This window comes from Pseudomonas sp. NPDC089408 (genome assembly GCF_044749445.1).
GTDB lineage: Bacteria > Pseudomonadota > Gammaproteobacteria > Pseudomonadales > Pseudomonadaceae > Aquipseudomonas.
This window is the reverse complement of sequence record NZ_JBIVHY010000002.1, coordinates 249631-307301: the sequence shown is the minus strand read 5'-3', so window position 1 is coordinate 307301 and position 57671 is coordinate 249631. Positions and strand designations below refer to the sequence as shown.

The following is a 57671-nucleotide window of genomic DNA, read 5'->3' as shown; positions in this document are numbered from 1 at the left end:
CCGGAAATGATCGGCTGTTCCATGGATTCCTCTTCATCAATGGTAATGAGGGTACCCGGACCCTCCTTGAAGCTGTGCAGCACGCGCAGCGGAACGTTGTACTTGCCGGCGAACTCCACCGAACGGATCTGCAGCACCTTCGACCCGAGGCTGGCCATTTCCAGCATCTCTTCGAAGGTGATCTTCTCCAGGCGCTGGGCCTGTGGCACAACGCGCGGGTCGGTGGTGTAGACGCCATCTACATCGGTGTAGATCTGGCACTCGTCAGCCTTCAGCGCCGCCGCCAGGGCCACGCCGGTGGTGTCGGAGCCACCGCGGCCCAGGGTGGTGATGCTGCCGTGCTCGTCGACGCCCTGGAAACCTGCAACCACCACCACACGGCCTTCCTTCAGGTCGGCACGAATCTTCTGGTCGTCGATTTGCAGGATGCGCGCTTTGTTGTGCGAGCTGTCGGTGAGAATGCGCACCTGGTTGCCGGTGTAGGACACCGCTGGCACACCACGCTTGATCAAGGCCATGGTCAGCAGGGCAATGGTGACCTGCTCACCGGTCGACACGATCACATCCAGTTCACGCGGAACCGGCTGATCGGTGATCTGCTTGGCCAGGTCGATCAGGCGATTGGTTTCACCGCTCATGGCCGACAGCACAACCACCAGGTCGTCGCCCGCTTCACGGTGTTTCTTGACCTTTTCGGCAACCTGCTCGATCCGCTCGATGGAACCGACAGAGGTGCCGCCAAATTTCTGTACGATCAACGCCATTTCAATGGTGCCTCAGCCCATACAGGGCCCCAAAAAACAATCCAACATGAGGGGCGAGCGACTAGACCGCCCGCCCCTTCATCTCAAAGTCCCTGCTCTGCGAATGGCACGGCCAGCGCCAGGGCCTGGTCCAGTGCAGCGACATCGACGCCACCACCCTGGGCCATGTCCGGACGGCCACCGCCCTTGCCACCCACTGCCGCAGCGGCTTGTTTCATCAGATCGCCAGCCTTGAGTTGGCTGGAGAGGTCCTTGGTCACGCCGGCCACCAGCACGACCTTGCCCTCATGCTCGCTGCCCAGCAGGATCACTGCGTGGCCGAGCTTGTTCTTCAGCTGATCGACCAGGGCCAGCAGGGCCTTGCCATCCTGCCCATCCAGGCGGGCGGCGAGGACCTTGGCACCTTTGACCTCAACGGCCGCGTTGGAGAGATCGTCTCCGGCGGCGCTGGCAGCCTTGGCCTGCAGCTGTTCCAGCTGCTTCTCCAGCTGGCGGTTGCGCTCGAGCACAGCCGACAGCTTGTCGATCAGGTTGTCACGGTTACCCTTGACCAGTTGCGCGGCTTCCTTGACCTGCTCTTCGGCAGCGTTCAGGTAGGCCAGCGCAGCGGCGCCGGTTACTGCTTCGATACGGCGCACGCCAGAGGCCACGCCGCCTTCGCTGATGATCTTGAACAGGCTGATGTCACCGGTGCGCTTGGCGTGGATACCGCCGCACAGCTCCACCGAGAAATCGCCGCCCATGCTCAGCACGCGCACGGTGTCGCCGTACTTCTCGCCAAACAGCGCCATGGCGCCTTTGGCCTTGGCAGTTTCGATGTCGGTCAGCTCGGTTTCAACGGCGGTGTTCTTGCGTACTTCGCGGTTGACGATGTCTTCCAGCTGCTTGATCTGCTCCGGCTTCACCGCTTCAAAGTGGCTGAAGTCGAAACGCAGGCGCTGGCTGTCGACCAGCGAGCCTTTCTGCTGTACGTGCTCGCCCAATACCTGGCGCAGCGCTTCGTGCAGGAGGTGGGTGGCTGAGTGGTTCAGCGAGGTGGCGTGCTGCACCTCGGCATCGACCTTGGCCTCGACCGGCGAACCGATCAGCAGCGCACCGCTGGCAACCACACCGTGGTGCAGGAAAGCGCCGCCGGTCTTGGTGGTGTCGCGCACGTCAAAGCGTGCCGCGCCAGCCTGCAGGAAACCGCTGTCACCCACCTGGCCACCGGATTCGGCGTAGAACGGCGTGCGGTCGAGCACGACCACGCCCTGCTCGCCTTCACCCAGCTGGTCGACGGCCTGGCCGTCCTTGTACAGGGCGATGATCTTGCCTTGGCCTTCAGTGGTGTCGTAACCGAGGAACTCGGTGGCACTGTCAACCTTGACCAGGCTGTTGTAGTCCATGCCGAAGGCGCTGGCCGAACGGGCACGCTCGCGCTGGGCGTCCATTTCACGTTCGAAGCCGGCTTCGTCGATGGTCAGCTCGCGCTCACGGGCGATGTCGGCAGTCAGGTCCATCGGGAAGCCGTAGGTGTCGTACAGCTTGAACACCACGTCGCCCGGTACCACGTTGCCTTGCAGCTGGGCCAGGTCTTGCTCGAGGATGCGCAGACCCTGCTCCAGGGTCTTGGCGAACTGCTCTTCTTCGGCCTTGAGCACGCGCTCGATGTGCGCTTGCTGGCTGTTCAGCTCCGGGAAGGCTTCGCCCATCTCGGCGACCAGGGCGGCCACGATCTGGTAGAAGAAGCTGCCCTTGGCACCCAACTTGTTGCCGTGGCGGCATGCGCGGCGAATGATGCGGCGCAGCACGTAGCCACGGCCTTCGTTGGACGGCAGCACGCCGTCGGCGATCAGGAAGCCGCACGAACGGATGTGGTCGGCGACCACTTTCAGCGAGGCCTGGCCATCATTGCTGCAGCCAATGGCCTTGGCTGCGGCAGCCAGCAGGTTCTGGAACAGGTCGATCTCGTAGTTCGAGTGCACGTGCTGCAGCACGGCGCTGACGCGTTCCAGGCCCATGCCGGTGTCTACCGATGGCGCTGGCAGCGGGTGCAGCACGCCGTCGGCGGTGCGGTTGAACTGCATGAAGACGTTGTTCCAGATCTCGATGTAGCGGTCGCCGTCTTCTTCTGGCGAGCCGGGTGGGCCGCCCCAGATGTCCGCGCCGTGGTCGTAGAAGATCTCGGTGCACGGGCCGCAAGGGCCGGTATCGCCCATGGTCCAGAAGTTGTCGGAGGCGTAAGGGGCGCCCTTGTTGTCGCCGATGCGCACCATGCGCTCGGCTGGCACGCCGACTTCCTTGGTCCAGATGTCGTAGGCTTCGTCGTCAGTGGCGTAGACGGTGACCCAGAGCTTTTCCTTGGGCAGGTTCAGCCACTTGTCGGAAGTCAGGAAGGTCCAGGCGAAGGTAATAGCGTCGCGCTTGAAATAGTCGCCGAAGCTGAAGTTACCCAGCATTTCGAAGAAGGTATGGTGCCGCGCGGTGTAGCCGACGTTTTCCAGGTCGTTGTGCTTGCCACCGGCGCGCACGCACTTCTGGCTGCTGACCGCACGGGTGTAGGCACGCTTCTCCGCGCCGAGGAAGCAGTCCTTGAACTGGTTCATGCCTGCGTTGGTGAACAGCAGGGTCGGGTCGTTGTTCGGAATCAGCGAACTGGAGGCGACTCGGGTATGTCCCTGCTCTTCGAAGAAGCGAAGGAAGGCTTCACGGATTTCTGCGCTTTTCATAGGTTCTTCCACGGAAACGGCGGCCGTTTGGGCTAATACGTCGAATCGACGAAACGACGGCAAAGGGCGCCATTATAGCCAGCCTGCACGGGAGATACAGTGTGTTTATCGGCCCTAAAGGGCCAATCGGCATTAAATCGTCGACTTCAATATCAAAATGCAGGCTATCCCGTCCAGCGCCTGGTCACAACGCCCCGGCCTCGCGCCCTGCGCACCTACATAAGTACCACTCCCCGCCTGCTCTGTCCCTTAGCCTTGGCCGCTGCGGTACCTACCGCCACCATTCACTGCAAGCGAGGCCCCTCATGCACCCCAATCCCGTCTATTTCATTTCTGGTAGGAGCAGCGGTTTTCAACAGTGGGCAGACACGTCCGTCGATGGCAGAGCCGTTCATCGATTCTACGAATACCGGGATGACAAAGTGGACGTCCTGCTGGAACAGCTATGGTTCGAGCAAGGCCAGATCCCCGGCAGGCACCACATGGTGATAGACAGCCATGCCCCGGCTGTCGATATCGATATTTCTGCCTACGACTGCCACCTGATGGCCAAGGTCGGCAACAACACGTTCATCCTGGCCCCTACGCCCAGGCAAACCCTCATCATCAGAACGGCGAAGGGTGAAGCCAACGTTCGCGTAGCACAGGAGGTGAAAACGCCTATCATCATTCAGGCCGCAGATGGCACCGTGCGCATCACCACCGGCGGCGGCATCACCGAGGTGTTCACCGGCACTGGCGATGCGCAGATCAACGTGAGCCAAGGGTTGACGTTTATCAAGAGCGCTTCGGCCAACAGCCAGATCAACGGCCATATCCTGGTCGACGACCCACATTATTCGGTGGTGTATGCCCGGAACCAGGCGGGGGACGCTCGCTTCGCACAGCCACTGCCCGCCCCCCTCGGCACGCTCGCCAGCAGCACGTTCGACATACAAGGCAGCGCCACCTTTAAACAGGCTGTGCTCAATCACCTGGTTTTCCTGCGCCACACGCAGTGCGGCCAGCAACTCCTGGCCGAGCTGGCAAAACGGTCATGGATAAGGGTTATCGAAACACAAAAAGCCAGCCATTTTGATGCCTACATTTCTGACCCGACTGAAAGCGACCATCACCTGCGGCGCAACAGCCACTTGGAGTGGTCGGCGGGCTGGCCTGCCGAGGGCGGCGACCTGGCATTCAACCTCACGCGCTCGGACAGCGACAATTTGCCGCTGTTCGACCTTTACCGCTGCTTGTGCGAGGCGTACAACGCCTTCAACGGCACGACGATACCGGGTGACACCCTGGTCAGGACTATCGATCGCCGGCAGATCAAGGTCAGTCATGCACACCTGCAGGCGATCGGCTTGCCGAGCGGCATTCTGTACGACTTCGACAATGATCCCGACACCGCACCGACCGACAGCAACCCACCGCCATTCAACGAAAATACACTGCGCAGGGAGCTAGGCGTGCCCGTGCGCACCCACTACTGAGCGCGCAGGAAAACCCGGACCGCCTCAATTAGCCCAGTCGCTGCCCCGAGTCCGGCACGACCAGGATACCGGCGCGCAAGCCGTTCCTGACCTTGGGGTTGGGGAAGATGATACGCGCGCCCTCCTCCTCTACCACCCAGCGCATTTCGGCCAGGTCTTCGGCCAGCAGGTAGCCCTTGCTCAGCTCGGAGAAGTTCTCGATGTCCGCCGGTAAGTGCAGGTGGAAACTGTCGCTGTGCTTGATGATCTCGCGGGAGACACTGAACAGCTGCAGCCCGTCCAGCGACCCTTGGTCTTCTGGCTCGGTATCTTCGATGATGCGGATCAACCGTTCTTCGAGCTTGTCCAGGTTGACCTGCTCGTTCTGGCCGAACGGGCGGGCCTTGCCCAGTTCCAGGGTGAAGGCTTCTGCTTCCAGCTGTTCGTAGGTAAAGGCACTGAAGGTGATCGACGACTTGCTCTGTAGCAACACCGCCTCCATGCCCGCTGCCGCCAGCCGCGCCAGCTCGCGACGGGAATGTTTGCGCCCTTCTTTATAAGGGTACAGCGCAAATTGCTCGATCTTGGAACCCCGGATGGCCGTATGCAGGTCGTAATGCAGGCGGCTGCGCCCCGGCTTGCTGAAGAACACCCGGGCAAACTGTTCCAGTTCGGCAGCACGCAATGCCTCGAAGCCGCTGGACAGCTCGTGGCGGCCGTTGAACAGGCGGTTGATGTCCTGCTCGATAAAGCGCTCGCCCTTGCGAATAGCAGCCGGGTTGCCGAACAGGAACAGCAGCCGCGCCTTCGGCCTGATCGTGCCGTTGGCCACGCCGTGCAGCAGCCGTTCCAGCAATTCGATCGGTGCCGTTTCGTTGCCGTGAATGCCAGCAGACAACAGCAGGTCCAGCCCGCAGTCCTCGCTCTCGGCCGGGCGCACCTCAAGCGCGCCCTCCCCCAGCCAGCGCAAACGCGCGCCCTTGGGTGTCACTTGGGTCTTCTCGGCCGGTTCGTGATCGGTGAGGGTCAGCTCAAGCAATTTGCCAAGGGCAAGCATAGGAACTTCCTTAGTGTGTGTGGCCGCAGTCGGGGCCATGGACGTGATCGTCGTCTTCGCCAACTTCAGCCGGTTCCATTTCCAGCTGCAGGCTGACCAGGTTGGTGGCCATCGGGCGCAGCAGCAGGTTGGCGTATTCGGTGTCGTTTTCGTCGACATCCACACCGATCAGCAGCTGGCCACGGCCGTCCTGCTGAATCCACACTTCCTTGCCTTGCCACACCACGGCGAAACGGGTGCAGGAGATTTCCAGCTGGGTGCCGTCTTCATCTTCAAGGATCAGGCGCAGGGCGTCGGTCATTACAATTCTCTCTTCAAGGTTGGCGTTGGAACGGGTACACCGAGCCCAACTTCAGGATCTGGGTCAATTCGTCCAGTGCCGTACGGCACTCAACCAGCAACTGCGGGTCGGCCAGGTCCGCCTCGACGAGGCGGTCGCGGTAGTGCTTGTCGACCCACTGCAGCAAGGTGTCGTACAGCGGGGCGGTCATGATAACGCCTTGGTTGACCGCCGCCAGTTCGGTTTCCTTCAAAGCCACGCGCAAACGCAGGCAAGCCGGGCCACCGCCGTTCTGCATGCTCTGCTTGAGGTCGAATACCTTGACCTCCTTCACTGCGCCACCCTGGCGGGTCAGCTGGCCCAGGTAAGCCCAGACCCGCTCGTTGTTGCGGCATTCTTCCGGCACCACCAGCAGCATGGAACCGTCTTCGCGGCTGAGCAGCTGGCTGTTGAACAGGTAGGAACGCACTGCGTCCTCCACCGCCACCTCTGCCCGTGGTACGCAGATGGCCTGGAAGTTGCCACCCTTGCTGGCCAGTTTAGCTCGCAGCTGGCCAAGTACTGTGTCGGTGTCGAGGAACGCGTCCTCGTGGTAGAACAGCACTTCGCCGTTGCCCACCGCAATCACGTCATTGTGGAACACACCTTGGTCAATCACTGCCGGGTTCTGTTGAGCGTAGACCACACCGTCATCGCTCAGCCCGTGCAGCCGGGCCACCGCCTGCGAGGCCTCCAGGGTTTGCCGGGCCGGGTATTTCTGTGGCGCCGGGTAACGGCTGTCGAAAGCACTGCGGCCATAGACGAAGAACTCCACGCCCGCGTCGCCATAGTCACGGCAGAAGCGCGTATGGTTGGCCGCGCCCTCGTCACCGAACTGTGCCACGGCCGGCAGCGCCGCGTGGTGGGCAAAGTGTTTCTCGTTGTGGAACATGGCGCCCAGCACGCGGCTGGTGGTCGGGTGTTCGATGCTGCGATGGTACTTGCAGTTGAGGTTGGCGGCGGTGAAGTGCACGCGGCCATCGGCAGTGTCGGCACTGGGGCTGACCGTGGCAGCGTTGGCCACCCACATGCTAGACGCCGAGCAGCTGGCTACCAGCAGCGGCATGGCCTCCTTGGCGGCGCGCTGGATGACTTCGGCGTCGCTGCCACTGAAGCCCAGGCGGCGCAGCGCGGCCACATCCGGGCGCTCCTGCGGCGCCAGCACGCCCTGCTTGAAGCCCATGTCGGCCAGCGCCTTCATCTTCGCCAGGCCCTGGCGCGCGGCTTCGCGCGGGTTGGACCCCTGCTGGCTGTTGCTTTGCGAAGCCACGTTGCCGTAGGACAGGCCGCCGTAATTGTGGGTAGGCCCCACCAGGCCATCAAAATTCACTTCAAAGGATTTCATCGGCTAGGCTCCGTGACCTGTTGTTATAGGGTGACGCCCGGCGTCAGGGTCGCCGGCAAGGCAAGGCTGGCGGTTTCCAGCGAAGCCACGGGGTAAGCGCAGTAGTCGGCCGCATAATAGGCACTGGCGCGGTGGTTGCCGCTGGCACCCACGCCGCCGAACGGCGCACTGCTGGCGGCACCGGTCAGCTGTTTGTTCCAATTGACGATGCCGGCGCGGCTGCGCAGCCAGAAGTACTGGTAGCGGGCGCGCGAGTCGGACAACAAACCTGCAGCCAGGCCGTACTGGGTGTTGTTGGCTTCATCGATGGCAGCATCGAAGTCGGCGTAGCGGATCACCTGCAGCAGCGGGCCGAAGAACTCCTCATCCGGGCGCCCAGCCACCGCGGTGACATCAACAATACCCGGGGTCAGCAGCGCGGCATCGGCCTGCGGCTGGGTCATTTCCAGCAACTTTACGCCACCGTTGGCGGCCAGCTCGGCCTGGGCCGCAATCAGCGCCCGCGCCGCCTGCAGCGAAATTACCGAGCCCATGAACGGCGCCGGCTGTTCATCGAACGCCCCCACCGTGATGGTTTTACAGACCTCGACCAGGCGCGCGATCAGCGCATCCCCCCAGGCACCTTGCGGTACCAGCAGGCGCCGTGCGCAGGTGCAGCGCTGGCCAGCGGAAATGAAGGCCGACTGGATAATGGTGTACACCGCTGCATCGATGTCCTTGACCTCGTCCACCACCAGCGGGTTGTTGCCACCCATTTCCAGGGCCAGGATCTTGTCCGGGCGGCCGGCGAATTGTTGGTGTAGCAGGTTGCCGGTGCGGCTGGAGCCGGTGAAGAACAGGCCGTCGATACCCGGGTTGGCAGCCAGCGCCACGCCGGTTTCGCGCGCGCCCTGCACCAGGTTCAGCACACCCGCCGGCAGGCCGGCGGCGTTCCAGCAGTTGACGGTCAGCTCGGCGACCTTGGGTGTCAGCTCGCTGGGCTTGAACACCACGCAGTTGCCCGCCAGCAGTGCCGGCACAATATGTCCGTTAGGCAAGTGGCCGGGGAAGTTATAGGGGCCGAACACCGCCACCACGCCATGCGGCTTGTGCCGCAGCACTGCCGTGGCATCGGCCAGCGGGCCGCTCTTTTCACCGGTGCGCTCACGGTAGCTTTGCACCGAGATCGCCACCTTGTTGATCATGCTGGTGACTTCGGTCGCCGATTCCCACAGCGGCTTGCCGGTTTCCTCACCAATGCACTGGGCCATGGCTTCGGCATGCGCTTTCAACTGCGCAGCAAATTTTTCCAGCACATCGATACGCGCTTCCAGGCTCAGTTGCGCCCAGGCCGGGAATGCCTGGCGGGCTGCTTTTACGGCAGCGTCAACCTGGCTGGCGTCGGCACCCTGCCCTTGCCAGATCACGGCCTGGGTCACCGGGTTCAGCGACTGCAGGGTTTCGCCCTGGCCAGCCTGCCAATTGCCTGCAATGTAATGCGTGGTCATTTACTGGGCCTCCCGGCTAGCCGACAGCGGCACGGCGCGCACGTTGTCGCCAGCGCCCATGCGCAGGCGCTTGGCGGTCAGCGGGTCGACCACCAGGGTGCCGGCGGCCAGCCGCGCAGGTGCCGCGGTGATGCGGCAGTCGTCGCGCTTGCGGTTGTGGATGATGTAGGGGGTGGCGTCATCGCCCGGCGTACCGATCGCCAGCACCAGGGTCTGGCTTTCGCGCACGGCACGGATCTTGGCGGTGTCGCATTCGATGGCGGGGCCTGCGTCGAAAATGTCGACGTAGCCCTGGTAGTTGAAGCCTTCCTGCTTAAGCATGGCCAGCGCCGGCTCGGTGTCCTTGTGCACGCGGCCAATCACGCTGCGCGCCGCCTCGGACAGGAAGCAGGTGTACAGCGGGAACTTGGGCATCAGTTCGGCGATGAACGACTTGTTGCCTACGCCGGTAAGGTAATCGGCCTGGCTGAACTCCATCTTGAAGAAGTGCCGGCCCAGGCTTTCCCAGAACGGCGAGCGGCCTTGCTCGTCAGACATGCCACGCATTTCGGCGATGATCTTCTTGCCGAACAGTTCAGGGAACTCGGCGATAAACAGCATGCGCGCTCGCGACAACAGGCGGCCATTCAGGCCGGAGCGGTAGTCGCTGCGCAGGAACAGCGAGCACAGCTCGGAGTTGCCCGTCAGGTCGTTGGCCAGGAACAGCGTAGGGATTTCGCGGTAGATCTTCAGCTCCTGCGAGGCACTGACCGTCAGACCGACCCGGTAGTTATACCAGGGCTCACGCAGGCCGACGGCACCGGCAATGGCACTGATGCCCACCACCATGCCCTCGTCGTTTTCCAGCACGAACAGGTAGTCGGTGTCGCCACGCTCGGCTTCGCCACGGAAGCTTTTTTCCGCCCAGCCAACGCGATGCCCCAGGCGCTCTTCGTTGGCCGGCAGCGTGGTCAGCCCAGTGGTGCCGGTGCTGCGTGCCAATTCGATCAACGCAGGCAAATCGCTGCTGCGTACAGGACGAACGATCATGCTATCTCCTTGTGCGGCGGCATCGGCCGGCGCGAAACTCTGCTAACGCATCAATCCCGAAACGTCTGTTGCCAGACCTCAGACCGCCACCAGGCGCACGCTGGCACCCTCGCCCACGCCCAGCGCGTCGGCTGCTGCCACGCTCAGGCTGACCGGCTTGCCAGGCACCCAGTCGAGGTCCAGCAGCACTGCGCGGTAGTCCTGCAGCTGGCCGTTGCACACCAGGTACGGGCGCCCGCCCTTGGCCGGCGCCTCTTCGATTTTTACCGGCACTACCCGGCTCTGGGAGATCGAGCGGATGCCCGAGGTGCGCGCATGCAGGGTCGGGCCGCCGTCGAAGATGTCGATGTAGTGCTCGGTCTCGAAGCCTTCGCGCATGAGGATGTCGAAGGTGATCTGCGCCCGCGGATGCACTTGGCCCATGGCTTCCTGCGCCAGGTCAGGCAGCAGTGGCACGTAGATCGGGTAGTGCGGCATCAGCTCGGCGAGGAAGGTACGGCTCTTCAGGCCGCACAGGCGCTCGGCATGGGCGTAATTGAGGTCGAAGAAATTGCGGCCGATGGCGTCCCAGAACGGCGATTCGCCCTGCTCGTCGCTGTAACCGACGATCTCGGTCACCACCGAGTCGGCGAAGCGCTCCGGGTGCGCAGCCATGAACAGCAGGCGGCCGCGCGAATTGAGCTCGGCCCAGCCACTGTTTACCAGCTCTGGCAACACATAGAAGCTGGTCAGCAGGCTATTGCCGGTCAAGTCGTGACACAGCGACAGCACGTGGATCTTGTTGTGGATCTTCAGCTCGCGCGAGGCGTGCACAAAGGTCTCGTTACGAAAGCTGTAGAACGGCTCGGAGTAACCCGCCGAAGCGACGATGGCCGAGCAGCCGACGAGCTTTCCGGTTTCGCTGTCTTCGAGCACGAAGAAGTAGCTTTCTTCACCGTTGAAGCTGACCTCGGCGGCGAAGGAGGTCTCGGAGGCGGCAATCTTGTCGCCCAGGCGAGCCGTGTCGTCCGGCAGCGAGGTGACACCAATGGGGCTGTCTGCAGCCATGCGCTGCACTTCGTTCAGATCAGCCATTTGCGCGGGGCGCATCACCAGCATGGTGTCACTCCTTTGGAATACGGGCCGCTCATGGCGGCACGGAAAAACGGCAGGCGCATATGCACCTGCTGTGGAATCGGGTATCGCCGGCCTGGTACAGCCTTGGCTGGGGCCGGCGAAGGGACTGCAGGCGGATCAGCCTTGGGTCAGGGTGGCCACGGCGCGCTCGAAGCGGTCCAGGCCTGCATCGATATCGGCGTCTTCAACTACCAGGCTTGGCGCAAAGCGAACCACATCCGGGCCGGCCTGCAGCACCATCACGCCTTCTTTCTCGGCGGCGTTGAGTACGTCCTTGGCCTTGCCCTGCCAGGCTTCGGTCAGCACGCAACCCAGCAGCAGGCCAACACCACGTACCTGACTGAACAGGTTGTACTTCTGGCCGATTTGCTCCAGGCGGGTTTTGAAACGCGCATGCTTGGCCTTGATGCCAGCCAGGGTTTCCGGTGTGTTGACCACATCCAGCACGGCGCAGGCAACGGCGCAGCCCAGCGGGTTGCCACCGTAGGTGGTGCCGTGGGTGCCAACGGCCAGGTGCTTGGCCAGCTCGCTGGTGGTCAGCATGGCGCCGATCGGGAAACCGCCGCCCAGGCTCTTGGCGCTGGTCAGGATGTCCGGGGTCACGCCATAGTGCTGGTAGGCGTACAGCGAACCGGTACGGCCCACGCCCGTCTGCACTTCGTCGAAGATCAGCAGGGCGTTGTGCTCGTCACACAGCTTGCGCGCGCCTTCCAGGTAGGCCTTGTCGGCCGGCACCACGCCGCTCTCGCCCTGGATCGGCTCGATCACCACGGCGCAGGTCTTATCGGAAATCTGTGCTTTCAACGCTTCCAGGTCGTTGTAGGGCACGTGGCTGATACCGGTGATCTTCGGGCCGAAGCCGTCGGAATACTTCGGCTGGCCGCCGACGCTGACGGTAAACAGGGTACGGCCGTGGAAGCTGTTCACGGTGGCGATGATTTCGTGCTTTTCCGGGCCGAAGCGGTCATGGGCAACCCGACGGGCCAGTTTGAAGGCAGCTTCGTTGGACTCGGCCCCGGAGTTGCAGAAGAACGCACGGTCGGCGAAGGTGGCGTCCACCAGCTTGTGCGCCAGGCGCAGGGCCGGCTCGTTGGTGAACACGTTGGAGACGTGCCAGAGGGTGTTGGCCTGCTCGGTCAGGGCCTTGACCAGCGCCGGGTGGCAATGGCCCAGGGCGTTGACCGCGATACCGCCGGCAAAGTCGATCAGCTCGCGACCGGACTGGTCCCAGACGCGGGAACCCTCGCCTCGCACAGGAATGAAGGCCGCCGGAGAATAGTTGGGGACCATGACCTGGTCGAAATCGGCACGTTGCACCGGGGCTTGCTCAACGGACATCTGAGTCTCCTGAAGAGGAACGCTGGCCTGGAAGTGGCGAGCGATGGGGGGATTGTAAGGACTGATCCGCGCCTGTCCTTGCGGCCAAGCGACAACTTGTTACAGCGCAAAACCCAGTTTTGACAAGGCTTTCGGCAATGCGACAAACACTGTCGCAATCGCGCAGTGTACGGGAATGTTCGCCGGTATTCTTGTGGTGCCTGACAGATCGAGCGCCGCCCGCGCGGCGCTTCGCGGGGCAAGCCCGCTCCCACATTTGTTTCGGGCCAGTTCCTCCTGCTTCCACCGGCGCGCGCACCCATGGCGCATGGCTGGAGATTGATGAAGAGCAGCGGCGCCCCCTCCGATATCGAAGGGGACAAACAAGGCGGACAAAGGTGACTACACAGGATGGACTGGCCCGAAACAAATGTGGGAGCGGGCTTGCCCCGCGAAGCGCCGCGCGGGCGGCGCTCGATATCCGCCCCACCATCACCCTCAAGGCATACACCCTCAAGGCATACACCCCGACCCCAACCGAAATGTCAGCCCTTTTCAGCAGGCGCCGAACTCAGCTCGAACGGGCTGCTACTACGCCGCTGGTTGCGGTCTTCCCGCGGCGTCGCGCCAAAGAAGTTGCGGTACGCACTGGAAAAATGCGGCCCCGAGGAAAAACCACAGGACAGCCCGATCTGGATGATCGATTTGCTGGTCTGCATCAGCATCTGCCGCGCCTTGTTCAGCCGCAGCTCCAGGTAATACTGGCTCGGTACGCGGTTCAGGTACTGCTTGAAGATGCGCTCCAGCTGCCGGCGCGACACGCACACATGCTGGGCGATTTCGTCGGTGGTCAGCGGCTCTTCGATGTTGGCTTCCATCAACAACACCGCCTGGGTCAGCTTGGGATGGCTGGAGCCCAGGCGATTCTGCAGCGGAATGCGCTGGCGCTCGCCACCCTCACGGATGCGCTCGACCACCAGCTCTTCCGACACCGCCCCTGCCAGCTCCGCGCCATGGTCACGGGCCAGCACTGCCAGCAGCAGGTCGGTCACAGCCATGCCTCCGCAGGCGGTCAGGCGGTCGCGGTCCCAGTCGAACAGGTGACTGGTAGCGATGACCTTGGGGAAGCGTTCGGCAAAATCATCCTGCCAGCGCCAGTGCACCGCCGCCCGGTAACCCTCGAGCAGGCCCAGCATGGCCAACGGATACACCCCGGCAGACAGGCCACCGATCATGCAGCCACTGCGGGCCAGTTGCTTGAGTGCCGTCGACAAGGCAGCACCCAACGCCGCAGGCGGCTCGTCAGCCAGCAGGAACAGCTTGTGGCAACCGTCCAGGCGGCCGTTCCACGGCTCGCCCGGCAAGCGCCAGGCACCTTCTGGCGCTGGCTCGGCCTGCAGGAAGGCCAGTTCGTAGACCACATCCGGGTGCACCCGCTGCGCCACCTGCAACACTTCCTCGGCCAGCGCCAGGGTCAAAGCCCTGGTGCTGGGCCAAATGAGAAAACCGATTCGCTGGGTGGTCATAGGGTACGGGTCCGAAACCTGATGTCGTTCGAGTCTGTGCGCCGGGTCAGGCTGCGCTCGCCGCGCAGCATGCCCTATTCTGGTGCAAAAATGCAGCTTTTACTTCAGGCTGCCGGAGAGGAACTGCTTCAGGCGCTCCGACTGCGGGTTGGCCAGCACTTCACGGGGGCAGCCGGTTTCTTCCACCAGGCCTTTGTGCAGGAACACCAGTTGGCTGGACACCTCACGGGCAAAACCCATTTCGTGGGTGACCACCACCATGGTCCGGCCTTCCTGGGCCAGCGCCTGCATCACCTTCAGCACGTCGCCGACCAGCTCCGGGTCGAGCGCCGAGGTCGGCTCGTCGAACAGCATAACCTCCGGCTCCATGGCCAGCGCACGGGCAATTGCCACACGTTGTTGCTCACCACCGGACATGTGCCCCGGGAAGGCGTCCTTGCGGTGGGCGACACCGACCTTGGCCAGGTAATGCTCGGCCTTTTCCAAGGCTTCCTTCTTGTTTACGCCCAGCACGTGCACCGGCGCTTCGATGATGTTTTCCAGCGCGGTCATGTGTGACCACAAATTGAAGTGCTGGAACACCATCGACAGGCGCGAGCGCATGCGCTGCAATTGGCGCGGGTCGGCAGCCTTCAGCGCGCCGTCCTTGCCGGCGACCAGCTTCAGCTCTTCGTTGTTGAGCAGGATCTTGCCGGCGTGCGGCTGCTCCAGCAGGTTGATGCAGCGCAGGAAGGTCGACTTGCCCGAACCGCTGGAGCCGATGATGCTGATGACGTCGCCGGCCTTGGCCGCCAGCGACACACCCTTGAGCACCTCATGGCTGCCGTAGCGCTTGTGCAGGTCTTGGACTTCGAGTTTGTACATGCTGTCGATTCTCACAAAGCGGTCAGTGCTTGCGCGGCGCCAGGTAGCCGAGCCAGCGGCGTTCGGCCATCTTGAACAGGCGCACCAGGATGAAGGTCAGGCACAGGTAGAACACGCCCGCCGTGATATAGGCCTCGAAAGGCAGGTAGTACTGGGCATTGACCGTGCGTGCGGCACCGGTGATGTCGATCAGGGTGACGATCGACGCCAGGCTGGTGGTCTGCAGCATCATGATCACTTCGTTGCTGTACTGCGGCAGTGCCCGGCGCAGGGCCGATGGCAGCAGGATGCGGCGGTACATTTTCATGCGCGACATGCCCATGGCCTTGGCCGCTTCGATCTCGCCATGCGGCGTAGCCTTGAGGCTGCCGGCGATGATTTCGGCGGTGTAGGCACTGGTGTTGATACCGAACGCCAGGCACGCGCAGAAGGTGGCGCTGGACAGCAGTGGCCAGAAGATACTCTCGCGCACCGCTTCGAACTGGGCCAGGCCGTAGTAGATCAGGAACAGCTGCACCAGCATCGGCGTGCCGCGGATCACGTAGGTGTAAAGCCACGCAACAAGGTTGACCACAGGCTGCTTGGAGACCCGCATCAGCCCCAGGGGAACGGCCCCGAGCAGACCGAAGAACAGGGAAATCGCCAGCAGCTTGAGGGTGGTCAGCAGGCCGCCGAAGTACATCGGCAGCGCCTCCCAGATGACGTTGTAATCGAAGATCATAGTTCAGCCACCTTGACGCCTACCGAGTAGCGGCGTTCCAGATACTTCAGGGCCAGCAGCGAGACACTGGTCAGCACCAGGTACAACGCCGCCACCGCCAGGAAGAAGGTGAAAGGCTCGCGGGTGGCGTCGGCCGCCTGTTTGGCCTTGAACATCATGTCCTGCAGGCCGACGACCGAGATCAGCGCAGTGGCCTTGGTCAGTACCAGCCAGTTGTTGGTGAAGCCCGGGATTGCCAGGCGAATCATTTGCGGCACCTGGATGCGGAAGAACACCTGGCGCGGGCTCATGCCATAGGCCATGCCGGCCTCGGCCTGGCCCTTGGGAATGCCCAGGAATGCACCGCGGAACGTTTCCGACAGGTAGGCGCCAAAGATGAAGCCCAGCGTGCCGATACCGGCGATCAGCGGGTTCAGGTCGATGTAGTCTTCGTAGCCGAGCAGCGGCGCCACCCGGTTGATGATGTCTTGCCCGCCGTAGAAAATCAGCAGGATCAGGACCAGGTCCGGAATGCCACGGATCACCGTGGAATACAGGTCACCCAGCCAGGCCAGCCAGCGCACCGGCGACAAGCGCAGCGCCACACCGATCAGGCCGAGTACGATGGCCAGGGCCATCGACGACAGGGCGAGCTGTAGCGTCAGCCACGCCCCGTCGAGGATGACTGCCCCGTAGCCTTTCAACATGATGAGGTCCTCGACCTAAAGAATGAAAAATGGTGCAAACCTCAGAGCCTCTGCTGTTTGCACCATTGCACAGGTGAAACCCGACGTCTTAGTTCGAGTCTGGACCGTAGATGTCGAAGTTGAAGTACTTCTTCTCGATTTCTTTGTACTTGCCGTTGGCACGGATGGCGTCGATGGCCGCGTTGATGCGGTCGACGTTGGCCTTGTCACCCTTGCGCACGGCAATGCCGATGCCATCACCGAAGTACTTGGCGTCGGTGAAGGCCGGGCCTACGAAGGCAAAGCCCTTGCCGGCGTCGGTTTTCAGGAAGCCGTCTTCCAGCAGGGTGGCGTCCGCCACGGTGCCATCAAGGCGACCGGCTGCCACGTCCAGGTAGATTTCGTTCTGGGTGCCGTAAGGCACGACGGTGGCACCCTTGGCGCCAAGCACTTCCTTGGCGAAGCGGTCGTGGATCGAGCCACGCTGCACGCCGATCTTCTTGCCCTTGAGTTCATCCAGGCTGTCGCTGACGGTGGTGCCGTCTTTCATGACCAGGCGCGCCGGGGTCAGGTAGTAGCGCTTGGTGAAGTCGACCGACTTCTTGCGGTCGTCGGTGATCGACATGGACGACAGGATGGCGTCGATCTTGCGCACTTTCAGCGCCGGGATCAGGCCGTCGAATTCTTGCTCAACCCAGGTGCACTTGGCTTTCATCTCTTCGCACAGGGCGTTGCCGATATCGTAGTCGAAGCCGGCGATGCTGCCGTCGGGTTGCTTGAAGGCGAAGGGTGGGTAAGCGGCCTCGATGCCGATTTTCAACGGTTTTTCATCGGCCTGCGATACCAGGGAAAACACGGACAGCGCCAGGGCGCCAAGCAGTGCGAGCTTCTTCATCAGGTAACTCCATCGGTACGGGGCAATACAAGGCAGGTAACGGCTGCCCGATATGCGAATGGGTACAACGCGAGCCGCGCAGGGTTCGACCAAGGCCGCATACCACGAGCGAGTGAGTGGCATTTTAACGACAGCCCGGTAGTCGATATTTCTTCAAAGCGACAACTACTTACAGAAGCGCTTGAAACCGCCGCGGGCGATGTTGACAGCTATTGCAAAACATGCAAGAGCGCAAGAAATAGAACCTATAGACCTAGCAATTCCTGGGCCTATTATTGGCAAAGCCTTGTACAACGGCAAGTGTAGCGTGCTGTGTTGCACAAAATGACGGCACTAATGCACCGAAACGAGCCCGTTTTGTTTCCTGGCGCCCCGATAGTGTGCGGAAGCGGTGACAGAACGGTTACCGATGGTTGTCGGGTAACAGTAAAGCAAAAACCCCGCCGGTTGCCCGGGCGGGGTTCTTGTGGGCGGCAAACGCTCCTACAGGGGATTGCGCAAGCTTTCGGAATGCGCGCTCTGCTATCAGGCCGAAGCCAGGTTCATCGCCTTGTGGGTATCGATCAGGTGCTGCACCACGCCCGGGTCGGCCAGGGTCGAGATGTCGCCCAGCGCGTCGTACTCACCGGTGGCAATCTTGCGCAGGATGCGGCGCATGATCTTGCCCGAACGGGTTTTTGGCAGCCCCGGCGCCCACTGGATCACATCCGGCGAGGCGATCGGGCCGATTTCCTTGCGCACCCAGTTTTTCAGTTCCAGGCGCAGCTGTTCGTTGGCCTCGACACCGGCATTGAGGGTGACATACACATAGATGCCCTGCCCCTTGATGTCGTGCGGCACACCGACCACCGCAGCCTCGGCCACCTTCGAATGCGCAACCATTGCGCTTTCGATCTCGGCAGTGCCCATGCGGTGCCCGGATACATTGAGCACGTCGTCCACACGGCCAGTGATCCAGTAGTAGCCGTCCTCGTCGCGACGCGCACCGTCACCGGTGAAGTACATGCCACGGAAGGTCTTGAAGTAGGTATCGACGAAGCGGTCGTGGTCGCCGTACAGCGAACGCGACTGGCCCGGCCAGGAGTCGAGGATGACCAGGTTGCCTTCGGCAGCACCGTCGATCAGGTTGCCCAGGTTGTCCACCAGCGCCGGCACCACGCCGAAGAACGGGCGGGTCGCCGAACCCGGCTTGAGGCCGGTAGCGCCCGGCAGCGGGCTGATGAGGATGCCGCCAGTCTCGGTCTGCCACCAGGTATCGACGATCGGGCAACGCTCCTTGCCTACCGTCTTGTAGTACCAGTTCCAGGCTTCGGGGTTGATCGGCTCACCCACCGAGCCCAGCAGGCGCAGGCTGGAGCCATCGGCACCCTCAACGGCAGCCTGCCCTTCGGCCATCATGGCGCGGATGGCGGTTGGCGCGGTGTAGAGGATGTTGACCTTGTGCTTGTCGACGATCTTCGACACACGGGTGATGTCCGGGTAGTTGGGCACACCCTCGAACAGCAGGGTGGTGGCACCGTTGGCCAGCGGGCCGTAGACGATGTAACTGTGGCCGGTGACCCAGCCCACGTCGGCGGTGCACCAGTACACCTCGCCCGGGCGGTAGTCGAACACGCGCTCATGGGTCAGCGCGGCATACACCAGGTAACCGCCGGTGGTGTGCAGCACACCCTTCGGCTTGCCGGTGGAGCCAGAGGTGTAAAGGATGAACAGCGCTTCCTCGGCACCCATTTCCTTCGGTGCGCAGTGGCTGGAGGCCACTTTCATCAGGTCTTCGTACCAGATGTCGCGGTGCTGGTGCCAGGCAATGTCGCCACCGGTGCGCTTGCACACGATGATCTTCTGCACGCTGTTGGTTTCCGGGTTGGTCAGCGCCAGGTCGACGTTGGCCTTGAGCGGGGTACGACGCCCACCACGCAAGCCTTCGTCGGCCGTGATCACCACCTTGGACTTGCAGTCGATGATACGGCCGGCCAGCGCCTCGGGCGAGAAACCGCCGAACACCACCGAATGGATTGCGCCGATACGGGCACAGGCCAGCATGGCGACCACGGCTTCGGGAATCATCGGCATGTAGATGGTGACCACGTCACCGCGGTGCACGTCCTGGCCACGCAGGGCGTTGGCAAACTTGCAGACTTGCTCGTGCAGTTCGCGGTAGGTGATGTTGCGGTGCTCGGAAGGGTCGTCGCCTTCCCAGATGATGGCCAACTGGTCGCCGCGCTCTTCGAGGTGGCGGTCCAGGCAGTTGGAGGAAACGTTCAGAGTGCCGTCGGCGAACCATTTGATATCGACGTGGTGGTCGTCGAAAGAGGTCTGCTTGACCTTGGTGAACGGCTTGATCCAGTCGATACGCTGGGCCTGCTCGCGCCAGAAGCCGTCCGGGTTGATCACCGATTGCTGGTACATGGCCTTGTAGGTGGCCTCGTCGGTCAGGGTAGTGGCCGCAACCTCGGGACGAACGGGATACAGTGGAGCCGCACTCATCTGTGTTACCTCGGTGTAATAGTTGTTTTTGTATGGAACCGTTTGTAACTGTACCAGAGCGCCAAAAGCCATTCGACGTTGGTAGTAATTTGGTACGCCCGTTCCGGCAGAGCGCTCTGGCATGCGCATTACAGCCCGAACAGCGAGGAAAGAAAGGGGCTTGATGGGGGATTGTTACAGATTCTGTCAAAACACTTTATCAAAAGACCCACTGTTTCAGCCTTGTTCACCACCCTAAAATTCACCTCGCCAGCAACGGCAAGGCGATTAACAACTGGTAACAGCCCCCACGAAGGCAAGCGTTAATCCCCCTCTAAACACGATAGTTAAAACTTGCTGTACTCGCGGCGCCATAAGCGCCGCGTGCCCCCTCACGACCTTAGACAGGTAAATAGAAAATGAAAGCTTTACTGGTATTGGTACTTGGCAGTCTTTGCGGCGCGGCGATGGCCGGCGAAGCCAAAGATGCCGAGCAGATTCCGGTTGAACAATACAGTTACTCGCAGCACCTGGACATTGCCCGCGTCATCTCGATGAGCGAAGTGCCCAATGTGTGCGAAGTCGTGCCAGCCCGCATGACCTACGAGGACTCCCAGGGCCAGAAGCACATTCTCGAATACCGCGTGATGGGGAACGGCTGCTCTAACGGCTGATACCTTGTGAATTGGGGGCCCTGCGGGCCCCATTCGCGGGTGAACCCGCTCCCACAAGTACAATGTACGCAGCTCCCTGTGGGAGCGGGTTTACCCGCGAAGAAACCACCACCTGATTAACAGGATATTAACTTCCCGTTACTTAATCTGCCGACTTGCCCAACGAATAATCCCTTAACTTGTTGGCAATCGTGGTATGCGAAACCCCCAATCTTTTCCCCAGCGCCCGGCTACTGGAAAACTCCCCCATCAAACTTTCCAGCACCGCTTTTTCAAAGCGCCCTACAATCTGCGAAAGATCCCCTTCCAGCGAAAACTCACCCAGCGGTTGGCGCACGCCATAATCCGGCAACCGTATATGCTCGCTCTTGACCACGCCGCCCTCGCATAACGAAACCGCCTGGAACAATACGTTTTCCAACTGCCTTACATTGCCCGGCCAATGGTATTGCCCAAGTTTGTCCATTGCCGCCGGCGCCAGCCGTGGCAGGGCACAGCCGATCTGCCGGCTGGCCTGGTCAAGAAAGTGCTGCACCAGCCCTTCCAGGCCATCCATGCATTCGCGCAAAGGCGGAATGTGCAACGACAATACGTTGAGGCGGTGGTACAGGTCCTGGCGGAACTCACCCCGGGCACACAACTCGGACAAATCCACCTGGGTCGCACAGATCACCCGCACGTCCAGGTAGACCTCTTCATCGCTGCCAACCCGGCGGAAGCAGCCGTCCTGCAGGAAACGCAACAATTTCACCTGCAGGCGCGGGCTCATTTCCCCTACCCCGTCGAGGAACAGCGTGCCACCGGCGGTCAGCTCCAGCAGCCCGAGCTTGCCCTCGGCCCGCGCCCCTTCGAATGCCCCGGGGCCGTAACCGAACAATTCGGTCTCGGCCATCGACTCGGGCAAGCCGGCGCAGTTCAGCGCCATCAGCGGCGACTGCCCGCGGGGGCTGGCCAGGTGACAGGCGCGCGCCAACAACTCCTTGCCAGTGCCGGTCTCGCCCTCGATCAGCAATGGCGCATCCAGCGGTGCCATGCGCCGCGCTTCGCGCACCACGGCAGCCATCACCCGCGAACTCTGGAAGATGCTGTCGAAGCCGCGCAGCTCCTGCTTGCGCACGTTATAGATGCGCTCGCCAATGCGGTCGGCGCGGTGCAGGGTAAGCACGGCACCGGCCAGCGCTTCGCTCTCGTCATGCTCAGACTGCAGTGGCGCAATATCGGCCAGGAACACATCCCCCTTGACCTTGATGCGCAGGCCATTGATGCGCGACTGGTTGGCCCGCACCAACTCCGGCAGGTCAAAGTCTTCGACATAACGCGCCAGCGGCATGCCCGGCACCTCGTCCACGCGTACGCCCAGCAATTGTGCGGCAGCGCGGTTGGCTGCAACGATGCTGCCGCCCATGTCAACCGACAGCACCGGGAAGTCCAACGCCCCCAACAGTGCATTCAGCTCCATGTGCCGGCGCTCGCTGGGCATCAGGCCCACGCGCTTGACGCCGAACACCCCGGCAATGGCCTCGAACTTAGGCCGCAAGGCCTGGAACTGCAGATTGATCAGGTTCGGGCAGTGCAGGTAGATGGCGTTGCCATGGTCACCACCCACTTCGCCGCGCAGCACGTTGATGCCGTACTCCACCAGCAAGTTGAGGATGTCGCGCAGGATGCCGATGCGGTTTTGGCAGTGCACTTTGATACGCATGAAGGCTCTCGTAGCGCCAATGTTTTTCAACACCGCGCAGAAAAGTCGTAAAGATAAGCTGACAAAAACAGGGTAACCATCAGCCAGATGCCTCGGATTTTCCGACACCTGGCCATTTTTGTAAAATTATCGTTACGAAAACAGGGTTATCAACCCTTGGCCACACTTGCTTGCCCTCGTGCAAAGCAGCGCGCGAAGGGATATTCCTTAGGCATGTCCTGCACATAACAAGAAAAGCCCTCACCAGGAGAGCCTTATGAAACAGACGCAATACGTGGCCCGCGAGCCCGATGCGCATGGTTTTATCGATTACCCGCAGCAAGAGCATGCGGTGTGGAACACCTTGATCACCCGCCAGTTGAAAGTGATCGAAGGCCGCGCGTGCCAGGAATACCTGGACGGCATCGACCAGCTCAAGCTGCCGCATGACCGCATTCCGCAACTGGGCGAAATCAACAAGGTGCTGGGCGCCACCACCGGCTGGCAAGTTGCCCGGGTACCGGCCCTGATCCCCTTCCAGACCTTCTTCGAGCTGCTGGCCAGCAAGCGCTTCCCGGTTGCCACGTTCATCCGCACCCCCGAAGAGCTGGACTACCTGCAAGAGCCCGATATCTTCCACGAGATTTTCGGCCACTGCCCGCTGCTGACCAACCCCTGGTTCGCCGAATTCACCCACACCTACGGCAAGCTCGGCCTGGCCGCGACCAAGGAACAGCGCGTATACCTGGCGCGCCTGTACTGGATGACCATCGAGTTCGGCCTGATGGAAACCGCACAGGGCCGCAAGATCTACGGTGGCGGTATCCTCTCGTCGCCGAAGGAGACCGTCTACAGTTTGTCTGACGAGCCTGAGCACCAGGCCTTCGACCCGATCGAGGCCATGCGCACGCCCTACCGCATCGACATCCTGCAGCCCGTGTATTTCGTGCTACCGAACATGAAGCGCCTGTTCGACCTGGCCCACGAAGACATCATGGGCATGGTCCACCAAGCCATGCAACTGGGCCTGCACGCCCCGAAATTTCCACCCAAGGTCGCCGCCTGAGCGACCTTGCCGATAACAACTCGAACCGGAAAACACCTCATGAATGCCTTGAACCAAGCCCACTGCGAAGCCTGCCGCGCCGACGCCCCGAAGGTTACCGACGAAGAGCTGGCCGAACTGATCCGCGAAATTCCGGACTGGAACATCGAAGTACGTGACGGCCACATGGAGCTGGAGCGCGCGTTCCTGTTCAAGAATTTCACGCACGCCCTGGCGTTCACCAATGCTGTGGGCGAAATCGCCGAGGCCGAAGGCCACCACCCGGGGCTGCTGACCGAATGGGGCAAGGTGACCGTGACCTGGTGGAGCCACTCGATCAAGGGCCTGCACCGTAACGACTTCATCATGTGTGCGCGTACTGACAAGGTTGCAGAGACGGCAGAAGGCCGTAAGTAAGCAACAAGGAAGGGCCGCTTCGCGCCCCATTCGCGGGACAAGCCCGCTCCCACAGAGACCGCGCCTGCACAGGCTTGTGCGCGATATCTGTGGGAGCGGGCTTGTCCCGCGAATGGGGCGCGAAGCGGCCCTTTTTCATAAGGAAATTGTGCGCTGTTCGCCCGCAAAACCGACAAACGAACGGGAAAAAATCCAAACTGTCATCCAGACTTGTGTATCCTGCCCCAGCTTTGTGAAGCTCCAAACGCGCCTGGCGCAGACTTTTCACTCACACTTGCGAGGAACGACGAGATGCATGAGATCCCGAATCTTCCCTTCCCAAGCCTGAACCCAGAAGAGCCAACCGTTACCGTCCACGCCGAGCCGGCAGTTGCCGCCGAGCAGGATGGTGACGATCAATCCAGCGCTGACCAGGAATAACTGCGCACCCCCGACTGTGTGAAAACGGCTGACCTGCGGGCCACCCCCGTCATCACGTTTTCACACCGTCCAGAACCCACGTAGGCCCCCATGCCCGACTCACCGCGCCCCCTTGCGGTCACCCTGCAAGTCGTCTCCATTGTCCTCTTCACCTTCATCGGCTACCTGAACATCGGCATCCCGCTGGCCGTACTGCCTGGCTATGTGCACAACGACCTGGGCTTCAGCGCCGTGGTCGCCGGCCTGGTGATCAGCGTGCAGTACCTGGCCACCCTGCTCAGCCGCCCGACCGCCAGCCGCATCATCGACAACCACGGCAGCAAGAAAGCCGTGATGTACGGCCTTGCCGGCTGCGGCCTTAGTGGCGTGTTCATGCTGGCCTGCGCCTTCTTCACCCACCTGCCGTGGCTGAGCCTGACATGCCTGCTGGTCGGCCGCCTGGTGCTGGGCAGCGCCGAAAGCCTGGTGGGTTCGGGCGCGATCGGCTGGGGGATTGGCCGGGTGGGCGCCACCAACACGGCCAAGGTCATCTCCTGGAACGGCATCGCCAGTTACGGCGCACTGGCCATCGGCGCCCCGCTGGGCGTACTGATGGTCAAAGGCCTGGGGCTATGGAGCATGGGCGTCAGCATCATCCTGCTGTGCGTACTCGGCTTGCTGCTGGCCTGGCGCAAGCAGGCCGCGCCCATTGTCAGCGGCGTGCGCCTGCCCTTTCTGCGGGTACTGGGCAAGGTGTTTCCGCATGGCTCCGGCCTTGCACTGGGCTCGATAGGTTTTGGCACCATCGCCACATTCATCACCCTGTATTACGCCAGCCGTGGCTGGGGCAATGCCGCGCTGACGCTGAGCCTGTTTGGTGCCAGCTTCATCAGTGCACGGTTGCTGTTCGGCAACCTGATCAACCGGATTGGCGGGTTTCGCGTGGCGATCGCTTGCCTGTCGGTGGAAACGTTGGGGCTGCTGATGCTGTGGCTGACACCCAGTGCCGAACTGGCACTGGCGGGGGCTGCGTTGAGCGGGTTTGGTTTCTCGCTGGTGTTCCCGGCACTGGGTGTGGAAGCCGTGAACCAGGTGTCGGCGGCCAACCGCGGGGCTGCGGTGGGGGCTTACTCACTGTTCATCGATTTGTCGCTGGGGGTGACCGGGCCATTGGTGGGCGCGGTGGCGGCGGGGTTCGGGTTTGCTTCGATGTTTCTGTTTGCGGCGGCTGCGGCGGCTTGCGGGTTGGTGTTGAGCCTGTATTTGTATCGGCAGGCGCGTCGGGGTAGGGATCGCACAGCAGAAGGCTGACAGCTGTATTGCCGGGGCGGGCCTATTCGCGGCGGTTCGACGCCTCGATGAACCCGCTCCTACAAGGATCGTGCAAGCCGACGCCATCTGTGTAGGAGCGGGTTTACCCGCGAATGGGCTGCAAAGCAGCCCCGGGGCCCTCAAGCTCAGCGCTGTGCGTACTGCAACAACACTTCCAGTGGGTGGCGCATCTTGCGTTCGGTCATGCGCTTGACCTGGCTCCGGCACGAATACCCGGTCGCCAGCGGCTCACCTTCCTTGTCCAGCTTGGTCGCCCAGCTCTGCTCAAAGATGGTCCGCGACGTTTCCTGGTTGCGCGACTCATGCCCATATGTCCCGGACATGCCGCAGCAACCGGTCGCCTCGGTCACCAGCTTCAGCCCCAAACGGGCAAACACCTGCTCCCACTGCTTGGTACTGGCTGGCACGTTGGTCTTCTCGGTGCAATGCGCCATCAAACGGAAGTTGCCGGGCGCGGTCGGCGCCTGCTCGGGCAGCACATCCATCAGCCACTCCTGCGGCAGCAGCACCTGCGGGCAACCGTCCAGGCCCGGCACCTTCTGGTACTCCTGGCGGTACACCAGGGTCATCGCCGGGTCCAGGCCCACCAGCGGCACGCCGCAGTCGGCCAGGGCCTTGAGCTGGGTGGCGTTGCGGATCGCCGCCTTGGCGAATGCGCCAAGGAAGCCTTGCACATGCAATGGCTTGCCATTGGCACTGTACGGCGCCAGGAACACCCGGTGGCCCAGACGGTGCGCCAGGTCGATGAAGGCCGACAGCAGCGGCGTTTCAAAGTAGCGGGTGAAGGCGTCCTGCACCAGCACGATACTGCGCTCGCGCTGGGCCGGGGTCAGTTCGCGCAGGGCCGGTACCGTGGCAATGCCAACACGGCAGCGGCTGAGGGTAGCCTGGAAGTTGAAGCGGCTGATCAGCGGGCTGTCGACCATGCCGACCTTGTCGGCCAGCAGCTTGCTCACCCACTTCGAACCCATCACCGCGTTGTACAGCCCCGGCGCATGCGCCAGGTACGGAATGGTGAATTCCAGCGAGCCGATCAGGTAGTCGCGCAGCGGGCGCTGGTAGCGGCCGTGGTACAGCTCGAGGAAGCGCGAGCGGAAGTCCGGCACGTTGACCTTGATCGGGCACTGCCCGGCGCATGACTTGCATGCCAGGCAGCCGGCCATGGCGTCGTACACCTCATGGGAGAAATCTTCCTGGCCCTGGCTGCGCGCGCGGTTGTTGCGCAGGCGTGTCGGCAGGCCCTTGAGCCACGACACCTTGTTGCGCGCCGCGGCCAGCACATCGATGTTCGCTTCACCCTGCAGGCGCAGCCATTCGCGCATCAGCGAGGCACGGCCCTTGGGCGAATGCTGGCGCTCGCGGGTGGCCTTCCACGACGGGCACATGGCGTCGTTGGGGTCGTAGTTGTAGCAGGCGCCGTTGCCGTTGCAATGCACGGCGCTGGGGAAGTCCTGCCACACGCGCTCGTTGATGGTGCGGTCGAGGTCACCGCGCAGGGTCACGCCATCCACCGGGGTCAGGCCTTCGGCGCTGCCTGGAGGGGTGCAGATCTTGCCTGGGTTCAGCTGGTTATGCGGGTCGAAGGCGCCTTTCAGGCGTTGCAGCGCCGGGTACAGTTCGCCGAAGTACTCGGGCACGTATTCCGAGCGCAAACCCTTGCCGTGCTCGCCCCACAGCAGGCCGCCGTAACTTTTGGTCAACGCTGCCACTGCATCGGAGATCGGCTTGACCAGCGCGGCCTGGGCTGGGTCTTTCATGTCCAGTGCCGGGCGCACGTGCAGCACACCGGCGTCGACGTGGCCAAACATGCCGTAAGCCAGGCCGTAGCCATCGAGCAGCGCGCGGAAGTCGGCGATGTAGTCGGCCAGCTGCTCGGGCGGCACCGCGGTGTCTTCGACGAACGGCTGCGGGCGCACTTCGCCCTCGACGTTGCCCAGCAGGCCCACCGAACGCTTGCGCATGACATAGACACGGGTCACGGCCTCGGCGCCTTCAGCCAGGGTATGCCCAAGGCGCTCGACGCTGGTATCCGCTTGCAGGTGGGCGACGAAGGCCTGCACCCGGGCATTGACCTCGGCCGGCTCGTCGCCGCAGAACTCCACCAGGTTGATACCCAGGGTCGGGCGCTCGGGGTCGGCCGGGAAGTACTCGGCAACGCTGTGCCAGACGATATCCTTCATCGCCAGCATCAGTACCTTGGAGTCCACGGTCTCGATCGACAGCGGCTTGTGCGCCATCAGCGCATTGGCGTCACGCAGGGCATCCATGAAGCTGGTGTAGCGCACGTTGACCAGCACCGCGTACTTGGGAATCGGCAGTACGTTGAGCTTGGCTTCGACCACATACCCCAGCGAACCCTCGGCGCCGCACATCACGCTGTTGAGGTTGAAGCGACCCTGCTCATCGCGCAGGTGCGCCAGGTCATAGCCGGTCAGGCAACGGTTGAGCTTGGGAAAGGTGGTTTCGATGAGTTCGGCCTGGGTTTCCTGGATTTCCCGTGCCATGCGGTACACCTCGCCAACCCGGCCAGGCGCGGCGCAGGCCTGCTCCAGCGCGGCATCGTCGATCGGCAGGCTGTGCAGGCGCTCACCACCGAGCAGCACGCTGTGCAGCTCCAGCACATGGTCACGGGTCTTGCCGTACGTGCAGCTGCCCTGGCCGCTGGCATCGGTGTTGATCATGCCGCCGACGGTGGCACGGTTGGAGGTGGACAGCTCGGGGGCGAAGAACAGCCCGTGTGGCTTGAGCGCCGCGTTGAGCTGGTCCTTGACGGTACCGGCCTGCACCCGCACCCAGCGTTCCTCGACGTTGATTTCGAGGATGTTGTTCATGTGCCGCGACAGGTCGACGACGATACCGTCGGTCAGTGACTGGCCGTTGGTGCCGGTACCACCGCCACGCGGGGTCAGCTTGACCTGCTGGAAGCGCGGCTCGCCCATCAGCGTGGCGACGCGCGCCACGTCGTCGGCATCCAGCGGGAACACCGCTGCTTGCGGCAGGCGCTGGTAAATCGAGTTGTCGGTGGCCAGCACCGTACGGGTGGCGTAGTCGGCACTGATCTGGCCACGGAAGCCGCTGTTGCGCAGGGCTTCGAGGAATTCGGGGTAGTTGGCGCTCGGTGCAACGGTCGGCAGCTGGGCGATCATCGAAGGATGGCCTCTTGATATTGGCTAATTCACGGGATTCCTGTCGTGCCGGCATGGGTTAATACATGCAGGGATGACGTATAGGCCAATATTCCTGTAGTTTGGCCTGAGGGGCAAACGGATAATCCTGCCGCTATCAATGACTTTTATGAATGAATTACCGCCACCTGACACCGTCCATGTCGCTGCTGCTGGCATTCGAGGCCGCCGCGCGGCATGAAAGCTACACCCGTGCTGCTGCCGAACTGTCGCTGACCCAGAGTGCGGTCAGCCGCCAGGTGCAGGCGCTGGAGCAACAGCTGGGCCTGACCCTGTTCCGCCGCGAGGGCCGGCAGGTGCAGTTGACCGATGTCGGCCGCCTGTACCAGCGCGAGCTCAGCGAGGCATTGGGGCGCATCCGCAGCGCCACCTTGCAGGCCCTGGCCTACCAGTCGGGCGTGGGCACTTTGCGCTTGGCCACGCTGCCCACATTCGGCTCGAAATGGCTGTTGCCGCGGCTGCATGCGTTCTACGGCGCACACCCCGGCATGCTGGTGCATATTCATTCCCGTATCGAAGCCATCAACTTCGAGACCAGCGAGATCGACGCCGCTATCGCCGTGGCCAGCCACGACCTGCCGGGGCTCATCTGCCATCGCCTGCACGCCGAAGAGCTGGTGGTCATTCTGCCGACGCAGGCCGGCACCGATACCCGGGGCTGGGACCCGGCACGCATCAGCCAGGAGGTGCTGCTGAACGTCGCCAACAACCCCTATGCCTGGGGTGAGTGGTTTTCGCACCACGGCCTGTCGCATCGCGCAATGCGCCTGGGGCCGAGTTTCGAACTGACCTCGCACTTGATCCAGGCCGTTCGAGCCGGCATAGGGATCGGCCTGGTACCCCGAATTCTGGTAGACGAAGAGCTGATCAACGGCGAGCTGTTCAGCCCCGGGAGCGCCATCGCCAGTCAGCGCAGCTACTACCTTATCTACCCCGCCAGAAACGAAGCGCTGCCATCGTTGAAAGCGTTCCGTAGCTGGCTACTGGGGCAGATCTAGCTAACCACCTATCCTGGTGGGCACCTCTGCTCATTCAGGGATGTGGACAGTCCACATATGCGCTGCGCGCTGCATGCATTCTTCGGTCAACGCCCTACGCTGATCGCGCAGCCAATCGGCTTCCCAGCGGTTGAACGCCTCCATGCCTGCTACATCGTCCTGGGTGTGCAACCTGTTCTTCTCGATCAGCTTTTGCCGCGTCAACGTGAAGCGGGCGGGCGATGAGCGCTCAAGGTATTTTATCCAATAGGGCTGCTGACAGTACCACCTGGCCATCACGGCAACCGTCTGACGCTCACGGATGTAACTCAACACCCCGTCCTGATCCACGGTCAGCTCGGCCGGGGTTACCGTGCCGATGAACCGCATGAGCGGGCGTCGAATAGGCAGTTGCAGGCTGTCGAACAAATCCATGCGATACATCAGCTGCACATCCACCAGTTTGTGGCCCAAACCGTTCCGATACGCATGCAATTCGGAAAACTCATCGAGCTTTTGCAAGCGCCAGAACTGAGCACCTATTCTGAGCAGCTCGGCCTCGGCAGTGGCATCAAGGTCACGGCTGAGCTTCCAGGTTTTGATATACATTTCAAGATCGATAAAGCGAGAGAGCGCATCATCACCGCAGCCATCGATCTCCGATGCGCTGAAGAAATCCGCCCGGAAGCTGAAGGCCTCTCGGGTATCGGCCAGCAGCTTTGCGCTGTCCACTGTCAGCCCGCGCGCGCTAGCCTGGGCCGTTTTCTGCTCAATGACCGCCGCCAACTCGCGTTCAGTGATCACCAGTGAATCGCCAAATTCCTTGATCGCCTCCATCATTTCATACACCCGATAGGCAAGCGCATTCGCACCCACGTCCGAGGCAAACTCAGCAGAGGTACTCAACCGCGCGAGCAGGTTGAAATAATCATGCGAGCCAGGCATTTCCTCAAGGCTTTGCCACAATGTGGCCATATCGCTTCTGTCGGGCAAGTCCACAGCGTCCTGCCAGAGGTAACGTTTGGGTACTGGATTCAGGATATCCTCAGGGTCGTACCAGCGCCGCTCAGCCTCACCCGACCTGCCTATCCGAAATCTCCCTGTCCGCACGATGGACGCACTCCAAAAACCTGCGGGGAAGGTGGTGATCGTGCTATCAATCAGCTCGAGCCTGGACAGTTTCGGGTGCGTCAACACGCCGTCCGGCAACGTCGTCAAACGCGTCGAGCAAAGCATCAGTGAGCGCAGTTCCGGCATCCGACTGATGGAAAAGCCCGCTTTCAAAGGGTTATCCGACAAATTCAGGTACACCAGTGCCGAGCAACTTTCCAGCTCCGCCACCTGCTCGGCATCGAGCCTGATTCTATTTCCTGACAGGTCCAGCGACGTCAGCTGTTGGCGTAAGAAGGCGGGTAAGGAAATCTTGCGAAGCTCACCGTTGGTGAGTTCCAACCCCTTCAAGTTGGGAAATGCCCGGAGAAATCCAGGTGAAATCGATGTTAACTCGGAGTCTCGGAACGACAATTGGGTAATATGGGGGAAGACAATGGTTTCAGGCAGGTCAGGCAACTGCGCTATACCAAGCTCGTAATCCCACAATGCACTGGGTAACTCCAGGTTCAAATATCTACCGAGCACCACGTGGCGCCAACGCGCGATCAGTATCTTGCGAAACCCATAGCGTTCAAGCCATTCGAACTTGAGCGCGCCACGGCGCTGCCAGTGCGTCAGGCTGGTCTTCAAGCGCTTTAGCTGGCGCTCGAATTCACCTATTGCAGTTGCGTCATCAGGTCCTGCCGCATTCAACCATCGCGCGATCTGATCATCGCTGGCGCCTGTGCATAACTGTGCTAATCGGGTTGGCAGCGCGGCGGGCGGGTGCGCGCCAAATAGTCGCCTTCCCCCTGCAAGTGGATAACCTATCCTGCCATCATCCAACCGTGTGGGTAGCACGAAGGCGGGCGCAGGGCGGTCAGCGCCAAAAAGAGTGGCGATGTCCTGACGCTGAGCAGCCCACCGGGCCGCTACCGCCCGGCGCAGGTTGGCCGCAAAAGGCGCCTCGATTGCCATGGCTTCGCGCTCGTGCGCACTGAACGTATCGGCCAGGGTTTGAAACAGCTCACCCGGGGCGCTCTGATCGTTACCCTTGGTGTCCCGCAGCCAGAACGCACCGTCTTGATACAGCACGCTAACCGCTTTGGACTTGCCAGTATCGGGGGGTAACGCCCAGCGACCTTGTGCGTCTATCAAATGCCAACCTTTGTCGGCAGCCACTCCGGGCAAGCCCTGCACAATTTTGAGCACTGCCCTGGCGAAGTCCAGGGTTTGTGGGGCGTCGATCCACAGCCCCTCCCCCACTCGCGCCACCCTTATCCGCACTACTCGCTGCCTGGCCACAAGCGCCATTGCGAAAGGGACCCTTCCGGAATCCGCGAGCTGGTTGCGCTGAGCGGCTGTGGCCTCGTCGAGAATCTGCTGTGCCGCCAAGCGGTGCAAGCTGGGAAAAGCCCGGCGCAGAGGGCGAGTGGCCTCATCCACCACATCGTCCTGGTCATAAAGCATCTGGAACAGACGACGTCGATTATCGGCGACCATTTGCGCCATGCGTTCATCCGCCACCACGGTTGCACCGCAAAGTTCATGAACCTTGAGCAGCAGTGGCGTGTCCACGACCTCCTCTCCGGACTGCAAGCGCTCCTGTAAATCGGCCACTCGATGGGCAATCGCAAACCGGTTCACCGTGTCCACCAGTTCAACCTCGGGCGCTCGGCCAAACACGTGCAATGCCCTGAGCTGAAGCGCGCTCAGGCCATGCACGGCGAGAACATGCTCGATCAAACTATGCGGAAGCCGGGCGCATTGTCCGCCCAGTCGGCTGAACATCCGGTGCGTATCGCTCCATTGTTCCGGGCGCTCGCTCCAAAGCCGCCACGCCCCCGCCCCATTGTGTTCAAGTTGCGGCGAATAGTTGGCGTAGCGGCGAAGGTACCACTCACCGTCAGCCTGCTCGTACACGTCGTAATAAGCTCCGTCCATTTCGACCCAGCATTGCGTGCCCTGGCGGTAAATCCCCTGGGCATCGAGTACGGCGGTTGCGGGTGGCGGCGCGCTCACGTAGGGTGCAAGATCTGGCTTCCACAGCTTTTCAGTGCCGTCCTCCAGCACAGCTGGCACCATGTCATCGACCATCACGGCGCGTTGCCATGCGTGTCGCACGGCTATACCGCCTGCAGCAAGCGCAGCGACAGTGGCCACACGCTTGCCTACGTTCAGCAGATGCTCCAGCGCCGCAGCGCTGTCACCCTCGCGCCAATCCGCGGCAGCTTGAAACGTCTCATCCAGCAGTTCCCAGGCCATCACCGCCAGCAATATCACGCCCAACTGCGGCACAAACAGGCTGGCAAGCGTCAAACCCGCCCATCCCTCAGCAGCCATGCGCCGGTCATGATCTGCTCGCGCGGCAGTATCGATGTCGGCTACCGGGACGGCAATCATTGCAGCGTCATCCTTGATCTGCCGGATGCGCCTGGTGGCCAGCCCCTGAAATAGCGAGTCCAGGTCACGGATCATGCGTTGGTCCAGCGCCGGGGTTTCATCGCCTGCAACATCAACCATTCGTTTGTGCAATTCGAAAAAGAAATGCTGGCTGTCACGCCTGCGTACATACCGGCTGAAAAACGTTCGATACTGTTCGTCGCGAAGGCGACGCCCCAGCACGCTGCGCGCAAACGTTTCCAAGTCGTTACTCACGCTCCAGGCGCCTTGCGGGTCTGCAGGTATGTAAACCAGCACGGCTTTACTGGTGTTTCGAAAAAAGCCTTCATCGACCACGTCGAACACTACAATTTGCTGAAGCTCACAACCAAATGCCTGCAGCTTCCTGGCAACCACCGGCGCACCCGCCAGTCGGCCAGGACGACCTTGCCGATAAATACCGATCACCCAGTCCAGTTGCATTTCGCTGAGAACGCCATCGGCGTGTGCCTTGAATGCATCGATCAGCATCATCGAACGTATCTGCTTCTGCAGCAGCGCAGCGAAATCCTGCTCGCCCGCGCCCGCACTGCCGGGCGTTTCCAGCAAAGATTGCAAGTGTTTCTGGTATTTCCCGCCGATATCGAGCCTGCGGCACGCCTGGATGAATGCCTTGGCCGAAGGTTGCGCGACCTTGTGGCCGGCCACATCGACCAGGCAATCTGCCTCCATCGTGACGTGGTCATCACTGAAGTTCTGTAATGCCGCCCATAACAACGACGTGTCGTACCAGTCACGATCCAGTGTGGGTAGCCGACTCGTAGTCCAATGCACCGAGGGCGATACATAGGTGTACCACTGCCGTAGGAACAGCTTGTCAGGCGCCGCACTCAGCTCGAACTGGTCGGCAATACACTTGCGCGCAAATTCATCAATATTTTGCAACTTGGCAAAAATTGCAGAGAGCTGCCGGCGCGTAACGAGGCTGGCCTGCAACGCCTCGCTAAGCAAGGCAAAATGCGCTGGCTTGAGTCTTTTCAACCAGTCAGGAAGCCGGCTGGCAATGAAACTGTCTTGGTAGCGTTGCAGTTGTGCAATCAGATCGGTCTGTGTGGAGGGATGTGTGTCGGTAGCCATGTCTGCCTGAAACCCTGCTCGAAAATGGCAGTAGCATCGGCGGCGGCAGACTGCATCAGACGGTATCCGGTTGCCACCCGGCATCGTCTGGCAGGCAGAGGGCGAGCAATGCCCTTGCGGTTAACGCAAAAAACCCGAAGCCAGCTAGCTGGCTTCGGGTTGGGGGCAGCAGTTGCAGTTGCTTACTTGGCCGCTTGACCGGCAACCCCAGGTGCCCGCACCTGACGGCGTGGCTTGACCATGTACACCACAAACATGGCGAACAGCCAAACCGGAATTGCATACACCGACACCTGGATGCCCGGGATCATCAGCATGATGCCGAGGATGAGCACCACGAACGCCAGCACCACATAGTTGCCGTAGGGGTACCACAGGGCCTTGAACAGTGGCTTCTGGCCGGTACGGTCCAGGTGCTGGCGGAACTTCAGGTGGGAGTAGCTGATCATCGCCCAGTTGATCACCAGGGTCGCCACTACCAGCGACATCAGCAGTTCCAGGGCGTTTTGCGGCATCAGGTAGTTGAGCAGCACGGCGATCAGGGTCACCGCCGCCGACACCAGGATCGAACGCACCGGCACACCACGCTTGTCGACCTTGGCCAGCGACGCCGGGGCATCGCCCTGCTCGGCCATGCCCAGCAACATGCGGGCGTTGCAGTAGGTACCGCTGTTGTACACCGACAGCGCGGCGGTCAGGACCACGAAGTTCAGCAGGTGGGCGGCCACGTCACTGCCCAGCAGCGAGAACACCTGCACGAACGGGCTGCTGCCGTAGCTGCCGCCGGAAGCGTCGATGCTGGCGACCAGGTTGTCCCACGGGGTCAGTGACAGCAGCACCACCAGGGCACCGACATAGAAGATCAGGATGCGGTAGATGACCTGGTTGATCGCCTTGGGGATCACGGTCTTCGGCTTGTCGGCCTCGGCAGCGGTGAAGCCGAGCATTTCCAGGCCACCGAAGGAGAACATGATGAAGGCCAGGGCCATCACCAGCCCGCTGACACCGTTGGGGAAGAAGCCGCCGTGCGACCACAGGTTGGCGACGGTGGCATCTGGGCCGCCGCTGCCGCTGGTCAACAGGTAGGCACCCAGGCCGATCATGCTGACGATGGCGACGACCTTGATGATGGCGAACCAGAACTCGGCCTCACCGAAGAACTTCACGTTCATCAGGTTGATGGCGTTGATCAGCACAAAGAATGCGGCTGCGGTGACCCAGGTCGGGATCTCCGGCCACCAGTAGTGGACATACTTGCCGACCGCCGAAAGCTCCGACATGCCCACCAGGATGTACAGCACCCAGCAGTTCCAGCCCGACAGGAAGCCGGCGAAACCGCCCCAGTAGGTGTGGGCAAAGTGGCTGAACGAACCGGCTACCGGCTCTTCGACGATCATTTCGCCCAGCTGGCGCATGATCATGAAGGCGATGAAGCCGCAAATGGCATAGCCAAGGATCATCGACGGGCCGGCGGATTTCATTACGCCTGCCGAGCCGAGGAACAGGCCGGTACCAATCGCGCCGCCGAGGGCGATCAACTGGATGTGGCGGTTCTTCAGGCCCCGCTTGAGCTCGCCTGAATGCATGTTTTGTCCACTCAACGAAGTCACCTGCATTGTTTTTATCTGTGACGGAATCGGACCCACCGCGCTCGTGGCGCAGCGGAATGGGCAAGGTGGTTACCTTGGGTTTCCTGATCTCGGTTATCGCCGCAGGCGGCTCAGCCAGGTGTGATCAAGAGTGCGCGGTACGCAAGAGGGTCACAGGTAAAACGCGGCGCACTGTATACCCCTGCAAACGCGCAGGCGTCAACGCGTTGCATCGTTTCCTCGGGAAAAAACGCAGCGATCCTGTGGTGTAGGCCTTGGAAGGCGGAGTGATCGGCGTACATGGCGCCTCCATTTGTTGTTTTGTCAGCCAGGCTCTGTGGACGGGCTCTTGCACACGGCAATGGCGGCTATAACACCGTGGGGCGGGGGTTTGGGCAAGGGTGGGCAGGGCTTGGGTGGCGAGTTTTGCGTGTGCGTGGCGGCAAGGTTTGTTTACAGGATGGGGCTTGTTCTGAAATGCGGGCTGAAATAGGCCAGATTTGTATAGATTTCTTTACGAGGTGGTTTGGGAACTTGCCAGTCGTCAGAAAAATTCTTTTGGTTCAATATCTTGGGGCCGCAAAGCGGCCCCAAGTCCTTACAGCCATAAAAAACCAGCCCGAAGGCTGGTTCTCTATACCGCAAAAGGCCAATCAGCCACGCGGCTTTCCGCGACCACGGCCGGTCGGCTTGTCACCGTCAGGCTTGCCAGGGCGCTTGCGCATCTCGCTCGGGCGCTCGGCCACGGCACTGCCGCGGCTACCCTTGCGTGGGGCCTCTTCGCGCGGCTGACGCGCAGGGCGCTCACCGGTAGCAGCCCCTTCATGCGCCGGGCGCAGGTTGCGCACGCGCTCGCCACGCCCCATCGGGCGGGACGATTTGCGCTGCAGGCGCTCCATCTTGTCCTTGGCCTTGAGGTTCAGGGTTGGCAGCGCCACCGGCTGCAAACCTACTTCAGCGGCCAGGATGTCGATCTCGCCCTGGGACATTTCACGCCAGCGGCCCATCGGCAGGTCGGAGTTGAGGAACACCGGGCCGAAACGCACGCGTTTCAGGCGGCTGACCACCATGCCTTGGGACTCCCACAGGCGGCGTACTTCACGGTTGCGGCCTTCCATTACCACGCAGTGGTACCAGTGGTTGAAGCCTTCGCCACCGGGCGCTTTCTGGATGTCGGTAAACTTGGCCGGGCCGTCTTCCAGCATCACGCCGGCCTTCAGGCGCTCGATCATCTCGTCGTCGACTTCACCACGCACACGTACCGCGTATTCACGGTCCATTTCATAGGACGGGTGCATCAGGCGGTTGGCCAGTTCACCGTCGGTGGTGAACAGCAGCAGGCCGGTGGTGTTGATGTCGAGGCGGCCGATATTGATCCAGCGGCCTTCTTTTGGCCGTGGCAGGCGGTCGAACACGGTCGGGCGGCCTTCCGGGTCGTCACGGGTGCAGATTTCGCCGTCGGGCTTGTTGTACATGATCACGCGGCGGGTGGCCTCGGCAGCCTCCTCGCGCTTGATCAGCTTGCCGTCCACGGCGATAGCGTCGTGCAGGTCGACGCGCTGGCCGAGGGTGGCGGCAACGCCGTTGACCTTGATGCGACCCTGGCTGATCCAGGCCTCGACGTCACGGCGCGAGCCCACGCCAATGCGTGCCAGCACTTTCTGCAGCTTTTCGCCGGCTGGCGGGGTAATTTCGGTATTTTGCAGGTCTTGCTCACTCATCTGGGCACCTCCCGGTGTAGGAATGAAATAGGTTTTCTGGCGACGGACGCGCCAAAAGGCCGCGCATCATACGCGGTTCGGCTGTAGAACGCACTGGAGCGTAGAGGGTTTTGTGGGCATTGGCAGGGGTTTCTGCCTAATGGTGGTGTGTTGGCAGTACCGGCCTATTCGCGGGTGAACCCGCTCCTACAAGGGACCGCGCCACCCTCAGGGCATGTGATATCCAGGAACCGCACCACCCTCAGGGCATGTGGTATCCAGTGTAGGAGCGGGTTTACCCGCGAATAGGCCGGTACAGGCAACAGAAGAATCAGGGCTGTACCTTGCCCTCTTCCTCCACAGAAACCTCAGGCTCCTCTTCTCGCAAATCATCAAAATCAGTCTTCAGCCCTTCTTCCATGGCATCCAGCTCCACCAACAAGCTGCGGAAGCTGGTCTCCTCCTTTGGCTCGCCTACCTCTTCCTCTTCCCCAAGGCTGGCATCGGCCAGCGCCTGCAGGTGCGCCGGCACGGGCGCATCGTCCGGGTCAAGCAGTGGCTCGGGCTCCATCGCGCGCAGCTCGGCCAAGGCTGGCAACTCATCCAGGCTTTTGAGGTTGAAGTGGTCGAGAAACGCCTTGGTGGTGGCGAACATCGCCGGGCGCCCGGGCACTTCGCGGTAGCCAACCACGCGAATCCACTCACGCTCCATCATGGTCTTGATGATGTTGCTGTTTACCGCCACACCACGCACGTCCTCGATTTCGCCGCGCGTGATGGGCTGGCGGTAAGCGATCAATGCCAACGTTTCCAGCAAGGCACGCGAATAGCGCTGCGGGCGCTCTTCCCACAGGCGTCCGACCCAGGGGGCATAGTCCTCGCGAATCTGCAGGCGGTAGCCGCTGGCCACTTCCTTGAGCTCGAAGGCGCGGCCGTTGCACGACTTGCCCAGCACCTCCAGGGCTTGCTTGAACACCTTGGGCTCAGGCCGCTCGGCTTCTTCGAACAACTCGTACAGACGCTCCAGGGATTGCGGCTTGCCCGAAGCCAGCAGGAAGGCTTCTATCAGCGACGCCAGGTCGCGGGGTTCATTCAGGTTCATCGGGTTCTTCAACAAGCGCCGGGCGAAGCCGCACGTGGATGGCGGCGAAAGGTTCATTCTGCACCAGTTCGATCAGCGATTCCTTCACCAGCTCAAGAATCGCCATGAAGGTCACCACCACGCCCAGCTTGCCCTCGTCGACGCCAAACAGCTCGACAAACGGCACAAAAGCGCCGCCCTTGAGGCGCTCCAGTACCTGGCTCATGCGCTCGCGGGTGGACAACGTTTCACGGGTGATCTGGTGGCTCTCGAACAGGTCGTTGCGGCGCATCACCTCGGCCATGGACACCAGCAGCTCTTCCAGGCTGACCTGGGGCAACAGCTTGCGCACCTTGGCCTGCGGCGCTTCCAGGCGCGGCACCACCACGTCTCGGCCAACGCGTGGCAATTCGTCGATGCCTTCAGCGGCGGCCTTGAAACGCTCGTACTCCTGCAGGCGGCGAATCAGTTCGGCGCGCGGGTCGCCCTCCTCTTCCTCAACCTCGGCCGAACGCGGCAACAGCATGCGCGACTTGATCTCGGCGAGCATGGCGGCCATCACCAGGTACTCGGCAGCCAGCTCCAGGCGCACGCTTTTCATCAGTTCCACGTACCCCATGTACTGGCGGGTGATTTCCGCCACAGGGATGTCGAGGATATCGATGTTCTGCTTGCGGATCAGGTACAGCAACAGGTCCAGCGGGCCTTCGAAGGCTTCAAGAATGACTTCCAGGGCGTCCGGCGGGATGTACAGGTCCAGCGGCATTTCGGTCAGGGCTTCGCCGTAGACCAAGGCCAATTGCAACTGCCGAGGTTCCTCGGCCTGCTCGGCCGGCGCCTCCGGCGCTTCCAACTGGCTCACGCGTCGACCAGGAACGGCGTCGGGTCGCCGCAGCCTTCACGGATCAGCGCAGGCTCATCACCTGTCAGGTCGATGATGGTCGAGGCCTTGAGGTCGCCGTAACCTCCGTCGATGATCAGGTCGACATGGTGCTCCAGCCGCTGACGTATCTCGTACGGGTCGGTCATGGGCTCTTCTTCAGGCGGCAAGATCAGGCTCACGCTCATCAACGGCTCGCCCAGCTCTTCGAGCAGCGCCAGCACGATCGGGTTGGAGGGCACGCGCAGGCCGATGGTCCGCCGCTTCTCATGCATCAGCAGGCGCGGCACTTCGCGGGTGGCGTTGAGAATGAAGGTGTAAGGCCCCGGGATGTGCGCCTTGAGCAGGCGGAAGGTCGAGGTATCGATCTTGGCGAACAGCCCCATTTGCGACAGATCGCAGCACAACAGGGTGAAGTTGTGCTGTTTGTCCAGCTTGCGCAATGTACGCACACGCTCGATTGCGCCCTTGTCGCCGATCTGGCAACCCAGCGCGTAAGCCGAGTCGGTCGGATACACCACCACGCCACCCTTGCGGATGATCTCGACGGCCTGTTTGATCAGGCGCGCCTGCGGGTTCTCCGCATGAATCTGGAAAAATTGGCTCACGTAGTCATCCTGTTCATAGCGCCAAAGGCTGTTCATGGCTGAATCGAGGCCACAAAGGTGGCAGGTCCTCGGGCAATGGCCGGTAGGCACCGATCTCGCCCCAGGTGCCGGGGCCGTGGAAGTCACTGCCAGCACTTGCCAGCAGGCCGAACTCACGGGTGAGGATGGACAGGGTGCCCACTTGCTCGGCAGGCATCATCCCGTTGACCACTTCGAGTGCCTGCCCACCTGCCTGAATATAGTCGGCAATCAGCCGTCTGCGCTTGCTGCGGGTCAGGTCGTAGTGCATGGGATGCGCCAGGCTCACCCAAGCGTTGGACTGCCGCAACGTGGCAACGGTTTCGTCGAGGGTCGGCCAATGCTGTTTCACGTCGCCCAGCTTGCCGGCGCCCAGCCACTTGCGAAACGCCTCGCCACGGTCCTTGACGTGCCCGGCGCGCACCAGGTACTCGGCAAAGTGAGGGCGCGCCGGGGCATTGCCGCTGTCGCCCAGCTCCTGCTGCACGGCGCGGGCGCCTTCAAGAGTGCCGGGCATGCCCTTGGCGGCCAACCGTTTGTCAATTTCTTCGGCGCGCAGCCAGCGCCCGCGGTGCAATGCTTCGATCGCCGCCAGCAACGGCGGCGCGTCGAGCGGGAAGTCATAGCCCAGCACGTGGATGGTGGCGCCACCCCAGGTGCACGACAGCTCTACCCCGCTGACCCAGCGCATGCCCCGCTCAAGGCAGGCCTGGCGTGCCTCGGGCAGGCCTTCGAGGGTGTCATGGTCAGTCAGGGCCAGCGTTTGCACCCCGTGCTCATGGGCCCGGGCAACCAGTACCGAGGGCGACAGGGCGCCGTCGGAGGCCGTGCTGTGACAGTGCAGATCAACATTCATGGAGGAGCGCTTTCGCTGGATTCGATGTTTGTTATTATGCCGTCACATCCCGATTCTGGCTGCCATTGTGAAACAATTCATCGATTTCATCCCGCTGCTGCTGTTCTTCATTGTCTACAAGCTCGACCCGCGCCCCATGGAAGTCGCCGGCCACAGCTTCGAGTTCGGCGGCATCTACAGCGCCACGGCCATGCTGATCATCAGCTCACTGGTGGTATACGGCGCGCTGTTCCTGCGCCAGCGCAAGCTGGAAAAGGGCCAGTGGCTGACCCTGGTTGCCTGCCTGGTATTCGGCGGCCTGACCCTGACCTTTCACAGCGAAACCTTCCTCAAGTGGAAGGCACCGGTGGTCAACTGGCTGTTCGCCCTGGGCTTTGCCGGCAGCCACTTCATCGGCGACCGGGTGCTGATCAAGCGCATCATGGGCCACGCCTTGACCTTGCCCGATGCCATCTGGGCTCGCCTTAACGTGGCCTGGATCGCGTTCTTCCTGTTCTGCGGCGCGGCCAACCTGTTCGTCGCCTTCACCTTTCAGGACTTCTGGGTGGACTTCAAGGTGTTCGGCAGCCTGGGCATGACCGTGATCTTCCTGGTGGCGCAAGGCGTGTACCTGTCGCGCCACCTGCACGACGACCCTTCTACCTCCAAACCCAAGGATTGACATGCTCTACGCCATTATCGCCAGCGACGTCGCGAACTCCCTGGAAAAGCGCCTGGCCGCACGCCCGGCGCATATCGAACGCCTGCAGCAACTGAAAGCCGAAGGCCGGGTGGTGCTGGCCGGCCCGCACCCGGCCATCGACAGCAATGACCCAGGGGACGCGGGCTTCAGCGGCAGCCTGATCGTTGCCGAGTTCGACTCGCTGGCGGCGGCGCAGGCCTGGGCCGATGCCGATCCTTACATTGCAGCGGGCGTGTACGACAAGGTCGTGGTCAAACCGTTCAAGCAAGTATTGCCGTGAGCTGAGACCGCGTCGCCTGCTTCGCGGGTAAACCCGCTCCTACAGGAACCGCGCGGTCCTTGTAGGAGCGGGTTCACCCGCGAAGAAGCCCACGCGGTACCCGCAGTTATACGGTTGCCATCAGTCTGCGGTATCTTTGCCACTGGCGGGCCGATTTGACCGCCGTCAATGGTTGAATTGAGTGAGTCATGAGCGAGCTGTTACTGATTGATGATGACCAGGAACTGTGCGAGCTGCTCGGCAGCTGGCTGACCCAGGAAGGGTTTACCGTACGTGCCTGTCACGATGGCCAGAGCGCACGCCAGGCCTTGGCCGAGCATGCCCCTGATGCCGTGGTGCTGGATGTGATGCTGCCCGACGGCAGTGGCCTGGAGTTGCTCAAACAGTTGCGCAGCGAGCACGCCGAGCTTCCGGTGCTGATGCTCTCGGCACGTGGTGAGCCGCTAGACCGCATTCTCGGCCTGGAGCTGGGCGCCGACGACTACCTGGCCAAACCCTGCGACCCGCGCGAGCTCACCGCCCGCCTGCGCGCAGTGCTGCGCCGCAGCCACCCCACCGCCACCACCAGCCAGGTGGAGCTGGGCGACCTGGTGTATAGCCCGGCCCGCGGCGTGGCCAGCATCGATGGCCGCGAAATGACCCTGACCCTGTCCGAAAGCCGTATTCTCGAAGCCCTGCTGCGCCAGCCCGGCGAGCCGCTGGACAAGCAGGAACTGGCACAGATCGGCCTGGGCCGCAAGCTGACCCTGTACGACCGCAGCCTGGACATGCACGTCAGCAATCTGCGCAAGAAGATCGGCCCGCACGCCGATGGCCGGCCACGCATTGTCGCCCTGCGCAGCCGGGGCTATTACTACTGCCTGTGACCATCTTTACCGAGCCTTTACCATCCGCTGACTGCGCTTGACGGTGATCTCCCTAGACTGTGCTCATCCGGTAACCACCGGCCTATGAAAGGAGAGACACCATGCGCAAGACCCTTATCGCCCTGATGTTCGCCGCCGCCCTGCCGACCGTGGCCATGGCCATGCCTGACGGCGGCCCGCGTCACGACGGCCCGCATCATCGCGGTGATGCGCCTTTCCACCAACTGGACCTGAGCCGTGACCAGCGCCAGCAGATCGGCAAGCTGATGGGCGAGCAGATGCAGCAGCGCCGCGACATCACCGAGCGCTACCTGTCCAAGCTGCCGGCCGCTGATCAGAAGGCCATGAAGGACGAACTGCAGGCCAGCCGCACCAAGACCGACACCGCAGTGCGCAACCTGCTAAAGCCTGACCAGCAGAAGAAGTTCGACGAACTGCAAAAGGAACGCGCCGCCAAGAAAGCCGAGTGGCAGGAGTTCCAGGCCTGGAAAGCTGAAAAAGGCACCAAGGCCCAGTAAGCTGTCCGCCACATGCCCGGCCCGCCCCAGCGCGAGCCGGGCTTTTTCTGTTTAGGAGGTGCACTTGCGTTCACTGTTCTGGCGCATCCTGGCCAGCTTCTGGCTGGCCATAACCCTGGTCGCAGGCCTGTCGATCCTGCTTGGCCACATGCTCAACCAGGACGCCTGGATCCTCAGCCGCCACCCGGGCCTGAATACCCTGGCCAGCAAGTGGGCCAAGCATTACGAACAAGAAGGCCTGGATGCGGCGCAGCACTTCCTGGAGCGGCGCAAGGACCGCTACAAGATCGACGTGCAAGTGCTCGATGACAGCGGCGAGGCCTTGGTGCCCGGTACCTTCCCACGCCGTGCAGCAGCCTTCGAGGCGCGCCAGCACAATGATGAGCGACGTTTGCCGTGGCGCCGGCTGACCGAGGAATACACCAGCCCCGACACCGGCGAAACCTACCTGCTGATCTACCGCATCCCCCACCCGGCACTGGATGCCTGGCACCGCGAAAGCCTGATGTGGCCACTCAGTGCGCTGGGCATCGCCCTGGTGGTGCTGACCCTGTTCAGCCTGCTGGTGACGCTGTCCATCACCCGCCCGCTAAGCCGCCTGCGCAGCGCCGTGCACGACCTGGGCCAGAGCACCTACCAGCAGAACAGCCTGGCGCGCCTGGCGGCACGACGCGACGAGTTCGGTGTGCTGGCCAAGGACTTCAACAAGATGGGGGCGCGCCTGCAAAGCACCCTCGGCAGCCAGCGCCAGCTGCTGCGCGATGTGTCCCATGAGCTGCGCTCACCTTTGGCCCGGTTGCGCATCGCCTTGGCGTTGGCCGAACGCGCTGAACCCGAACAGCGACAGACCCTGTGGCCACGCCTGACCCGCGAGTGCGACAGGCTGGAAGACCTGATCAGCGAAATTCTTACCCTGGCCCGCGTGGATGCCGAACAGGCCCATGCCGAACCGGTCGATCTCAATGCCCTGCTCGGCAGCGTGCGCAAAGACGCCCTGCTCGGCGCGCCTGAACAGGACGTGCGCCTGGAGGCCCAGCCGGGGTTGACCTTGCAAGGCTGGCCAACACTGATCGAGCGGGCCGTGGATAACCTGCTGCGCAATGCCCTGCGCTTCAACCCGCCGGGGCAGCCGGTGGAGGTCAGCGCCGTGCGCGAGCAGGAGCGGATCGTGATCAGTGTGCGCGACCACGGGCCGGGGGCGGCCACGGAGCACCTGGCGCAGTTGGGTGAACCGTTCTTCCGCGCGCCGGGGCAGGAAGCGCCGGGGCATGGGTTGGGGCTGGCGATTGCGCGCAAGGCAGCGGAGCGGCATGGCGGCAGCCTGGTGCTGGGCAATCATGCGCAGGGTGGGTTCGTGGCCAGGCTGGAGTTGCCTTTGGCTGGGGCGATTGGCAGTTGAGGTGATGTAAAGGCGGCCGGCCTCTTCGCGGGTGAACCCGCTCCTACAGGGGTACGTGGATGCTGTTGTAGGAGCGGGTTCACCCGCGAAATGGCCGGGCGCCTTGATACAGTCATCAGCCCAAGGCTACGTTATTCGCCCCAACCACTGACAAAATCGGCAGTCTCCAGAATCGGCGCCGTACGCGGTTCGGCCAGCGGCGTGCCGACATACAGGTAGCCAATCAGCTCTTCGTTCTCAGCCAGACCCAGCCCTTTGTGCACATGGGCATCAAATGCCATGTCACCGGTGCGCCACACCGCGCCGATCCCCTGCGCATGCGCAGCAATCAGGATTCCGTGCGCCGCACAGCCCGCGGCCAGGCGCTGCTCGGACTTGGGCACCTTGAAGTGGTCCTGCAGTTTGGCAATCACCACGATCAGCAACGGTGCACGCAGCGGCATGGCGCGGGCCTTGTCCAGCGCAGCCGGGGTGGCATCACCCTTGTGCTGCACCGCTTCGGCGAACAGCTCGCCCAGTTTCTCGCGGCCCTGGCCTTCGATGGTCAAAAAACGCCATGGCCGCAGCTGGCCGTGGTCCGGGGCGCGCAAGGCAGCCTGGAACAGCGCCTCGCGCTGGGCGGCGTTGGGCGCCGGGTCGGTCAGGCGTGGCACGGAAACACGGTTGAGCAATGCGTCGAGAGCCTCCATCGGCTACCCTCCTGGCAGGTGAATGTGCGGCCATTCTCAAGCTGCTAGCTATAAGCTGCAAGCTGCAAGCTTCAAGCTTCAAGCAGAAGCAAGCCGGCGTACGCTGCTCTTTCTTGCAGCTTGCAGCTTGCAGCTCGCAGCTTGCAGCTCACCAACCCATAGGTAGAATGGCGCCCTTCCGAATCGAGTCAGAGCAGATCACATGGCGTTGCCGACCTTAAGGATCATTGGTTTCATCATCGGCATCTTCCTGATTACCCTGGCCGTGGGCATGGCGGTGCCCATGGCGACCCTGGTGATCTTCGAGCGCACCAGCGACATGCCGTCGTTCCTCTGGTCCAGCCTGATTACCTTCATTGCCGGCCTGGCCCTGGTAGCGCAAGGGCGCCCGGAGCATGTGCACCTGCGACCGCGCGACATGTACCTGCTCACGGTGTGCAGTTGGCTGGTGGTGTGCGTGTTTGCCGCCCTGCCGTTCCTGCTGACCCAGCACATCAGCTATACCGATGCCTTCTTCGAGAGCATGTCGGGCATCACCGCCACCGGCGCCACCGTGCTCAGCGGGCTGGATAACATGTCACCCGGCATCCTGATGTGGCGCTCGATGCTCCACTGGCTTGGCGGCATTGGCTTCATCGCAATGGCGGTGGCAATTCTGCCGCTGCTGCGCATCGGTGGCATGCGCCTGTTCCAGACCGAGTCGTCCGACCGTTCCGAAAAGGTCATGCCGCGCTCGCACATGGTCGCCAAGTCGATCGTCGGGGTCTACGTCGGCTTCTCGATCCTCGGCTCGCTGGCCTTCTGGTGGGCCGGCATGAGCCCGTTCGATGCCATCAACCACGCCATGTCGGCAATCTCTACCGGCGGTTTCTCCACCTCTGACCAGTCATTGGCAAAATGGGATATCCCCGCCGTGCACTGGGTGGCGGTGGTGGTGATGATCATGGGCAGCCTGCCGTTCACCCTGTATGTGGCAACACTGCGCGGCAACCGCAAGGCGCTGATCCGCGACCAGCAGGTGCAGGGTTTGCTGGGCATGCTGGTGGTCACCTGGCTGGTGCTGGGCACCTGGTACTGGTACAGCACCAACCTGCACTGGCTGGATGCGCTACGCCACGTGGCGCTGAACGTGACCTCGGTAGTCACCACCACGGGCTTCGCCCTGGGCGACTACAGCCTGTGGGGCAATTTCTCGCTGATGCTGTTCTTCTACCTGGGCTTCGTGGGCGGCTGCTCCGGTTCCACCGCAGGCGGGATCAAGATCTTCCGCTTCCAGGTGGCCTACATCCTGCTCAAGGCCAGCCTCAACCAGCTGATCCACCCGCGCGCGGTGATCAAGCAGAAGTACAACGGCCACCGCCTCGACGAAGACATCGTGCGCTCGATCCTGACGTTCTCGTTCTTCTTCGCCATCACCATCTGCGTCATGGCGCTGCTGCTGTCGCTGCTGGGGGTGGACTGGATGACCGCGTTGACCGGCGCCGCCGGCACGGTTTCGGGTGTGGGCCCAGGCCTGGGTGAAGTGATAGGCCCTTCGGGTAACTACGCCACGCTGCCGGACGCAGCCAAGTGGATCCTCGCTGCCGGCATGCTGCTGGGTCGCCTGGAAATCATCACCGTGCTTGTGTTGTGTATGCCGGCGTTCTGGCGTCACTGAGCACTTCGGCTTCCGCGCCTCGGCGGGCGCGGTACTCGCTGGGCGTGGCATCGAACCAGCGGCGGAACGCCCGGTAGAAGTTGCTGGGGTCGGCAAAGCCCAGCAGGTAGGCCGCCTCCAGCAAGGTCATGCCCGGCTGGGCCAGGTACTGCTCGGCCAGTTCGCGGCGGGTGTCGTCGAGCAGGGTCTGGAAGCTGGTGCCCTCCTCTTGCAGCCGCCGCTGCAAAGTGCGCTGCGACAGGTGCAGGGCCTTGGCCAGGGTCTCACGCTTGGGCTCACCCTGCGGCAGGATGCGGCACAGCACCTGGCGCACGCGGTGGGTAACCTTGCTTTCGGAGAAGCGCGCCAGGTACTCACCGGCAAAACGGTCGTGCAGCACTGCCATGGCTTCGTTGGCGGTCGGCAGAGGCGCCTCCATGTCGGCGCGCTCGAACACCAGCGCATCGTGCGGCGCACCGAACACCAGCGGCGAATGAAACGCTACCTTGTATGGCTCGACATTCCGCGGCTGCGGCCCCTGAACCAGCACCCGTCGTGGCTGCACCGGCCGGCCGCTCAACCATTTGCACAGCGCCAGTGCGCAGGCCAGCGAGGCTTCGGCACTGTGCCGGGTCGGCGGCAGGTGGTCGCCGTGTACGGTGAGGATCAGCGAGTAGCCCTCGGCGCCGAGGACAAAACTGAGGTCGGAGCTTTCGGCGATGATGCGCTGGTAACGCACCAGCCGCTCGAAGCCTTCGGCCAGGGTGCGGCTGGACATCAACGCATAGCCCACCACATGAAACGACGCCGGGCGTACCACCCGTGCCATGTTCAGGCCAATGGCCTCGTTGCCGGACAGCTCCACGGCCAGTTGCCAGAGCCGGGTCATGGAGTCCTGCGGGAAGCGTGCGTCGGGGTCGTCGAGGGCAGCGAAGTCCAGCCCCAGCTGCTTGAACATGGCCTGGCAGTCCAGCCCTTCCAGTTCGAGTGCCTTCACGATCCCTGATGCCCAGCTGGCTGACGTGGTTCTTTCACTCATGACAGGCTTCTTCCTGACCGCTCCTGCGGTGAACCCCAAGGATACTCAATTGGCGCCTATTGTCACTGGTAGGTGCTGCCAATCACTCTAGACTCGATTCAGGCTCCACGCCGTGCATCTTGTCCAGAAGTATTAATCCCGGAGCACTGTCATGAACCGCACAGCGCAGTTTCGCAGTTTTGCCGAGTTCTACCCGTACTACCTGGGGGAGCACAGCAACCCCGTTTGCCGTCGCCTGCACTTTGTCGGCACCAGCCTGGTGATCGCGCTGCTGGCCTACACCATTGGCAGTGGCAAATGGATGCTGTTGCTGGCCGTACCGCTGTTCGGCTACGGCTTTGCCTGGGTCGGGCATTTCTTTTTCGAAAAGAACCGGCCGGCGACCTTTACCTATCCGTTCTACAGCCTTGCCGGTGATTTCGTGATGTTCAGGGATATCCTGCTCGGTAAGCTCAAACTGTAAGTTTTTTGGGGCCGCGTTGCGGCCCATCGCGACGCAAGGCCGCTCCTACACCGACCGCGGTTTCCCATGGTTGCGCGGTCCCCTGTCGCGATGGGCTTTCCCATGGTTGCGCGGCCCCTGTTGCGATGGGCTTTCCCATGGTTGCGCGACCCCTGTCGCGATGGGCTTTCCCATGGTTGCGCGGTCCCCTGTAGGAGCGGCCTTGCGTCGCGATGGGCTGCAAAGCAGCCCCATGGCCCTCAAGCCTTACGCCAGCTCCCGTATCTCTGCCGCCGCCGCTGCCTGCGCCTCGGCCAACCGATACAACTCGATACTGCCATCCCAGTGCTCGATCAATGCCGTACACGACTCCACCCAATCCCCGCAATTGAGGTACTCCACCTCGCCCACCTTGCGGATCTCGGCATGGTGGATATGCCCACACACCACCCCATGAAAACCACGCCGGGTGCACTCGTGGGCAATCGCATCCTCAAAGTCGCTGATGAAGTTCACCGCCCCTTTTACCTTGTGCTTGAGGTACGCCGACAGCGACCAGTAGCCATAGCCATAGCGCGCACGCCAGTGGTTGAGCCAGCGGTTGAGCACCAGGGTGAATTCGTAGGCGCGGTCGCCCAGAAACGCCAGCCAGCGGTGATAACGGGTGATCACGTCGAACTGGTCACCATGGATCACCAGCAACCGGCGGCCATCGGCGGTCAGATGCTCGGCCTCATCCACCAGCTGGATGTTGCCGAGGATCAGCTTGGAGTAGCGGCGCAGGAATTCGTCATGGTTGCCGGTAACGTAGGTCACCTCGGTGCCGCGTTTGCTCATGGTCAGCAAGCGGCGGATCACGTTGGTGTGGGCTTGCGGCCAGTAGATGCCGCCGCGCAGCTTCCAGCCATCGATGATGTCACCTACCAGGTAGACACGGTCGGCCTGGTAGCCCTTGAGAAACTGCGACAGGTGTTCAGCCTGGCAGTCGCGGGTGCCCAGGTGCACGTCGGAGATCCAGAGGGTGCGCACGCGTTGCTTGCGCGAGGGACGGGACAGTTCGGCATGGGTCATGGGCAGGCTCCGGCGCAGTTAGCTGGAGACTGGCAGGCGTGCATGACAGCGCCGTGGCAAAACGGTGACGAGTGATGGTGTGCAGCGAATCAGGCACAATGGGCCTCTGCCCCGCGAGGACGCTCCATGACCGCCGGCCCGATCCTCTCGCTGCGCCATTACCGCGACAGCCTGATTGCCCATAGCCACGAACACCCGCAATTGGTGTTCGGCCTGCGCGGTCGCCTGGAGTTCGAGGTACAGGGGCAAGGTGCCGGGGTCGGTCGACAAGGCTTGATCGTGGTACCGGCCGGCGCTCACCACACCTGTGCCAGCGACGGCGGCAGCGATTGCCTGGTGCTGGACGTGCCCGGCGAGCATTGGTTGCACGAGCAGCTGGGCGAGCATGCCGACGCCAGCCGCCGTCTGCTGGACCGCCCGGCAGCCCTGGGCCTGGATGAGCGCCAGCAGCAGCTGGTGGACTGGCTGGCAGCCAGCCCCATGGATGACCCGTTGATTGCCCGGCAAGGCGCAGCACTGCTGCTGGCCAGCCTCAACCCTACGGCGGCGGCCAGCGTGCGCGCCAGCCAGCGCTTGCCGTATGCGGCCTTCGATGCGCATATCGAGCAGCAGGCGGCCTACCCGCTGCAAGTGGCTGACCTGGCGCGCATCGCCGGGTTGTCGAGTGCCCGGCTACATGCGCGCTTTACTGCCGAGTGCGCAATGACGCCGATGGACTACATTCGCCAACGGCGCTTGCTCAAGGCGCGGCGGCTGGTGCTGCAGACCCTGCTGCCGATGGGCGAGATTGCCGCGCAGGTGGGGTACAGCTCGCAGAGTGCGTTTTCGGCGGCGATGTTACGGGCGTTTGGTTGTAAGCCTTTGGCGTTGCGGCGCGAGTCTGGCGACAATTGACAGCAGTCTTGCGACAGAACTTGATTGCCTGAGGCTTTACACTTTTCCTGTACCGGCCTATTCGCGGGTGAACCCGCTCCTACAAAGAATGCTGTTCGCCGTTAGACCGCGCACAGATCAATCACATCATTCAGGGCCACTGCAATCGATGTAGGAGCGGGTTCACCCGCGAATAGGCCGGCACTGCCTGTAGAGATCTTGAGCAAGGACCCATCATGAACCACCGCACCGCCCTCGGCGCCCTGCACATTGGCGCACTGTTCTTTGGCCTCACCGGCGTCTTCGGCAAACTGGCCGCCAGCGCCAGCCCGGCGATCATCGTGTTCGGCCGCGCGGCCTTCGCCGTGCTTGCCCTGGCCCTGTTCGCCAGCGTTGCCGGCCCCGGCTGGCAGCGCCTCAGCGGCCAGGACGCCCGCCGCCTGCTGCTGGGCTGCGTACTGTTGGCCGGCCACTGGGTCAGCTTCTTCATTGCCGTCAAGGTCGGTGGCGTGGCCATTGCTACCCTCGGTTTCGCCAGTTTCCCGGCCTTTACCGTGATTCTCGAAGGCCTGCTGTTCCGCGAGCGCATCCGCCGCAACGAGGCCGTGCTGGTGCTGCTGGTCAGCATCGGCCTGATCCTGGTCACGCCGGCCTTCGACCTGGCCAGCGAAGCCACCGGCGGCCTGCTCTGGGCGCTACTCTCGGGCCTGCTGTTCTCGCTGCTGTCGCTGACCAACCGCGCCGGCTCCGGCCGCTTGCCGGCAGTACAGGCCGCGTTGTGGCAAAACTTGGTGGTGGGCCTGTGCCTGCTGCCGTTCGCCGCCCCGGGCCTGGCCGGTGTCGCGAGCATGGACTGGCTGTGGATCGCCCTGCTCGGCATCTTCTGCACCGGCGTGGCGCACAGCCTGTTCGTTGCCAGCCTGGCAGTGATCAAGGCGCGCACCGCTGCCGTGGTGTTCGGCATGGAGCCTATCTACGGCATTGCCGTGGCCTGGGTGGTGTTTGCCGAAACCCCCAGCGTGCGCATGCTGCTGGGCGGCGCGCTGATCATCTTCGCCATCGTGCTGTCCGGCCGCCTGGCTGCCGAGCAGCCGCCCAAGCAACGGCCAATGGCCGAGGGCGCCTGATTCAGCGGTCGTTGTGGCCCAGGTCGCGCTGCGGGTCGAACTGGTCACGTACCCGCTGCTTCAGCACCTTGGCCTCGGGGAAGCCGCCGTCGGCCTTACGCTCCCAGATCTGCACGCCGTTGCAGGTAATGCGGAAGACACCGCCGGTGCCAGGCTCCAGCGCCACTCGGCCAAGGTCGTCGGCAAAGGTGCTGAGCAGTTCCTGGGCCAGCCAGGCGGCGCGCAGCAACCACTGGCACTGGGTGCAATACGTGATGACGATTTCCGGCTTGTTGTCGGCCATGGTGAAACATCTCCTGTTGAGGGGCCGTTTATACTAGCGGTCTTTAGCCCACGGTTTGAGACTCACGATGCGCCGTTTGCTGTTCTGTTTCCTGCTCGCCCTCACCTCGCTTACAGCAAGCGCCGCCGAACCGGCCAGGCCCAAGGTCGGCCTGGTGCTGTCGGGTGGCGCGGCCCGTGGCCTGGCCCACATTGGTGTGCTCAAGGCGCTGGAGGAACAGGGCGTGCGCATCGACGCGATTGCCGGCACCAGCATGGGCGCGGTGATCGGCGGGCTGTATGCGTCGGGCTACAGTGTCGAAGAGCTGGAAAAACTGGCCACTACCCTCGACTGGCAGCAGGCGCTGTCTGACGCCCCACCGCGCAAGGACGTGCCGTTCCGGCGCAAGCAGGATGACCGCGATTTCCTGGTCAAACAGAAGCTCAGCTTTCGCGACGACGGCAGCCTGGGCCTGCCGCTGGGGGTAATCCAGGGCCAGAACCTGTCGCTTCTGCTGGAAAGCAAGCTGGCGCACACCGCCGACACCCGTGACTTCGACAAGCTGCCGATCCCCTTCCGCGCGGTGGCCACCGACATCGCCAGTGGTGAAAAAGTGGTGTTTCGCCGTGGCCACCTGCCGCAGGTAATCCGCGCCAGCATGTCGATCCCGGCGGTGTTCGCCCCGGTCGAACTGGACGGCCGCCTGCTGGTGGACGGCGGCATGGTCGACAACATTCCGGTCGACGTGGCGCGCGAAATGGGCGTGGACCTGGCCATCGTGGTCGACATCGGTACCCCGCTGCGCGACCGCAAGCAATTGCTGACCGTGGTCGATGTGCTCAACCAGTCGATCACCCTGATGACCCGGCGCAACTCGGAAGAACAGCTGGCCAGCCTACACCGTGACGACATCCTCATCCAGCCGTCGCTGACCGCCTTCGGCGTGACCGATTTCGGCCGTGCCCGGGACATGATCGACGCGGGCTACCGCGCCACCCGCCTGCTCGACCCACGCCTTGCCGCCCTGCGCCAGCCCGAGGGCGACAGCAGCCTGGCCGTGGCCCGCTCGCCACGCCAGCGCACGCCGATGATCACCGCGATCAGGATCGAGAACGACTCCAAAGTCAGCGACGACGTGATTCGCTCCTACATTCGCCAGCCGATCGATGCGCCGCTGGAGCTGGACCGCCTGCAGACCGACATGGGCACGCTGTACGGCCTGGACTACTTCGACCGGGTGCAGTACCGCGTGGTGCACAAGGGTGACGACAACACGCTGGTAATCAATGCCCGCGGCCGCCGCGGCGGCACCGACTACCTGCGCCTGGGCCTGAACTTGTCCGATGACCTGCGCGGCGACAGCGCCTTCAACCTGGGCGCCAGCTACCGGGTCAACGGCATCAACAGCCTGGGCGCAGAATGGTTGACCCGTGGCCAGATCGGCGACCAGCAAGAACTGTACAGCGAGTTCTACCAGCCGCTGGACGTGGGCTCGCGCTACTTCGTCGCGCCCTACCTGGATTTCGGCTCGCAGAACATCGAAGCCACCCTCGACAACGACCCGGTCGCCGAATACCGCCTGGAGCGCTACGGCTTTGGCCTGAACGTGGGCCGGCAGATCGGCACCAGCGGCGAGGTGCGCCTGGGCGTGGGCAAGGCCTGGGGCGAGGCGGAGGTGCGCATTGGCGACCAGGACCTGCCCAAGGTCAGTTTCAACGAAGGCTTCTACGAGTTGAAGTACTCGTTCGACACCCTCGACAACGTGTACTTCCCGCACCGCGGCGAGGACATCGGCCTGACCTTGCGCAAGTACGACAAGTCGCTGGACTCCGACCAGGATTACCGGCAGTGGATGTTCAACCTGGACAAGGCCATCAGCAGCGGGCCGAACACCTTCGTGCTGGGCGGGCGCTACGGGCGCACGCTGGATGAGACCGAAGTGGTCACCTCGAGCTTCGTGATGGGCGGGGCGCGGGAGCTGTCAGGCTTCCGCCAGGACTCGGTGTCGGGGCAAAACGTGAGCCTGATGCGGGTGGTCTACTACCGCCGCCTGACGCCACGGGCCTATGTGCCGCTGGACTTCCCGCTGTACATCGGCGGGTCGCTGGAGCGCGGGCGGGCGTGGAACAACGACAACGCGTTCGACAGTGGCTACATCAATGCGGCGAGCATCTTCCTGGGGTTGGAGACGCCGTTGGGGCCGCTGAACTTTACCTATGGCGCCAACAGTGCGCATGAGCAGGCGGTGTACCTGAACCTGGGGCATACCTTCTAGATTGCCGGGGCTGCTTTGCAGCCTTTCGCGACACAAGGCCGCTCCTACAGGAGTACGCGATCCCCTGTGGGAGCGGCCTTGTGTCGCGAAAGGGCCGCAAAGCGGCCCCAATGCCCTCAGGATTTCTCCAGGTTGGCCAGGATCTTGGCATGCACGCGCATGCACACCTGCAAGTCGGCCTCGTCCACCCCGGTAAACAGCTCGATGCGCAGCTGGTTGGCAATGGTCTCGATCTGCTCGATCAACGGCTTGGCGGGCGGGCACAGTACAATCTTCTTCGCCCGCCGATCCTCCAGCACAGCCTGCCGACGTACCAGACCCTGTGCCTCCAGGCTATCGAGCAGGCGCGCCAGGGTCGGGCCTTCAACGCCCACGCTCTGGGCCAGCTCGCGCTGGGTCGGGGCCTCTTCGAAACGGGCCAGGTGCAGCAACACCAGCCAGCGCGCCTGGGACAGGTTGAGCCCGGCCAGGCGGCGGTCCAGCTCGGCACGCCAACCCCGGGACATCTGGGCCAGCTGCATGCCGAAGCGGTGTTGGTTGTCGGTCAGGGGCATAAGCAACTCATTGAGTAGATCTAATTATTAGGCAGCTAACCATGCCCGGCCCCACGAGGCAAGGCTCGGGCACACTTGCGTGTTCGATAATCGTCAAAAAGCATGACAAAGGTCAGCAGATGGCGAATCTGCCTTCGATCCTGCCAAGGGTTACAGCTCAAACTCCGCGGCCAGCGCAGCACGGATGCAATACAACACCCCCTCAGGTACGCGCGCGCCAAACAGCGGGGCAATGGCCGACACAGGCGGCAACTCGCCTTCGCCATCGAGGAAGGCGTCCTGCACCTCCATCATCAGGTCTTCCGGCAGGTCAAGCGCCTGGTCCAGGCTTAGCTCCTGGCGGCCCAATGCCTCGGCCAGCAGGCTGTACACGTTCTTTTCGCTGCAGTTGAGCTGCCCGGCGATCTGCGCCGGGGTCATGCCGGCGCGGGCCAGGCTGACCAGCTCGTGGCGCAGGTCGAGCACCACCTTTGGCGCCTCGTCGGTGCCGCCACTGTTGTTCAGCACTTCGAGGAATGCCTGGCCATAGCGCTCCAGCTTGCGCGCCCCCACGCCGCTGACCTGGGCCATGTCGCTGAGGCTGACCGGCTGGCTGCGCAGCATTTCCAGCAGGGTCGAGTCGGGGAAGATGACATAGGGCGGCACGCTGTGCTCTTCGGCCAGCTTGCGCCGCAGGGTGCGCAGTGCTTCCCACAGCTCGCGTTCTTCGGCACGCACCAGCTGGCTGGCCGGGCTGCCGCCACTGGACGACGCGCTCTTCGCGGTGGTTTGCGGCTTGAGGTCGCGGCGCAATTGCAAGGTCACCTCGCCACGCAACAGGGGCCGACAGCTGTCGGACAGGCGCAGGCCGCCATAGCCTTCGAGGTCGATGTCGACCAGGCCACGGGCCACCAACTGGCGGAACAGCGAACGCCACTCGACCTCGGCCAGGCCTTTGCCCACGCCAAACACCGAAAGCTTCTCGTGGCCGAAGTTGCGCACCTTCTCAGTGTCCTTGCCCAGCAGTACATCGACCAGGTGGCCGACGCCATAGCGCTGACCCGTGCGGAACACCGCCGACAAAGCCTGGCGTGCCGGCTCGGTGGCGTCCCAGGTCTGGATGTTGTCGACACAGTTGTCACAGTGCCCGCAGGGTTGTTCGAGGACTTCGTCGAAGTAGGCCAGCAGCGACTGACGGCGGCAGCGGGTTTCTTCGCACAGGGCCAGCATGGCATCGAGCTTGTGTTGCTCGATGCGCTTGTGGCGCTCGTCACCTTCGGAGTTCTGCAGCATCTGCTTGAGCATCACCATGTCCTGCAGGCCGTAGGCCATCCAGGCATCGGATGGTAGGCCGTCACGGCCGGCGCGGCCGGTTTCCTGGTAATAGGCCTCAAGCGACTTGGGCAGGTCGAGGTGGGCGACGAAGCGCACGTTGGGCTTGTCGATGCCCATGCCGAAGGCAATGGTCGCGACCATGATCAACCCTTCCTCGTTGAGGAAGCGGTGCTGGTTGGCCGACCGCGTCTCGGCGGCCAGGCCGGCATGGTACGGCAGCGCCGGGAAGCCCTGCTCGCAGAGGAACGCAGCGGTTTCGTCGACCTTCTTGCGTGACAGGCAGTAGACAATGCCGGCGTTGCCACGGCGCTCGCCAAGGAACGCCATCAGCTGCTTGCGCGGCGCCTCCTTGGGCACGATGCGGTAGAAGATATTGGGCCGGTCGAAGCTCGACAGGAAGCGCTCGGCGCCTTGCAGGTGCAGGCGCTGGACGATTTCTTCGCGGGTACGCATGTCGGCGGTGGCGGTCAGCGCGATGCGCGGCACATGCGGGAACAGCTCGGCGAGCTGGCCCAGTTGCAGGTATTCCGGGCGGAAGTCGTGGCCCCATTGCGACACGCAGTGCGCCTCGTCGATGGCGAACAGCGAGATATCCAGGTCGCGCAGGAAGTCGAGCATGCGCGGTTGCACCAGGCGTTCCGGCGCCAGGTACAGCATCTTCACTTCGCCGCGGCGCAGGCGCCCGGCCAGCTCACGCTGCTGCTCTGCGGTCAGCGTAGAGTTCAGCGCGGCCGCTGCCACGCCCAGCTCGTCAAGGGTGGCGACCTGGTCGTCCATCAGCGCGATCAGTGGCGAGACCACCACCGTCAGGCCTGGGCGCAGCAGCCCCGGCACCTGGAAACACAACGACTTGCCGCCACCGGTGGGCATCAGTACCAGGGCATCGCCGCCATTGGCCACGCATTCGATGATCGCTGCCTGGCGCCCTCGGAAACTGTCGTAGCCGAAGATGTCCTTGAGAACGCGCTGAGCCTGTTCGAGCATGTGCAACTCCACAAATCGCCGTACCATCCTGGATACAGGCTGGACGAAAAACCCGCCCCGCACACGCCGAATGCGTAAGCGGTTTTTACCAGGCGGCCGGCAATGCCTGCGCCTGGATGAAAAACCGCGGAGTATACCGCAGCGTTGTACTGCGCAGGGCACCACGGCGATAGACGTTCCCTTTACCCCGGCGCCGCTGCAAGGTGCTAGAATTCGTTATCGTTTATTCTCCAAGGTAGCCCTGTAATGTCCTTCGCCGAGCAACTGACCCGCCTGCAAGCCTTCCTCGACGCCGACGAACTGCACGAAGAGGCGTTGGACTACGTCGCCGCCCACGGCTACCTCACCGCCCTGTCAATCAACGCCGAAGAAGTGCCCGAGCGCGAATGGATCGACGCCCTGTTCGCCGAAGAGCCGCACTACGCCAGCGAAGCCCAGCGCACTGAAATCGAGGCCACCCTGGTGGCGCTCAAGGCGCACATTGCTCGCCAACTGGCCAGCGAAGAAGAATTCGACCTGCCGTGCGACCTCGACCTGACCGAAGAACCGGACGATTCCGACCTGCGCGGCTGGTGCATCGGCTTCATGGAAGGCGTTTTCCTGCGTGAAGAAGCCTGGTTCGACCGCGACGAAGAAGAAGTCAGCGAGATGCTGCTGCCAATCATGGTGGGTTCGGGCCTGTTCGACGAGCAGCCAGAGTTCGCCGACATCGCCAGCAACGCCAACCTGCAGGATGACATGATCGTACAGATCCCCGAAGCGCTGACCGCGCTGTTCCTGCTGCTGCACGCGCCTGACGAGAAACCGGCACTGCTCAAGCCACGCCACCACTGAACCTGCGGTGCGCTACCTGCTGCTGGCCATCGGCTGG

Annotated in this window: 49 protein-coding genes (2 of these 49 only partly in view); 19 read left to right on the top strand and 30 right to left on the bottom strand. The window is 62.7% G+C overall.

The genetic code is table 11. The features are described 5' to 3' along the window. A protein-coding gene (locus ACIP02_RS04715) for an aspartate kinase (protein WP_284354041.1) crosses the window boundary here: on the bottom strand, positions 1-764 show its 5' portion. It extends 472 nt beyond the left edge of the window; only the first 764 of its 1236 coding nucleotides appear in the window; its start codon is at positions 762-764; its stop codon lies beyond the left edge, outside the window. A gap of 83 nt (positions 765-847) precedes the next feature. Beyond that, on the bottom strand, positions 848-3472 hold the full coding sequence (gene alaS, locus ACIP02_RS04710) for an alanine--tRNA ligase (RefSeq protein WP_201204922.1): 2625 nt from the start codon (positions 3470-3472) through the stop codon (positions 848-850). A 305-nt stretch (positions 3473-3777) separates the two neighbouring features. On the opposite strand from alaS, the gene ACIP02_RS04705 reads away from it, so the two are divergent. Then, on the top strand, positions 3778-4950 hold the full coding sequence (locus tag ACIP02_RS04705) for a M91 family zinc metallopeptidase (RefSeq protein WP_400613713.1): 1173 nt from the start codon (positions 3778-3780) through the stop codon (positions 4948-4950). Positions 4951-4978: 28 nt separating this feature from the next. On the opposite strand, the gene astE is transcribed toward ACIP02_RS04705, so the two are convergent. From astE to acs, 13 genes are all read right to left on the bottom strand, one after another. Further along, positions 4979-5986 carry a succinylglutamate desuccinylase gene (astE, locus tag ACIP02_RS04700; protein WP_400613711.1) on the bottom strand — a complete coding sequence of 336 codons (1008 nt, stop codon included), beginning with the start codon at positions 5984-5986 and terminating at the stop codon, positions 4979-4981. Positions 5987-5996: 10 nt separating this feature from the next. Next, positions 5997-6287, bottom strand: coding sequence for a topoisomerase II (locus ACIP02_RS04695; RefSeq protein WP_400613709.1), 291 nt, complete (start codon positions 6285-6287; stop codon positions 5997-5999). 13 nt (positions 6288-6300) lie between these two features. Further along, complete coding sequence (gene astB / locus ACIP02_RS04690; protein ID WP_400613707.1) at positions 6301-7650, bottom strand: N-succinylarginine dihydrolase; 1350 nt, start codon at positions 7648-7650, stop codon at positions 6301-6303. A gap of 23 nt (positions 7651-7673) precedes the next feature. Next, positions 7674-9137 carry a succinylglutamate-semialdehyde dehydrogenase gene (astD, locus tag ACIP02_RS04685; protein WP_400613705.1) on the bottom strand — a complete coding sequence of 488 codons (1464 nt, stop codon included), beginning with the start codon at positions 9135-9137 and terminating at the stop codon, positions 7674-7676. Next, a complete protein-coding gene (gene astA / locus ACIP02_RS04680; protein WP_400613703.1) occupies positions 9138-10166 on the bottom strand; it encodes an arginine N-succinyltransferase in 1029 nt (342 codons plus the stop codon). It abuts the gene before it with no gap. Positions 10167-10244: 78 nt separating this feature from the next. Continuing rightward, complete coding sequence (gene aruF, locus ACIP02_RS04675; protein WP_400613701.1) at positions 10245-11264, bottom strand: arginine/ornithine succinyltransferase subunit alpha; 1020 nt, start codon at positions 11262-11264, stop codon at positions 10245-10247. A 135-nt stretch (positions 11265-11399) separates the two neighbouring features. Next, positions 11400-12620 (bottom strand): aspartate aminotransferase family protein, encoded by a 1221-nt coding sequence (locus tag ACIP02_RS04670; RefSeq protein ID WP_400613698.1) that lies wholly within the window; start codon positions 12618-12620, stop codon positions 11400-11402. A 524-nt stretch (positions 12621-13144) separates the two neighbouring features. Beyond that, positions 13145-14125: a transcriptional regulator ArgR gene (argR, locus tag ACIP02_RS04665; protein ID WP_400613696.1), complete on the bottom strand. Its 981-nt coding sequence runs from the start codon at positions 14123-14125 to the stop codon at positions 13145-13147. Between the two features lie 99 nt (positions 14126-14224). Next, positions 14225-14989, bottom strand: coding sequence for an ABC transporter ATP-binding protein (locus tag ACIP02_RS04660; protein WP_400613694.1), 765 nt, complete (start codon positions 14987-14989; stop codon positions 14225-14227). A gap of 22 nt (positions 14990-15011) precedes the next feature. Continuing rightward, positions 15012-15710: an ABC transporter permease gene (locus tag ACIP02_RS04655; protein ID WP_400613692.1), complete on the bottom strand. Its 699-nt coding sequence runs from the start codon at positions 15708-15710 to the stop codon at positions 15012-15014. Next, complete coding sequence (locus ACIP02_RS04650; protein WP_400613690.1) at positions 15707-16396, bottom strand: ABC transporter permease; 690 nt, start codon at positions 16394-16396, stop codon at positions 15707-15709. The genes ACIP02_RS04655 and ACIP02_RS04650 overlap by 4 nt, the downstream gene beginning before the upstream one ends. Before the next feature lie 88 nt (positions 16397-16484). After that, positions 16485-17270 (bottom strand): ABC transporter substrate-binding protein, encoded by a 786-nt coding sequence (locus tag ACIP02_RS04645; protein WP_012273569.1) that lies wholly within the window; start codon positions 17268-17270, stop codon positions 16485-16487. A 525-nt stretch (positions 17271-17795) separates the two neighbouring features. Beyond that, complete coding sequence (gene acs / locus ACIP02_RS04640) at positions 17796-19757, bottom strand: acetate--CoA ligase (protein ID WP_400613688.1); 1962 nt, start codon at positions 19755-19757, stop codon at positions 17796-17798. 398 nt (positions 19758-20155) lie between these two features. On the opposite strand from acs, the gene ACIP02_RS04635 reads away from it, so the two are divergent. Next, positions 20156-20410, top strand: a complete 255-nt coding sequence (locus ACIP02_RS04635; RefSeq protein ID WP_003254526.1) for a DUF2790 domain-containing protein — start codon at positions 20156-20158, stop codon at positions 20408-20410. 142 nt (positions 20411-20552) lie between these two features. On the opposite strand, the gene ACIP02_RS04630 is transcribed toward ACIP02_RS04635, so the two are convergent. Then, positions 20553-22112, bottom strand: a complete 1560-nt coding sequence (locus ACIP02_RS04630) for a sigma-54-dependent transcriptional regulator (protein WP_400613685.1) — start codon at positions 22110-22112, stop codon at positions 20553-20555. A gap of 256 nt (positions 22113-22368) precedes the next feature. Between ACIP02_RS04630 and phhA the strand changes: the two genes are divergently transcribed. From phhA to ACIP02_RS04610, 4 genes are all read left to right on the top strand, one after another. Further along, a complete protein-coding gene (gene phhA / locus ACIP02_RS04625) occupies positions 22369-23157 on the top strand; it encodes a phenylalanine 4-monooxygenase (protein ID WP_400613682.1) in 789 nt (262 codons plus the stop codon). A gap of 39 nt (positions 23158-23196) precedes the next feature. Continuing rightward, complete coding sequence (locus tag ACIP02_RS04620) at positions 23197-23553, top strand: 4a-hydroxytetrahydrobiopterin dehydratase (RefSeq protein WP_400613680.1); 357 nt, start codon at positions 23197-23199, stop codon at positions 23551-23553. Between the two features lie 291 nt (positions 23554-23844). After that, positions 23845-23973 carry a hypothetical protein gene (locus tag ACIP02_RS04615; RefSeq protein ID WP_400613678.1) on the top strand — a complete coding sequence of 43 codons (129 nt, stop codon included), beginning with the start codon at positions 23845-23847 and terminating at the stop codon, positions 23971-23973. A gap of 90 nt (positions 23974-24063) precedes the next feature. Next, positions 24064-25263 (top strand): MFS transporter, encoded by a 1200-nt coding sequence (locus ACIP02_RS04610; RefSeq protein ID WP_400613676.1) that lies wholly within the window; start codon positions 24064-24066, stop codon positions 25261-25263. Positions 25264-25409: 146 nt separating this feature from the next. On the opposite strand, the gene ACIP02_RS04605 is transcribed toward ACIP02_RS04610, so the two are convergent. Next, complete coding sequence (locus tag ACIP02_RS04605; RefSeq protein WP_400613674.1) at positions 25410-28430, bottom strand: FAD-binding and (Fe-S)-binding domain-containing protein; 3021 nt, start codon at positions 28428-28430, stop codon at positions 25410-25412. 152 nt (positions 28431-28582) lie between these two features. Here ACIP02_RS04605 and ACIP02_RS04600 point away from each other — a divergent pair, with 152 nt between their 5' ends. Further along, positions 28583-29467: a LysR substrate-binding domain-containing protein gene (locus tag ACIP02_RS04600; protein ID WP_400613672.1), complete on the top strand. Its 885-nt coding sequence runs from the start codon at positions 28583-28585 to the stop codon at positions 29465-29467. Between the two features lie 30 nt (positions 29468-29497). Here ACIP02_RS04600 and ACIP02_RS04595 read toward each other — a convergent pair whose 3' ends face one another. The 7 genes from ACIP02_RS04595 to ACIP02_RS04565 form a co-directional block, all read right to left on the bottom strand. After that, on the bottom strand, positions 29498-34057 hold the full coding sequence (locus tag ACIP02_RS04595) for a dermonecrotic toxin domain-containing protein (protein ID WP_400613670.1): 4560 nt from the start codon (positions 34055-34057) through the stop codon (positions 29498-29500). Positions 34058-34239: 182 nt separating this feature from the next. After that, positions 34240-35658, bottom strand: coding sequence for an amino acid permease (locus ACIP02_RS04590; protein ID WP_400613668.1), 1419 nt, complete (start codon positions 35656-35658; stop codon positions 34240-34242). Between the two features lie 641 nt (positions 35659-36299). Beyond that, on the bottom strand, positions 36300-37367 hold the full coding sequence (gene rluB / locus ACIP02_RS04585) for a 23S rRNA pseudouridine(2605) synthase RluB (RefSeq protein WP_400613666.1): 1068 nt from the start codon (positions 37365-37367) through the stop codon (positions 36300-36302). Between the two features lie 310 nt (positions 37368-37677). Continuing rightward, a complete protein-coding gene (scpB, locus tag ACIP02_RS04580) occupies positions 37678-38448 on the bottom strand; it encodes an SMC-Scp complex subunit ScpB (RefSeq protein WP_400613664.1) in 771 nt (256 codons plus the stop codon). After that, positions 38435-39160: a segregation and condensation protein A gene (locus ACIP02_RS04575; RefSeq protein WP_400614145.1), complete on the bottom strand. Its 726-nt coding sequence runs from the start codon at positions 39158-39160 to the stop codon at positions 38435-38437. The genes scpB and ACIP02_RS04575 overlap by 14 nt, the downstream gene beginning before the upstream one ends. 125 nt (positions 39161-39285) lie before the next feature. Beyond that, positions 39286-39915: an L-threonylcarbamoyladenylate synthase gene (locus ACIP02_RS04570; RefSeq protein WP_400614143.1), complete on the bottom strand. Its 630-nt coding sequence runs from the start codon at positions 39913-39915 to the stop codon at positions 39286-39288. A 13-nt stretch (positions 39916-39928) separates the two neighbouring features. Beyond that, entirely contained in the window at positions 39929-40789 is an 861-nt protein-coding gene (locus ACIP02_RS04565; RefSeq protein ID WP_400613662.1) for a PHP domain-containing protein, read from the bottom strand. Positions 40790-40856: 67 nt separating this feature from the next. Between ACIP02_RS04565 and ACIP02_RS04560 the strand changes: the two genes are divergently transcribed. The 5 genes from ACIP02_RS04560 (at position 40857) to ACIP02_RS04540 (ending at position 44534) form a co-directional block, all read left to right on the top strand. Continuing rightward, positions 40857-41450 carry a septation protein A gene (locus tag ACIP02_RS04560; RefSeq protein WP_201206133.1) on the top strand — a complete coding sequence of 198 codons (594 nt, stop codon included), beginning with the start codon at positions 40857-40859 and terminating at the stop codon, positions 41448-41450. 1 nt (position 41451) lies between these two features. Next, positions 41452-41751: a YciI family protein gene (locus ACIP02_RS04555; RefSeq protein ID WP_060508399.1), complete on the top strand. Its 300-nt coding sequence runs from the start codon at positions 41452-41454 to the stop codon at positions 41749-41751. 188 nt (positions 41752-41939) lie between these two features. Next, positions 41940-42617, top strand: a complete 678-nt coding sequence (locus tag ACIP02_RS04550) for a response regulator transcription factor (protein WP_400613659.1) — start codon at positions 41940-41942, stop codon at positions 42615-42617. Positions 42618-42718: 101 nt separating this feature from the next. Then, entirely contained in the window at positions 42719-43135 is a 417-nt protein-coding gene (locus ACIP02_RS04545) for a Spy/CpxP family protein refolding chaperone (protein ID WP_201206137.1), read from the top strand. Between the two features lie 58 nt (positions 43136-43193). Next, positions 43194-44534: an ATP-binding protein gene (locus tag ACIP02_RS04540; RefSeq protein WP_400613656.1), complete on the top strand. Its 1341-nt coding sequence runs from the start codon at positions 43194-43196 to the stop codon at positions 44532-44534. A gap of 131 nt (positions 44535-44665) precedes the next feature. On the opposite strand, the gene ACIP02_RS04535 is transcribed toward ACIP02_RS04540, so the two are convergent. Next, positions 44666-45223 carry a nitroreductase family protein gene (locus ACIP02_RS04535; RefSeq protein WP_201206141.1) on the bottom strand — a complete coding sequence of 186 codons (558 nt, stop codon included), beginning with the start codon at positions 45221-45223 and terminating at the stop codon, positions 44666-44668. 202 nt (positions 45224-45425) lie between these two features. Here ACIP02_RS04535 and ACIP02_RS04530 point away from each other — a divergent pair, with 202 nt between their 5' ends. After that, positions 45426-46880: a TrkH family potassium uptake protein gene (locus ACIP02_RS04530; protein WP_400613653.1), complete on the top strand. Its 1455-nt coding sequence runs from the start codon at positions 45426-45428 to the stop codon at positions 46878-46880. Here ACIP02_RS04530 and ACIP02_RS04525 read toward each other — a convergent pair. Then, positions 46837-47898, bottom strand: a complete 1062-nt coding sequence (locus ACIP02_RS04525; protein ID WP_400613651.1) for an AraC family transcriptional regulator — start codon at positions 47896-47898, stop codon at positions 46837-46839. The genes ACIP02_RS04530 and ACIP02_RS04525 overlap by 44 nt on opposite strands. A gap of 151 nt (positions 47899-48049) precedes the next feature. On the opposite strand from ACIP02_RS04525, the gene ACIP02_RS04520 reads away from it, so the two are divergent. Further along, positions 48050-48361 (top strand): DUF962 domain-containing protein, encoded by a 312-nt coding sequence (locus ACIP02_RS04520; RefSeq protein ID WP_201206147.1) that lies wholly within the window; start codon positions 48050-48052, stop codon positions 48359-48361. 246 nt (positions 48362-48607) lie between these two features. Here the strand turns inward: ACIP02_RS04520 and ACIP02_RS04515 are convergent, their stop codons facing one another. Beyond that, on the bottom strand, positions 48608-49411 hold the full coding sequence (locus tag ACIP02_RS04515) for a UDP-2,3-diacylglucosamine diphosphatase (protein ID WP_400613649.1): 804 nt from the start codon (positions 49409-49411) through the stop codon (positions 48608-48610). A 126-nt stretch (positions 49412-49537) separates the two neighbouring features. Between ACIP02_RS04515 and ACIP02_RS04510 the strand changes: the two genes are divergently transcribed. Next, positions 49538-50305, top strand: coding sequence for an AraC family transcriptional regulator (locus tag ACIP02_RS04510; protein WP_400613647.1), 768 nt, complete (start codon positions 49538-49540; stop codon positions 50303-50305). Between the two features lie 215 nt (positions 50306-50520). Further along, positions 50521-51411 (top strand): DMT family transporter, encoded by an 891-nt coding sequence (locus ACIP02_RS04505; protein WP_400613645.1) that lies wholly within the window; start codon positions 50521-50523, stop codon positions 51409-51411. 1 nt (position 51412) lies between these two features. Here ACIP02_RS04505 and ACIP02_RS04500 read toward each other — a convergent pair whose 3' ends face one another. Continuing rightward, positions 51413-51694 (bottom strand): SelT/SelW/SelH family protein, encoded by a 282-nt coding sequence (locus ACIP02_RS04500; protein ID WP_400613643.1) that lies wholly within the window; start codon positions 51692-51694, stop codon positions 51413-51415. Positions 51695-51761: 67 nt separating this feature from the next. Between ACIP02_RS04500 and ACIP02_RS04495 the strand changes: the two genes are divergently transcribed. Then, entirely contained in the window at positions 51762-53948 is a 2187-nt protein-coding gene (locus ACIP02_RS04495) for a patatin-like phospholipase family protein (protein ID WP_400613641.1), read from the top strand. A gap of 116 nt (positions 53949-54064) precedes the next feature. Here the strand turns inward: ACIP02_RS04495 and ACIP02_RS04490 are convergent, their stop codons facing one another. Continuing rightward, complete coding sequence (locus ACIP02_RS04490) at positions 54065-54502, bottom strand: MarR family transcriptional regulator (protein WP_201206157.1); 438 nt, start codon at positions 54500-54502, stop codon at positions 54065-54067. A 150-nt stretch (positions 54503-54652) separates the two neighbouring features. Next, a complete protein-coding gene (gene recQ / locus ACIP02_RS04485) occupies positions 54653-56800 on the bottom strand; it encodes a DNA helicase RecQ (RefSeq protein ID WP_400613638.1) in 2148 nt (715 codons plus the stop codon). A gap of 246 nt (positions 56801-57046) precedes the next feature. Here recQ and ACIP02_RS04480 point away from each other — a divergent pair, with 246 nt between their 5' ends. Both ACIP02_RS04480 and ACIP02_RS04475 read left to right on the top strand, forming a co-directional pair. Beyond that, complete coding sequence (locus ACIP02_RS04480; RefSeq protein WP_400613636.1) at positions 57047-57634, top strand: YecA family protein; 588 nt, start codon at positions 57047-57049, stop codon at positions 57632-57634. 7 nt (positions 57635-57641) lie between these two features. Further along, a protein-coding gene (locus tag ACIP02_RS04475; RefSeq protein WP_400613634.1) for a YbaN family protein crosses the window boundary here: on the top strand, positions 57642-57671 show its start. Its footprint extends 336 nt past the window's final position; only the first 30 of its 366 coding nucleotides appear in the window; its start codon is at positions 57642-57644; its stop codon lies beyond the right edge, outside the window.

What these genes read in the sequence shown, in the direction of transcription:
- ACIP02_RS04535 (WP_201206141.1), bottom strand. Translation starts at nt 45,223, where the DNA reads ATGGAGGCTCTCGACGCATTGCTCAACCGTGTTTCCGTGCCACGCCTG.
- ACIP02_RS04505 (WP_400613645.1), top strand. Translation starts at nt 50,521, where the DNA reads ATGAACCACCGCACCGCCCTCGGCGCCCTGCACATTGGCGCACTGTTC.
- ACIP02_RS04650 (WP_400613690.1), bottom strand. Translation starts at nt 16,396, where the DNA reads ATGTTGAAAGGCTACGGGGCAGTCATCCTCGACGGGGCGTGGCTGACG.
- ACIP02_RS04655 (WP_400613692.1), bottom strand. Translation starts at nt 15,710, where the DNA reads ATGATCTTCGATTACAACGTCATCTGGGAGGCGCTGCCGATGTACTTC.
- acs (WP_400613688.1), bottom strand. Translation starts at nt 19,757, where the DNA reads ATGAGTGCGGCTCCACTGTATCCCGTTCGTCCCGAGGTTGCGGCCACT.
- alaS (WP_201204922.1), bottom strand. Translation starts at nt 3,472, where the DNA reads ATGAAAAGCGCAGAAATCCGTGAAGCCTTCCTTCGCTTCTTCGAAGAG.
- ACIP02_RS04490 (WP_201206157.1), bottom strand. Translation starts at nt 54,502, where the DNA reads ATGCCCCTGACCGACAACCAACACCGCTTCGGCATGCAGCTGGCCCAG.
- ACIP02_RS04705 (WP_400613713.1), top strand. Translation starts at nt 3,778, where the DNA reads ATGCACCCCAATCCCGTCTATTTCATTTCTGGTAGGAGCAGCGGTTTT.
- ACIP02_RS04600 (WP_400613672.1), top strand. Translation starts at nt 28,583, where the DNA reads ATGAATTACCGCCACCTGACACCGTCCATGTCGCTGCTGCTGGCATTC.
- ACIP02_RS04510 (WP_400613647.1), top strand. Translation starts at nt 49,538, where the DNA reads ATGACCGCCGGCCCGATCCTCTCGCTGCGCCATTACCGCGACAGCCTG.
- ACIP02_RS04645 (WP_012273569.1), bottom strand. Translation starts at nt 17,270, where the DNA reads ATGAAGAAGCTCGCACTGCTTGGCGCCCTGGCGCTGTCCGTGTTTTCC.
- ACIP02_RS04530 (WP_400613653.1), top strand. Translation starts at nt 45,426, where the DNA reads ATGGCGTTGCCGACCTTAAGGATCATTGGTTTCATCATCGGCATCTTC.
- scpB (WP_400613664.1), bottom strand. Translation starts at nt 38,448, where the DNA reads ATGAACCTGAATGAACCCCGCGACCTGGCGTCGCTGATAGAAGCCTTC.
- ACIP02_RS04520 (WP_201206147.1), top strand. Translation starts at nt 48,050, where the DNA reads ATGAACCGCACAGCGCAGTTTCGCAGTTTTGCCGAGTTCTACCCGTAC.
- ACIP02_RS04660 (WP_400613694.1), bottom strand. Translation starts at nt 14,989, where the DNA reads ATGTACAAACTCGAAGTCCAAGACCTGCACAAGCGCTACGGCAGCCAT.
- phhA (WP_400613682.1), top strand. Translation starts at nt 22,369, where the DNA reads ATGAAACAGACGCAATACGTGGCCCGCGAGCCCGATGCGCATGGTTTT.
- ACIP02_RS04555 (WP_060508399.1), top strand. Translation starts at nt 41,452, where the DNA reads ATGCTCTACGCCATTATCGCCAGCGACGTCGCGAACTCCCTGGAAAAG.
- ACIP02_RS04670 (WP_400613698.1), bottom strand. Translation starts at nt 12,620, where the DNA reads ATGTCCGTTGAGCAAGCCCCGGTGCAACGTGCCGATTTCGACCAGGTC.
- ACIP02_RS04635 (WP_003254526.1), top strand. Translation starts at nt 20,156, where the DNA reads ATGAAAGCTTTACTGGTATTGGTACTTGGCAGTCTTTGCGGCGCGGCG.
- ACIP02_RS04565 (WP_400613662.1), bottom strand. Translation starts at nt 40,789, where the DNA reads ATGAATGTTGATCTGCACTGTCACAGCACGGCCTCCGACGGCGCCCTG.
- aruF (WP_400613701.1), bottom strand. Translation starts at nt 11,264, where the DNA reads ATGCTGGTGATGCGCCCCGCGCAAATGGCTGATCTGAACGAAGTGCAG.
- astE (WP_400613711.1), bottom strand. Translation starts at nt 5,986, where the DNA reads ATGCTTGCCCTTGGCAAATTGCTTGAGCTGACCCTCACCGATCACGAA.
- ACIP02_RS04480 (WP_400613636.1), top strand. Translation starts at nt 57,047, where the DNA reads ATGTCCTTCGCCGAGCAACTGACCCGCCTGCAAGCCTTCCTCGACGCC.
- ACIP02_RS04630 (WP_400613685.1), bottom strand. Translation starts at nt 22,112, where the DNA reads ATGCGTATCAAAGTGCACTGCCAAAACCGCATCGGCATCCTGCGCGAC.
- astA (WP_400613703.1), bottom strand. Translation starts at nt 10,166, where the DNA reads ATGATCGTTCGTCCTGTACGCAGCAGCGATTTGCCTGCGTTGATCGAA.
- recQ (WP_400613638.1), bottom strand. Translation starts at nt 56,800, where the DNA reads ATGCTCGAACAGGCTCAGCGCGTTCTCAAGGACATCTTCGGCTACGAC.
- ACIP02_RS04620 (WP_400613680.1), top strand. Translation starts at nt 23,197, where the DNA reads ATGAATGCCTTGAACCAAGCCCACTGCGAAGCCTGCCGCGCCGACGCC.
- ACIP02_RS04495 (WP_400613641.1), top strand. Translation starts at nt 51,762, where the DNA reads ATGCGCCGTTTGCTGTTCTGTTTCCTGCTCGCCCTCACCTCGCTTACA.
- astB (WP_400613707.1), bottom strand. Translation starts at nt 7,650, where the DNA reads ATGAAATCCTTTGAAGTGAATTTTGATGGCCTGGTGGGGCCTACCCAC.
- ACIP02_RS04525 (WP_400613651.1), bottom strand. Translation starts at nt 47,898, where the DNA reads ATGAGTGAAAGAACCACGTCAGCCAGCTGGGCATCAGGGATCGTGAAG.
- argR (WP_400613696.1), bottom strand. Translation starts at nt 14,125, where the DNA reads ATGACCACCCAGCGAATCGGTTTTCTCATTTGGCCCAGCACCAGGGCT.
- ACIP02_RS04515 (WP_400613649.1), bottom strand. Translation starts at nt 49,411, where the DNA reads ATGACCCATGCCGAACTGTCCCGTCCCTCGCGCAAGCAACGCGTGCGC.
- astD (WP_400613705.1), bottom strand. Translation starts at nt 9,137, where the DNA reads ATGACCACGCATTACATTGCAGGCAATTGGCAGGCTGGCCAGGGCGAA.
- ACIP02_RS04605 (WP_400613674.1), bottom strand. Translation starts at nt 28,430, where the DNA reads ATGATCGCCCAGCTGCCGACCGTTGCACCGAGCGCCAACTACCCCGAA.
- ACIP02_RS04695 (WP_400613709.1), bottom strand. Translation starts at nt 6,287, where the DNA reads ATGACCGACGCCCTGCGCCTGATCCTTGAAGATGAAGACGGCACCCAG.
- rluB (WP_400613666.1), bottom strand. Translation starts at nt 37,367, where the DNA reads ATGAGTGAGCAAGACCTGCAAAATACCGAAATTACCCCGCCAGCCGGC.
- ACIP02_RS04550 (WP_400613659.1), top strand. Translation starts at nt 41,940, where the DNA reads ATGAGCGAGCTGTTACTGATTGATGATGACCAGGAACTGTGCGAGCTG.
- ACIP02_RS04615 (WP_400613678.1), top strand. Translation starts at nt 23,845, where the DNA reads ATGCATGAGATCCCGAATCTTCCCTTCCCAAGCCTGAACCCAGAAGAG.
- ACIP02_RS04545 (WP_201206137.1), top strand. Translation starts at nt 42,719, where the DNA reads ATGCGCAAGACCCTTATCGCCCTGATGTTCGCCGCCGCCCTGCCGACC.
- ACIP02_RS04500 (WP_400613643.1), bottom strand. Translation starts at nt 51,694, where the DNA reads ATGGCCGACAACAAGCCGGAAATCGTCATCACGTATTGCACCCAGTGC.
- ACIP02_RS04610 (WP_400613676.1), top strand. Translation starts at nt 24,064, where the DNA reads ATGCCCGACTCACCGCGCCCCCTTGCGGTCACCCTGCAAGTCGTCTCC.
- ACIP02_RS04595 (WP_400613670.1), bottom strand. Translation starts at nt 34,057, where the DNA reads ATGGCTACCGACACACATCCCTCCACACAGACCGATCTGATTGCACAA.